Here is a 57,671-nt window from a genome sequence, read left to right as displayed (position 1 = left end):
CGTCGCGATGACGTTTGGGGGCATCTTGGAATACTCGGGCATGCTCCAGTCCATCATGAACCAAATCGTCAAACTTGCGAAGACGGCCGGATCGATGGTCGCTTCGACGATTTTAGCGGCGTTCGCGACGAACGCATCATGTTCCGAACAATACATCTCGATCGTCGTGCCGTCACGCATGTTCGCCAGTGCCTACGAGAAGATGGGACTTCATTCGAAGAACTTGTCGCGAGCGCTTGAAGACGGCGGTACGCTCACGTCGGTCTTCATCCCGTGGAATACGTGCGGCGTGTTCATTCTCGGGACACTCGGCGTCGGGGCGTTCGAATACGCGCCATACGCTATCTTAAACTTTGTCGTTCCTGTCATTTTAATCATCTATGCGTTCACAGGCTTCACGATTGAACGGATCGCTGTGTTGAGTGCAGAACCACCGATTGAACAACAAGCGGCGCAATAAAAAATTTCCCGGCCTCATGAGGTCGGGAAATTGAATTTATAGACGGCGCGAGGCCGGCCTTGGCCATAGCTCATCTCTTCACCGATCACATCGACGATGCCGGCGTCATGTAGTTTTTTGATGAGCCGTTCCGTCGTACGTCGCGTCACGTCGAGATAGTCGGTCAACTCTTTAGCCGTGAACTCGTGCTTTCGTTTGGCGAATTGTAAAATCTTCCCGATATTGACGGGGCTGACTCCGGCTTGTTTGATGAAGTCGAAGGCAAGTTGTTCCGTCACGCGATACGGGATGTGCGCGTCACGGGTCGGGAACGATAATCGTTTGGAATCATCGACGATGCGGATGCGCTCTTCACTTGCGGCAGACAAGGCGATTTGAGCATGCTCGTCCGCCTGTTGATAGTCCGTGCCATAACCGATTCCAATGCGGTACGTCCCGTTCGGTGCGAGCGTATCTTCTTCGAACGCGTTCAGCACTTCACCTTTGGTCGTCAATACTGTGATGTGATGGTCCTCCGCGGACTCGAGATGTCCACCCAGATACCGGACCGAGTCGAGATGGTCACGCAACGCCATATCGTCCGTGTCGTAGCGGATGATGGCGAACTGGGCGGCATCGGCCAACTGTTGCCGAACTTGTTGAATTAACTGTTCGAGATGGTTCCTGACGGTCACTGTCGGCTCAATCATCAGTTGACTGTTGAACCCGGCACGAACGAGCTCATGATGTACCCGCTCGATGCTCGTGATGGCCAGATTCGTTTGTTTGCCTTGGTGATTGGTATGAAAGGCGATGACGTCCTCGAATGCGAGATCAGGACTGATGCGCATGACGGTGGGGGCGACCCGTTCGTTTGGAAACGAGTCGAGAATCGACGTCAGTCGTCTCGGTTCGACCAAATCGATTGATACTTGATTGAGCGACACGGAGTGGGTGAGCGTCGCATATAGAAGCGTCGTCAAGAGGACAGTCTCGTCTTGGACGACGTGATGTGCCGCCACGTGGCTAAGATGAGGGGTCGCATAGGCGAACGGGAATGAGCCGGAAAAAAAGACGCCGTCGAACGAGCCGAGCGTTTGAGCGATGGTCGCTGCTTCGTGCGGATGCTCATACGGATGATAGGCGAACCGGACGTCCTCTGGTGAACCGAGCGAGCGAATCGTCTCCACAAATTCGTGCGATCCGACGATGGCGATATGGATGGACATCAAAACTCCTCCTTGCAATTTAACGACTATTTAACGACAATATAGCTAATGACAAGTAAGAAGTAAAGGAGAATGGATATGAGAATAGAGAAAATCGAACTGTTTGCGATTCGTTTACCGTTAAAAGTGCCGTTCATCGTCAGTTACCATCGTTATGACGACATGCCTTCAGTGATTGTAAAATTGACAACCGAATGTGGTCACGTCGGCTATGGAGAGGCCGTCGCCGATGAACATGTCACGGGCGAATCGCTCGATAGTACAATCAGTGTGATTCGACATGTGCTCGGACCGCTCTTAATCGGAGAAAATCCGATACAGATGGAACGGATTCACGACGTGATGGACCGGGCCATCCGTGACGTGCCGGCGGCGAAGGCGGCTCTCGATATCGCCTGTCATGATGTCGTCGGGAAAAAGCTCGGGCTTCCAGTGTATGATTTGCTCGGTGGCCGTTATCACGACGCGTTTCCGGTCACGCACGTCCTCAGTATCGGCGAGCCGGAGGCGATGGCGGCCGAGGCTCGCGAACAGATTGAACAAGGGTACACGGCCGTCAAGATGAAAGTCGGCGTCGACGTCGCCTCGGACGTACGTCGGGTCGAGGCGGTCCGTCGTGCCGTCGGCCCAGACGTGCCGATTCGGGTCGACGTCAATCAGGGTTGGGTGAATGCCGCCAAGACACTCCAAGCGATGAAGCAGCTCGAGCCATTCCAAATCGATTGGGTCGAACAGCCGGTCAAGGCCGACGACTTTGAAGGCATGGTCGAAGTGAAAGGGAAAATCACGGTGCCGCTCATGATTGATGAAGGGGTGCGCGGCGTGACGGAGATGCGTCGGTTGACGATGATGCAGGCCGCCCACAAAGTGAACATCAAACTGATGAAGTGTGGCGGCATCTACCCGGCGAAAAAACTCGTGCATATGGCCGAAATGTCGGGCATCGAGTGTCAAATCGGGTCGATGGTCGAGTCGTCGGTCGCCTCGAGTGCAGGCTTTCATGTCGCCTTCTCGAGCAAAATCGTCCAATCGGTCGAGTTGACAGGTCCGCTTCGTTTCGCCGAAGACATCGGCAACTTGATGTACGACTTGCCGTTCATCCGCCTGTCCGATGGGGCAGGTCTCGGTGTCGACGTCGACGAGGCCGTCTTGTCACGGCTTACAAAGGCGACGTATGTCATCGGAGGGGTCGACCATGTGGCGCAGTGAGTGTAACGGCCTCGACATCGAGGTCAACTATTTGACGATGACAGAGCTCGCACAAGTCGAGGCGGTGCAACAGGCCGTCATGGCCACATTGACGGAAGGAAGCCAGTACCAGTCCCTCACGACTGAGGAGTTCGTAAAGCTGTTGACCGACCGCACATTGATTGGGGCGTACCACGAGGGCACGTTGATCGCATTCCGCGCGCTCCTGATCCCGCCGCTCGACGAAGAGCATCTAGGATACGACATCGGTTATCCGCTTGATGCGCTCGACCGTATCTTGTATCAAGAAGTGACGAACGTCCATCCGGACTACCGCGGCTACGGTCTGCAACAGTATCTCGGTAGGCTACTCATGAAAGAGCTTGAACATGGCAGTCGGTTCGACCTCGTCTGTGCGACCGTGGCGCCTTTCAATATCCCGAGCCTGAAGGATAAGTTCGCCCTCGGCCTTCGCATCGGTGCCCTCAAACCGAAATATGGCGGAAAGCTGCGCTACATTTTTATGAAAGAACTGCACAGCGACTGGCTCCCGACTGGTGACACGACGTGGCTCGATATGGGCGAGACGGAGCAACAAGTCGCCTTATTGAAGGCAGGCTGGTTTGGGACGACGATGACACGCGACGGGGAGAGCTGGCTCGTCAAATATGAACGATAAAACATGGCCTGATCGCGACGATCAGGCCATGTTGCTTATTCGAGGATGAACAATACGTCCTCGGCTAACTTCTCATATGTCCGGTCGCTCGGATGGAACTGGTCGGTCGCAAGGTCACGGCCGACGTCCGAGACGTAAGCGAACGGATCGATCACATCGATGCGTTGCGCGTTAGCGAACGTGGATGCCGAGGCGTTCCAATCGAGAATCAATTGATTGAACGCCTCTCCGTTTTCGTTCTCTTGGAACGGGTTATAGAGCGCGATATAGACGATTTGCGCCGTATCGTTCAATCCGCGAACTTGTTCGAAGATCTCATTCAAGTTCGTCTTCGCTTCGGTCACGACTTGATCGATATCGACCGATTCGAAATTGTCGACATTCTCGCCGCGGTTGAACAAGTCGTTGCCGCCGATTGTGAGCGTGATATAGCGGGCGTTCTCAATCGTGCGTCTTACTTCAGGTTGTTCGAGCTGCGCCAATAAGTCTTCCGTCCGGGCGCCGGAGACGGCCAGATTCTGCGTACGGATATTATTCTCTTCGAGCGCTTCACCGACCGGTTGGACGTAGCCCGCACCGGATGTAGAGCCGACACCGCGTGTCAATGAATCTCCGAGTGCGACGTAAACATCACCGACCGGTTCGGGTCTCGTATCTTCGCTGACCGAGAGTGTCCGTTCCGGCGGATTGACGATATCTTGGTAACCGATCCATAAACCGTATAGGGCGATGCCCGTCAAGAAGACAGAACCGATTAAAAACGTATACCATTTCCCATTTTTCATGTGATGACCTCACTTTCTATAGAACTATCATATCAAATAAGTGTGAACCTGCCCTATGTGAATGTTCGAATAGGACAGATGCGATCGAGTCCGATAGAATGTAGGAGAGGTGAGATGATGCAACCAACATTGAAGATAGATCATTTGACAAAAGTAATCGGTAAAAAAACGATCATCGATGACATCTCGTTCGATGTGTTCCCCGGTGAAGTGTTCGGCTTCTTAGGGCCGAACGGGGCCGGTAAAACGACGACGATTCGGATGATTGTCGGATTGATTAAGCCGACGAACGGGACCGTCTCGATTTGTGGGTTCAGCGTCGAACGTCAATTCGTTCAGGCGATGAATCAAATCGGCGCCATCGTTGAGAATCCGGAATTGTACAAGTTCATGAGCGGGCGTGAGAACTTGAACGCCTTCGCGCGGATGTTGCCCGGTGTCGATGAGGCCCGGATTCAAGAAGTAATCGATCTCGTCGATTTGACGGCACGAATCGATGATAAAGTGAAGACCTACTCGCTCGGGATGCGGCAACGTCTCGGCATCGCCCAGGCCATGTTGAACAACCCCCGTGTCTTGATTCTCGATGAGCCGACGAACGGGCTCGACCCGATGGGGATTCGTGACCTTCGACTCTTCATCCGCCGTCTCGTTGAAGAGACAGGACTGAGCGTCCTCGTCTCTAGCCACATCTTGGCCGAGATTGAACTGCTCGCGGACCGCGTCGCCATCATGTCGCGCGGGAAAATCGTGAAAGTCGGCACGGTCGAGGAACTGATTCATGAGTTGGCGTCGACGGTCGATGTCCACGTGGCCGACAGTTTTGAAGTCTTGCCGATCATCCGCGGATTCGAGTCGATTGATCACGCCGATGTTGTCGATGAACGGACGATTCGGGTCTCAATGAATCTGGAAGAAACGGCTCGCTTGAATCGCTACTTGCTCGATCGAGGCGTCGACGTGTTCGGTCTCGAACGACGCGTCCAGACGCTAGAAGAATTGTTTATTTCATTGACCGGGGGTGACCATATTGTCTAATCCGTCAATCCTTGGCCTCATTCGGAACGAAGTCTTAAAGATTCATAAGAAACGTCGGCTTCTCGTCGTGTCGACCATTCTCATCGTGCTCGTCTCGATGTTCACGTATGCCAACTACCGGCAGATCGAGAAACAACGGGAAGAACAAGGAACGATTGACTGGCGTGTCGATTTACAGCAAGAGATCGTTGATACGCAAAACCGGCTCGCCTCGGCGAACGTTCAGGATGAGTTCCGTCAAATTTTGGAGTTCCAGGTCCAACAGAATCAATATTACTTAGATAATGATATTAACCCGAACTATCCTGGGGCGCCGACGTTCATGCGTGTCTTCTTCTCGCAAGGAACGACGCTCGTGCTCCCACTCTTCATCATCGTCCTGATGGCCGATATCGTCAGCGGTGAGCATAATGATGGCACAATCAAGACGCTGTTGTCCCGTCCGGTCCGGCGCTTTAAGATTTTGCTTGCTAAATGGATGACGACGCTGCTGTATACGTCGATTCTTATCTTCATCACGGCACTCGTCAGTTATGTCATCTCTGGCATCGTGCTCGGTTGGGACGGATGGACCGCGCCGATTTTGACTGGGTTCCAAGCCTCGGCGACCGGGACGTTCTCGACCGACTTCGTCCATATGCTGCCGATGTGGCAATATTTGCTCATGTCGGTCGGCCTATCCTGGTTCGTCGTCGCGGCCGTCGGGACGATCGCACTCATGATCTCGGTCATCGTCAAAAATACGGCGACTGGGATTGGGATCATGATGGCGGTCCTGATTTCAGGACCGCTCCTCACGTCGCTCGGGTCGAATTGGGACAGCTCGAAATATTTGGTGAACGTCAACTTCGGTCTTCATACCTATCTCGAGGGGCAAGCCCCACCGATCGAGGGGATGACATTACCGTTCTCGCTCATCGTCATATTCTTCTGGTCGCTAGCGGCTCTCGCTTATGCGTTCTACCATTTCACACAAAAAGATGTTTATTGATGACTGGCGTCACCTTCCACGGTGACGCTTTTTTTGTTACGGCTGATACGACTAGAGAAAATGATGGGTTAGTCCAAATGTCTTAATAATTTGAATTGTCAAAATAATTAAAAAGTTGGATACATTAAATGTGGGAAACTATGTAAAGTAGGAGACACCACATAAGGAGGGAAACACACATGAAAAAAGTTTTATCTACATCACTCATCGCAGGCGTCTTGCTTGTGCCGCAACTTGTCGGCGCGGCGGAGCTCAAGTCAGGTACGTTGACGAAACCATCGAACGAGGCGCCGACGACAATCGTCAAAGAGTATGCGAAAGCGAAAGGCGAATTCAAAACGCTCGAATCGAAGCGTGACAAAGTCGGACAAGTCGTCAAATTACAACAGACGGTTGACGGTGTACCGGTCTTCGGTGGAATCGTCGTCGGTGTCGTCGATAATGATGGCCAATTGAAAACGGTCGTCGATGATACGAAACAACTCAAAGGATTACATAAGTCAATCAAGCTGAATGAACAAAAAGCGGTCGCTCGTTATAAAGAGCTTGTCGGCCACAAAGGCGCATACGAGCTTGAGCCGGCAGCGGAACTCGTCGTCTATCCGAACGGGGAAGAGGCGGTCTATGCGTATGAAGTGACCGGGACGATTCTTGATGCGGATGAGCCGTCACGTTGGACGTACTTCATCGATGCGGCAAGCGGGAAAGTATTGAACAAGTACAACCAATTGGCACACGCCAAACCGACGAACGGTGTCACGGGTACGACGTATACCGGCACGGGAATCGACGTCCTTGGCCAGAGCCAAACGTTCAAGACGACGAAGAGCGGTTCATATTACTATCTCCAGGACTCGACACGCGGCAAAGGCATCTATACGTATGACGCCGGTAACCGGACGCGCCTTCCTGGATCGCTTTGGGCCGATGTCGATAACGTCTTGAACACGACGTACGACCGGGCCGCGGTCAGCGCCCACGTCAACGCGACGAAGACGTATGACTTCTTCAAGAACACGTACGGTCGTAACAGCTATGACAACAACGGTGCGGCCCTCAACTCGACGGTCCACTATAGCCGCAGCTACAACAACGCGTTCTGGGATGGCAGCAAGATGGTGTACGGTGACGGGGACGGCCAAACGTTCACATACCTCTCGGGCGCCCTTGACGTCGTCGCTCACGAATTGTCACACGCGGTCACAGAGTACACGGCCGGTTTGATCTATCAGAACGAATCAGGAGCCATCAACGAGGCGATCTCTGATATCTTCGGTACGGTCGCGGAGTACAGCGTCGGCTCGAACTTCGACTGGTTGGTCGGGGAAGACATCTATACGCCGGGTATTGCCGGGGACGGTCTCCGTTCGATGTCGAACCCAGCGGCCAACGGTGACCCGGACCACTACTCGGTCCGCTACACAGGGACGCAAGACAACGGTGGCGTCCATATCAACTCAGGTATCGTCAACAAGGCGGCCTACTTGTTCGCGAGCGGGGGCTCACACTACGGCGTATCGGTTCAAGGCATCGGCGTCAAGCAAATGGGCGATGTCTACTACCGCGCGCTCACTGTCTACTTGACACCGACATCGAACTTCTCGAGCCTACGTCAAGCAGTCGTACAGTCAGCCAAAGACTTGTACGGTCCAACGAGTACACAAGCGGTCGCGGCAGCGAAATCGTTCGACGCGGTCGGAATCTACTAAGCCGAGTCCATTCAAACATCCTTTCCGTTTCGGCGGAAAGGATTTTTTTGTCGCTACTTTTTGAAAGAATAGGGTAAATACGGATTGTACGTAAAAATTGTCGCAATCAAGGAGGACATATGGACATTCAATCATTTCGCATTGACCATAAAAACGGGATTCGTCTGAACGATTACCCAACCACGATCAAGGACCGCCCATTGGACGAGACGTTGCAAAACAAGCTGATTCCGGAGAGTGTCGAAAAATTGAAAGAGTTGCATTGGAAACTATATGCCGAAGCCAAAAAGGGTGTCGTCGTCGTCTTACAGGCGCTCGATGCGGGTGGTAAAGATGAGGCGATCAGTTACATTTTCTCGAATTTGAACGCGCAAGGGTTAAAGACGAATGCGTTCCAAAAACCATCGGATACAGAGAAGAAACATGACTATCTCTGGCGGATGCATGACCTCATGCCGGAACGCGGTCAGGTCGGCATCTTGAACCGTTCCCATTACGAGGAAGTGATTGCCCCGCGCGTCCATGATCTGCTCGGAGAAGAGGTCATCCCGGACGATGAGGACAAAGAGTCGGTATGGAAAGTCCGCTATCGTCAAATCAACGATTTCGAGCAATATTTGAACGAGAACGGATTCGCGGTCATCAAGTTCTTTTTCAATGTATCGAAAGAAGTGCAACGAGACCGTCTCCTCGAACGACTAAAAGACCCGAGCAAGAATTGGGAGTTCTCGTTCAGTGATGTCGAGGAACGAAAGCATTGGGACGATTATCAAGCTATTTTTGAGGATATGTTGTCGAACACAGCAACAGAACTTTCCCCGTGGTATGTACTGCCGGCAGATGATGACTGGTACGCACGTTATATCGTCTCGACGGTCATGATTGATGTTCTTGAAGACATCGATCCACAATTCCCGACGTTTACAGAAGACGAACAGGAACGAATCGATGAAGCGATTCAAACGCTCGAAAACGAGTGACGTTTGTCGAGTCCGTGAACGTCCATTTCTCCACTTGCACTGAAAGCGAATTCAAGTTACAGTGGACGTAGATAAAATTAGACGTCAGACATCTGTATGAAGGAGCAATGAGTGTGGGGAATATAAGTTTATTATTTGGAGGCGTAGCACTGTTCATCAACAGCCTCGTTTTGTTTGGAAAAGTGGACGTTAAGAGTGCGGGTGTGTTTAGTCTGTTCACTGGACTATTGCAGACGTTCATCGCGACGTGGCTCGTCATCGGGGCGAGTTCGGCGGAGATGTTTGGATATGCGAGCATCTACTTGTTCGCGTTCACATATTTGTACGTCGGTGTGACGTTCCTATTCGATTTGGACGGTCGGGGCGTCGGATGGTTCTCGCTCTTCGTATCGATTTCGGCCGTCTTCTATGCGGTGATCGCATTCACGACGGGCGATGTGATGGGAGCAGTCACGTGGTTGTTTTGGTCGCTCTTGTGGGGACTGTTCTTCATGGGGATGGGCCTAGGGTGGCAGATTGACGGCTTGACGGCCCGGGTCGCCTTCGTGCTCGCTTGGTTGACCTTGATTATTCCGGCGCTGTTCGGTCTCGCAAATTTGATGACGCCGCTCTATGGCGTTATGTGGTGGGCCGCGGGCGGCACCGCGATTCTTTATTTTGGATTGACGATGTGGCGCCAACGCCGTTTAGTAGAAGTGACACAATGAACGATGCTCCTTTGAGAGCGTCGTTTTTTTTGCGCATTCATTTGTGTCTAAAATGTGAAAAGCGGGAATGACATACGTAAAGGAGGCGACCTCGGATGAGTGACGGCCTAATTTTACTGATGGGACTATTATTATGCGGATGGATGCTGTTTGCGGTCGTGTTTGATGATACAATAAAAAGAAGAATTTAACGGGCCGTTTCCTTTAAGGGACGGTCTTTCGTTTGAGGAGTGACAAGGATGGAAAAGACACCAGTCATCGTCCTCGTCGGACCGACGGCTGTCGGGAAGACGACGACAGGGATTGAGCTCGCCAAAGCGTTCAACGGTGAAATCGTATCGGGCGACTCGGTCCAAGTGTACCGCGGGATGGATATCGGTTCGGCAAAAGTGACGGTCGAGGAGGCGGAAGGGGTTCCGCATCATTTGATTGATATATGCGACCCGGACGAGGCGATGAGCGTCGCCACTTTCCAAAAGTTGGCCCGGGCGGCGATCGATGATATTTATGCGCGCGGAAAATTGCCGATTCTGGTCGGCGGGACAGGTCTCTACATCCGTGCGATTCTATATGACTATGAGTTCACAGAACGACCGGTCAATCACGAATTGCGTGAAGCGCTCGAGTTAGAAGCTGAAACGGGTGGACCTGAGGCGCTGCATGCGCGTCTGCAATCGCTCGATCCAAAACGGGCCGAGAGCATTCATCCGAATAACGTCCGCCGCGTCATCCGGGCCCTTGAAGTCGCGCTCCAAGGCGACGCCCAGGCGATGGACAGCCTCCCGTCGGAACATTACGCCTATAAACTGTTCGTCTTGCATGCGGACCGGGACGTGCTCTACTCGCGCATCAACCATCGTGTCGACTTGATGCTCGAAGCGGGCCTCATCGAGGAAGTCGAGCGCTTGCTCGCGGCTGGTTACCGGGACACTCAAGCGATGCGCGCCATCGGTTACAAGGAAGTCGTTCCGTATCTTGATGGATTGATGACCCGAGAACAGATGAGCGAGACGCTCAAACAGCACACGCGCAAGTTCGCAAAACGTCAATTGACATGGTTCCGTCATCAATTTAATGGGATTTGGGTCGATATGGGACGAAAATCATTTGAACTATCGTATCAAAATATTTATGATGAAGTTGAGGAGTTTTTTCGAAAATTCCGATTATTTCAAAGAGACATAGACTAGGGGGAATGCAACATGAAGGCTAGCTATAACATTCAAGATCATTTTTTGAATCAGTTACGTAAAGAAATGGTGCCGACGACCGTGTTTTTAGTCAGCGGGTTTCAAATTCGGGGAGTCATCAAATCGTTTGACAACTTCACGGTCATCGTCGAATCGGAAGGGCGCCAACAGTTGATTTATAAGCATGCGATTTCAACGTTCTCACCAGCACGGAACGTCACATTGTTCGAACCGGAAGCGGTCGAAGTGACAGAAGGATAATTGAAGGCATAAAGAAAGAGCGGCCCGGGGACCGCTCTTTCTTTATGCCGTTTTGACGTTCGGATTGAAATCGATGGCCTCGAGCACACGATGGACGGCACAACCGCCGAGAAGTGAGTCGAGTTGGTCACAAAGCTGACTTGGTGCCGAGCGGTATAAGTGTGTATACGTCCGCTTCCATGACCGTTCGGCCGACTGGATGCGCACGAGCAGGTCGGCATGACCGAGTTCTTTCAGTTTCTCGATATTCATCCGGTTCGTCCGAGCGAATGCCGATAAGACGACGGCTTTGGCGAGCGGTGTTTGAATCGGATAACCGGCGACGACGAGGACGGACATTGCGCCTTTCATCTCATGCTCGATGACCGAGTCGACGAGTTGGTCCGGCGTATATGGATTCCCCGCATGTCCCGAGACCGCCGCCACGAGTTCGTGATGTGAGACCGGGCAAGCCGATGCCTGTAAAATGCTATCAATTGTTGAGTGCGTTGTTGCGTAACGTGTCGCTTCCCCTGTTGCGATCAACCGTTCATACGTATCTACCAATGAAATCATGTGAGTTCCCCCTTTATCTGGCTGTCTTAATCGTATCAATTCTAGTAAGCGCTTTCAATATAATTTAGGAATCTTCATGACCTATAACGAAAGTATGTTCGCCTAGAAGTGGAAAACACGATACAATGGGCAAAGAGAAGAAGGAGGGCATTGTATATGAACTATTACCAACAGATTGATCCGATCACTGGGAGCGGCTTCGACCGGACGCGGTTCCAACTCCCGACCGTCGAAAAAGCGTCGACGCGATTGACTGACCTTACGGACGGGACACCGGTCCAGACGAAAGCGCTCGTCAGTACAGTCGAAGTGAGAGAAGGCAAATCGGGTGCCAAATGGCTGCAACTGAATTTGACGACATCGAGCGGACTCATCCGTGCCAAGCAATGGTTGCGTGGCAATGAAGAGCAGTTGTTACCGATTTACGAGTCTGGTGTGATCGAGCTTGAAGGGAAAATCGACGTCTATCCGAAACCGGACGGCGCCAAGTCGATCACAATCGACCGGGCCAAACCGATTGCCCGGGACGAGGCAGTCTCATTGTTGCCAGGTCTTCCTGGAGACGAGACGATGGAACAATACGCCGATGAGCTGTTCGCGATTCTGTCGACGCTCTCGCCTGACTATCAAGCGATTGCGATGTCGCTACTCGACCGCTATTGGGACGATTTCGTACTCGCACCGGCTGCACTGTATCATCATCATAACTATGTCGGCGGCCTCTTGAAGCATACGGTCTGTATGCTTCGACTCGGTTATCGCATCCAAGAACAGGACGACCATTTGGCGATGGCGTTCCGGGTCATCAAAGAAGCCGAGCAGTTGCACAAAGTAGACGTATGGAATACGATGAACGGTGTAAAAGTTGAACAGGCGTTCCGGGGCACGTTCGAGTCGCTTTACGCGGCCTGCGAGGCCATCGCGGAATTGAAGGAGCCGCTCCGTTGGGACGAACTCGCGCTCGGGATTTTATTCCATGATATCGGCAAGTTGTTCGAGTACAGTCACTTGCTGTCGTCCCCGAAACGGTTCGAGCAACTGTTCTCGGTCAACGGTACGAGTGAGACGACCGGCATCTCGATCAATCCGATGGGAAGCTTCATCGGACATATGCCATACGGCGGACTGTTGTTCGAGAAGAGTCAACAGGCCGCAAGTGTCACGTTGTCGCTCGACGCCCATCATCGGATTTGGCATATGATTTTATCCCACCACGGCAAGCGCGAGTGGGGATCGAGCGTGTTACCGGTCACGACAGAAGCGTGGATGCTACATTTGATCGACTTGCTGGATGCGCGCTATGAGAAATGGGCGCGGGTCCACGAAAATTTATAAGGTGAGGTGCAGTACATGATTCCCGTGCAATTGGTGACCGGTTTTTTAGGCGCCGGAAAAACGACATATATGAATCGCTTGCTAGAAGCAACGGACGAGCGGCTGCTCGTCATCGTCAACGAGCTCGGGTCGGTGAATATCGACGAACAGTTAATTGTCAAGATGGACCAAGAGCAGATCGAGCTGTCGAACGGTTGCATCTGTTGCTCGATTCAAAGCGATTTAAGCAAGACGTTCTATCAGCTCGCATCGAAAAACACGTTCGACCGCATCGTCATCGAGACGACCGGTGTGGCCGACCCGGCGCCGATCATTCAGACGATTTATTATGATGACTACTTGCGCACGCGCTTCAAGTTGACGGCGATTTTGACAGTCGTCGATGCCAGTCAATTGGACCGTGAGCTATTTATTGAAGGAATTCATCAAATCGCCTATGCGGACGTTATCTTATTGAATAAAGTCGACCTCGTCGATGCGGATGCGCTCGAACAGGCGCATGAGCGGATTAATGCGCTGAATCCGACCGTTCGAGTCATCGAGACGGTTCAGACGGTCGGCGACTATGACTTGACGGAGAATACGTTCCAGCTCTCACGAGTCGACGAACAGCTCCTCGGCCAACTGACGGCAGGACACTCCTCGGTCTCATCACTTCGGGCCATCACGCTCACGACGGACGTGCCGCTCAAACGGGAACGCGTCACTCAATACGTCCGAGAAGTGCTCATGCACTATGAAGATGATGTCTATCGCTTGAAGGCGATTGTTCGTTTAGACGGAGAAACATCAAAATTCGTCGTCCAAGCGACGAATCAACTGATGGGGGCGACGTTCGCGAACGAACCGAGCGACGACTCACGTTCCGTCTTCGTCTGGATTGGAAAAAATCTTGACCGGGACGCGCTCACGCGCGGATTACAAGCTTGTGAGGTGAATGCATGATGAAATTGATGTTGGTCGATGGGTTTAACCTCTTGTCGCGATATTATTTTGCCACAGAGCGTCGTCGGGCTCTCGACCCCGATGTGACGTTGAAGGGACTGCTTCGAAAAGTTGACGGGTGGACGAACGACTTCACGCATATCGCTTTCTTTTGGGACGGACCACGCGAGACGACGCACCGTTACGCCCTGTTTCCGGACTATAAAGCGACTCGCACCGGCTTGCCGGAACCGTTGTTCCACGATTACGTCAAGTTGCGGGCAGCGTTGACCGAGCGCGGGATTTTTCAGTCTGAGCTCGCCGGGTACGAGGCTGATGACTTGATTGGGGCCGTCGCAACCGCATTCCCGGGCGAATCGTATATGTATTCGTCAGACCGCGATTTGCATCAGTTGCTTTCCCCGAACGTGTTTCAAATCGTTCCGAAAAAAGGGGAAGAGATGATGATGAATCGGGAAGTGTTCGTTGCGACATACGGCGTCCGACCAGAGCAGTTCGTCGATGTGAAGGCGCTCCAAGGCGACGCCTCAGATAATATTCCCGGTGTCCGCGGCATCGGACCGAAGACAGCGACCATCCTCGTCCAGTCGTATGACACGGTCGAAACGCTATACGACATCGTGAGACAAGAAGCGCTTCAAGAGGCGCATCAGAAGTTTGCGAAGAAACTTGATGGGCAAGAAGAAGTGGCGCTCTTGTCGAAACGTCTCTCGCTCATCGATATTCATGCACCGATTGAGACCGATTGGGAGGCGTATCGCTTTGGTTCACATTTATTTTGATGCGGCGACGAACCAAGAGGCTGGTGAGAACGGTATTGGCGTCTGGATCAAGAAGACCGACGGCACGGTGTCCACGTACATTGCCCAACGCGTCGGGTTAACGAGCGTTCAGGCGGAGCTCGCCGCGCTCGCGTTCGCCCTCGAACAAGCGCACGAACTGACGGGCGAATCGACGTTCATGTTCTATTCAGACGCCGAGACGGTCGTACGGGCGCTCGAACAGCGCTTCCTCAAAGACCAATCGATGCGTCCGTTGTTCGTCAAGGCGCTGACGCTTTATGACGAATTGCCGAATAAATTCATCAAATGGATTCCTCGAGCGGAGAACCGGGCCCATGACGTGGCTAAACGGGCATTGATGACAGGCTAAAAGTCGGGCGTGGGCCCGACTTTTTGTCAATTGCGGGGGAATGATTTCTTTTTTGCAAAAGTTTCGCTAAAATGAAAGCGTAGTCAAAAAAAGAGGGGGAATTTTCATGGAATATCGGATCGAACGGGACACGATGGGGGAAATCAACGTTCCGGCTTCAGCCAAATGGGGAGCCCAAACACAGCGCAGTCTAGAGAACTTTAAAATCGGGACTGAAAAAATGCCGCTTGAGGTCGTGCATGCCTTCGCGATTTTGAAGAAAGGTGCCGCACTTGCCAACGCCGAGCTCGGTGTGTTGGAGCAAGCGAAAGCCGACGTCATCGCCGAAGTCGCAGATGAAATCGTCGCTGGGCAACATGACGCCGAGTTTCCACTCGTCGTCTGGCAGACGGGTTCAGGGACACAGTCGAACATGAACGTCAACGAAGTCATCGCCCACTTGGCGAACGATAAGTTGAAGGCGCGCGGTCAGACGCTTACTATCCATCCAAATGACGACGTCAACAAGTCGCAAAGCTCGAACGACACGTATCCGACGGCGATGCACATTGCGGCCATCCTAGCAGTCGAGGATCATGTGTTGCCGTCAATCGAGGCGCTCCACGCGACGCTCGCGAAGAAAGCCGAGTCATTCATGGACATCGTCAAGATTGGTCGGACGCACTTGCAAGACGCGACGCCGGTCACGCTCGGTCAAGAGATTAGCGGTTGGGTCCGTATGCTCGAGCTGTCGAAACAGATGATTGAGCGTACGCTTGAACCGTTGACAGAGCTCGCTCTCGGCGGGACGGCAGTTGGGACGGGCATCAACGCCCATCCGCAGTTCGGCGAAGTCGTGGCCGAGAAAATCTCGCAAGAGACCGGAAAACAGTTCATCACGGCCGTCAACAAGTTCCATGCGCTCACGAGCCACGATCAGCTCGTATTCACCCATGGTGCCTTGAAAGCACTCGCCATGGACGCGATGAAGATCGCCAACGACGTCCGTTGGCTCGCTTCTGGTCCGCGTGCCGGTATCGGCGAGATTTTGATTCCGGAAAACGAACCGGGCAGCTCGATCATGCCAGGAAAAGTCAACCCGACGCAGAGCGAGGCGTTGACGATGGTCGCGGCTCAAGTGCTCGGCAATGATGCGACCATCGGATTCGGGGCGAGCCAAGGAAACTTCGAGTTAAACGTGTTCAAGCCTGTCATCATGTACAACTTCCTCCAGACGTGCCGCTTGTTGACGGACAGTCTACATTCGTTCGACGTGCATTGCGCCGTCGGCATCGAACCGGATTTGGACGTCATCGCTCACAACGTGGAACGGTCGCTCATGCTCGTGACGGCACTCAACCCGCATATCGGTTACGAGAACGCAGCCAAAATCGCGAAACTCGCCCATAAAAATGGGACGTCGTTGAAGGAAGCGGCGCTCGAGACCGGACTATTGACGGAAGAGCAGTTCGATCAATGGATTCGTCCGGAAGAGATGACGTCTCCTAACTTAAAAGTTGGTAAATAAGGGAAGGGCGGTCCATGACCGCTCTTTTCTGCTGTCTTATGGGTCTTAAGAACCATCTTACTGTCAAACAATAGGAAAAAAATAAGTAAATAGTTGTATTTTCGTGGATGAAGTCGCATAATCATAGTCAGAAGCGAATATCGGGAGAACGAAACTGGGGGGTCGGGAATGAAGCAGCAACTCACAGATCGTATACATAAGATTTTGGCGCAAATCACGAGCGCGAGACAGATTCAAACAACAGACATCGAGTTTTTATTGGATTGGATGAAACAAGAAGTGAAACAGAGACGGTTCATGCACTTGCTTGAAATCTTCAGTCGTGTCGAATCTGACGTGCGTGAGTTGCCGGCCGTCCTGACGCAAGCAGAAGCGATGGCATTGATTACCCCGGTGAAACGATATATCCATACGATCCTGGGCATCGAGCAAGAAGACGAGGACCTCGTCTTGATTTTGTCGAACAACTTTGCGACGTTCAGCCGCTATAAGCCGCGGGTGGAAAAGCTCGGGGCACGTCCTGTCTTTTTACAGACGTTAGAAGAAGCCGGTGAATACGATTATGAGGACGTGCCGAAGGCGATCATCATGGATGTCGAACTGTGGGCCCGTTTCCCGGAACGGGCGATCCAATCGTTCGTCAGCAAGATGAAGAAGCTGTACGTCCCGCTCATCGTGATCGGAACGAATGAACATTATCGGCTCGCCGCCTACTCGTATGGGTTCGAAGATTATTGGGAAGAGTGGATTCCGATGGAAGAGCGGCTCGTGCGGCTTGGACATCATATCGAGAAGGCACGGCTCGTTTCGAACGCGCTGCTCGTCGACGAATTGACAGGCGCCTTCAACCGTAAATATTTGAAAGCGACGTTCAGTCGCTTTATGTCCCGCCTAGAGCGGTCCGGTGAAAGCTTCACCCTCGCGCTGCTCGACATCGATCATTTCAAGCAGTTGAACGATACGTTCGGTCATGCGTATGGGGACGAGGTGTTGCATCGCGTCGCCGAGGAGATTCGTTTGGCGATTCGCTCGAGTGACGAGTTGATTCGTTACGGCGGGGAAGAGTTCCTCATCATCTTGAACGTGTCCGAGCGCCACGTCGTCGATGCGGTGCTCGAACGGGTCCGCAGCCGCATTGAGGAGATGACGTTCACATACGAACATCACGTGACGGTGTCCATCGGCTATGCGCGCGTCTGTCAGACCGGAATGACGCTCGGTGAATGGTGTGCGTACGCCGATGAGGCGCTCTATAAAGCGAAACGTGACGGGCGCAATCGAATCATCCGTTATTCGACGGCGGTCCGGGAGGAGAAGCGGCTCGCTTACGTGACGATGAGCCCGGAGAAGTACGCCATGCTCGCCGAACAGTTGCCGAAACAACATCGACGTTACGAGGTCGTCTATCGGCCTTACGACCGTTACGCCTGTAACGATCATATGGAGATGTTCATCTTAGACGAATCGAGTACGACGGAGACGAGAGGGACGCTTTCGGCCGTCAAAGAACAACGTGGCAAGTACAGTCATGTGTTAGCGTTGTCGAAACGGACGGCACTCGAGCTCGGTTCGCTATACGACGATTTGGCCGAACAGGATCATCATGATGTCATCACTGAAAAAATCGAGAAGTGGCTCGAAAAATTGCCCGACTAAAAAAGGGACGTCGACTCAGTCGATGTCCCTTTTGTCATATTGACGGAAAGTGAAGCTATAGGCATGTCGCTCGTCGACCGGATGGAACTGTTCGTCCGACACGGTGAGTCCGTCCGGCAGCGGTGGATAATACGTGTCCGCCTCGAACGTGCCATCGACCTCGGTGACATAGAACCGGTCCGTCATCGAAAGCGTCTGCTCATAAAGCGTGGCGCCGCCGATGATGTAAAGGTCTGTCGTCTCATTTTTGAGCGAATCGAGGTCGTACCAGACATCGACACCTTCAGCTGAAAACGATCGGTCGGACGTGACGACGATATTGCGGCGGTTCGGTAACGGACGACCGATTGATTCGAACGTCTTTCGACCCATGACGACCGTTTGGCCCGTCGTGATGGCCTTGAATTGTTTCAAGTCATCGGGCAGGCGCCACAACAAGGCGTTATCTTTCCCGATTTCCCGATTTCTCCCGATGGCGACGACGTGGACGATCATACGCTGACCGCTCCCTTGATATGCGGGTGCGGGTCATAGTCGACAATCTCGAAGTCCTCGAAGCGGAAGTCCTCGATTGACGTCACGTCACGCAAGATGTTCAATGTCGGGAGTGGGCGTGGCTCACGCGTCAATTGAAGGTTCACTTGTTCAAGGTGGTTATGGTAAATGTGGGCGTCGCCGAGCGTATGGACGAAGTCCCCGACCTCAAGGCCGGTCACATGGGCAACCATGTGCGTGAGCAAGGCGTATGACGCGATATTGAACGGGACGCCGAGGAACGTATCGGCGCTACGTTGATAGAGCTGACACGATAGTTTGCCGTCCGCGACGTAAAATTGGAACAACAGGTGGCACGGTGGGAGCGCCATGTCCTCGAGTTGCCCAGGGTTCCATGCCGAGACGATGAGACGGCGCGAGTCCGGATTCGTCTTAATCTGCTCGATCACTTGTGCGAGCTGGTCGACACTTGTGCCATCTGGTTTTGGGAAGGAGCGCCACTGCGCCCCATAAACCGGACCGAGATTGCCGTCCTCGTCTGCCCATTCGTTCCAAATACGGACACCGTTATCTTGAAGATACTTGACGTTCGTATCACCGGTGATGAACCAGAGCAGTTCATGGATGATTGAGCGGGTATGTAGTTTTTTCGTCGTGACCAGGGGGAATCCCTCCTGAAGATTGAACCGCATCTGGTAGCCGAACACGCTCGTCGTCCCGGTCCCGGTCCGGTCCTCTTTGACGACACCGTACTCAAGAATATGGGTGCATAAATCATGATATTGCTTCATGTGGAAAGTCCCCTTTCTCGTTCAAATTCACAAAAAGTCGCACTCATTATAACACAATATATGGACTTCAGAACGTTTCGCTTTCCATATACAGATTTACTCTCGTACACATCTCGAGGATGCATAATCAGTCCCTTCTAGAGCGGGGGTGAAAAATTAGTGGCAAAGGACTTGGTCTCAGGTAGCTTCGTCATGTTTCGATTCGAGTACAAATAGACGTCACCGAAGATATCGAATTGATCGCCTTGAACACGAAGCGCACAATCTTTGTTCGACAAATAGATTGGTATTTCTTCAGAGAACGAGGCTAGCTCTTGCTTGACGACGTGCATGTGTTGTTCGAGATTGAAGTGGGAGAGCATCGAAAAATCGTTGAGGGCCACGCCTTGAAAAATAGTTGAGGTTGTTACGTTATAACCCATATTTGGCGAGCATAACCAAGACGAAGACATATTGATGGCGCCAGCACTAGCACCTAAGACGATAGCGTCGCTTTGTTGAATCGATTGGATTAGGTCATATTCATGAATAAACTGATTTTGCTTGATGGTGTCCCCACCTAATAAGAAAATCATCGAAGCTGCGTCGAGAAGATGTTTCGCATTAGTGCGATCCATTTCATAATTGATTACGTGAGAATCGTTGAACAAGATGCCAGCCTCCTGTAGCCACGATTGCTCGATAACACCATTAACCGCAGTTGAGGCAGGATCTGAGCTAATCATTACAAGGGACTGCCGATCTGTCACGTCTCGTGACAAGGCATTTGCCAAATAAGTTGGGAAAAAATCATTGAACCATCCAAGATAATAGCACGTCTTCATTGTAAACCTCCTTCGTGTAAGAGTTCTTTCAATAAATTGATATAGAAGCCACCTCATTGTAACCGAACTAGTTGAATTTTTTTCCATAAACAATATGTGATTGCTTATAATGAAGAAGACAAGCGAGTCTAGCTCGTCATGTTTATTGAAATACTTTTAAAAGGAGGATCATCTTGAAACAGCACTCATTACTTTTTGCATTATCTTTATGCTTACTGAGTCTTGGCCTAATCGGAAATGTTGTTTTTGAAACGATGGGTTTTTTCTCAAATCCAACCGTTCAGGTGATCAGTATCCCAATCGCATCCGCCGAAGGGTATTTCATCCATGGATTCCTAATCCTCGCCATCACTGTTCTTGGGCTATTTTTGCTTCCTTTTTCGTTGAATCGAAATAAAGCAAAGACCACTGCCGTATTTCTGTTGGCGGTCATTCTAATTCCTCAGCTTGTATGATGAAAAACCAATTTCAGAGATCAGATGACTCTTTCATCTGGTTTTATTTTATTGAAACGGTGAATTCCTCTAGTAACAACATCACGTCTTAAGAGGAGGGATACGATGAAAGCAGTAATTTGTACCGCATATGGACCACCGGACGTATTGCAGCTTCAAGAAGTCGACAAACCGGTGCCAAAATCGGATGAGTTATTGATTCAAGTTTACACCACAGCCGTTCATTCCGGGGACCGTCGGCTACGGTCACTCGATGTACCGGCTCTAGGTAAGCTTCCGATGCGAATCGTCGTCGGTTTCAAGGCACCGCGTCAACCGATTCTGGGTGTCGTCTTGGCAGGCGAGGTCGTCGAGACGGGCAGCCGCATCGAGCACTTCAAGGTCGGCGACCGTGTCTATGCGCTGACCGGGATGCGGTTCGGTGGCTATGCCGAATATGCGTGTGTCAAAGCGAGTAAATGTGTCGAGCGCATGCCGAACAACGCTAGTTTTGTCGAAGCAGCCAGCTTGCCGTTTGGCGGGACGACGACTCTTCACTTTTTGCGAAAAGTGAACATCGAACAAGCGAAGACCGTATTAATTTACGGGGCCTCCGGAGCAGTTGGTTCGATGGCCGTTCAAATCGCGAAATATTACGGGGCTCACGTAACGGCAGTTTGTCGGGAGCGAAACTTCGAACTGGTGAGAAGTCTCGGCGCGGACGTCGTGGTCGACTACACGAAGCCTAACTACGACGAGAAACTGACCACATACGACGCTGTGTTCGATGCGGCTGGAAACATCGATAAGCGGTTGGCACGGAAACATGTTGCCGAACACGGGAAATTCAGTTCTGTCGCCGGGCAAGGACCTGCGAGTGAACGGAAAGAGGATTTGGCTTTCTTGAACGAGCTATTCGAAGCCGGTCGGTTAAAGGCCGTCATCGATTCGGTTTACCCGCTCGAGGACATCGTCGCGGTGCATCGATACGTCGATGCTGGAGGAAAGGCTGGCAATGTGATTGTGACCGTGACATAAACGAATTGATGGGAGGCACGTACTTGGTGGACAGTCACTGTTTTCGCCACGTAGCTTATGGGGTATACTTGTGAAAGACAAATAAAGGGAGGGATTCGATGCAATTACAAGGTAAAAACGTCCTGCAAATCGTCAGCGACGACTTCGAAGATTTAGAATTATGGTATCCGGTCCATCGGTTACGCGAGGAAGGCGCAAACGTCATCCTGGCCGGTGAAAAGGCGGATCATGCTTATATCGGCAAATACGGCGTTCCGGCCAAATCGGACATTGCGTTCGATGACGTCGACATCTCATCGTACGACGCTATCCTCGTCCCGGGTGGCTGGTCACCAGACTTGTTGCGCCGATTCGATTCGGTGAAAGGCTTCGTCCGCTTTATGCATGACGAGAAGCGGCCAATCGGTCAAATCTGTCACGCGGGCTGGGTGTTGATTTCAGCCAAAATTCTCGATGGTGTCAACGTCACGAGCACACCGGGCATTAAAGATGATATGGAAAACGCCGGTGCGATTTGGCATGATGAGCCGGTCGTCGTCGATGGCCATATCGTCTCGAGCCGCCGTCCACCTGACCTGCCTGACTATATGCGGGAATTCATCAAAGTCATGGCCAAACACTGAAAATAGAATAAAGGGGTTAACGACAGTTGAGACTTAAATCGAATCCAGTTCTCCGTAAATCGATGGAGACAACAGCTTATAGCACCACGCCGATGACGAAAGCCGGAACGTGGTCGAAAGTGTTCACACTACTCTTGCTTGTCACGGCAGCCGCCGGGACGACGTGGATGCTCGTGCCGACAATCGGGGAGGCGTTGTTGTTCCCGCTCATGATCGGCTCACTCATCCTTGGTTTGGTGTTAGCACTCGTCATCACGTTCAAACCGAGAACGGCACCGGTCGTTGCGCCATTGTATGGTATCGTCGAAGGTGTGTTCGTCGGGTTGATTTCGTACTTCTTCGAAGCGATGCTTCCGGGCATCGTTGGCCGTGCCGTGTTGACGACGTTCATCGTCGCGTTCGCGATGTGGTTCGTCTACTCGACGGGTCTCGTCAAAGTGACGCAAAAGTTCCGTGCCGGCGTCACGGCCGCAATCTTTACGGTCATGTTGCTCTATCTCGTCCAAATCGGGATGAGTTTCTTCGGTTCAGGGCTCCCGTTCATGACGGGCTCATCACCGCTTGCGATCGGTGTGCAGTTTGTGATCGTCATCATCGCCTCGCTCGCGCTCGTACTCGATTTCGATTACATCGCGCGTCAAGTCGAGAGCCGGGCTCCGAAAGAGCTCGAATGGGTGGCAGCGTTCGGTTTGATTGTGACGCTCATCTGGCTCTACATTGAACTACTCGATTTACTCTATCGCCTCGCCATGCGCGACTGATCATCGGCCCTCGGGCCGGTGATTTTTTTAAGAAAGGATGTGAAGCCGTCATCGAACCGATGAGGGCGCTTAAGTCATGAAAAAAGTGATTGTGATTGGATCAGGAATCGTCGGCATCTCGACCGCGTATCATTTGGCGGGGAAAGCCGACGTCACCGTCATCGACCGGAAAGAAAAGGGCCGTGCGACCGACGCGGCAGCAGGAATCGTCTGCCCATGGATCGCCCAGCGTCGCAATAAGGCATGGTACGCGCTCGCCAAAGGCGGCGCTCACTACTATGCGACGGTCGTCGATGACTTGAAACGAGAAGGCGAGACCGAGACCGGCTATAAACGAGTCGGGACGCTCGCCTTGCATGAAGACAAGAAATTGAACGAGATGCAAGAACGGACGGCGCTGCGCCGGGAAGAAGCACCAGAAATCGGGGAGTTGACCCGGATGACAGCGGAAGAGGCGAGAGCGCTATTTCCACCGCTCTCGGACGAATATGACGCCCTCCTTGTCGAAGGCGGGGCTCGTGTCGATGGAGAGAAATTGCGAGCTGCCCTCGAACGGGTCGCCGTGAAGCGTGGCGTGACCTTGGTTGACGGTTCGGCCGTCCTCGTCGAAGCGGACGGCTATCATGTCGAGTGCGACGGTGTCCGCTTTGAGGCGGATGAGATCGTGCTCGCCTGTGGGGCGTGGTTGCCCGAGTTGATGGAGCCGATCGGCTATACGGCCCGTGTCGCCGGCGAAAAAGCGCAAATCGTGCACGTCCAGCTGCCGGACACGGATGCTTCCGACTGGCCGGTCGTCATGCCGCCGCGGCGCCGCTATTTGCTCGGATTTGAAGAAGGACGAATCGTCATCGGCTCGACGCATGAGCGTGACAAGGCGTTCGACGCACGGCCGACGGCAATCGGAATTCATGAAGTGCTCTCGAAAGGGCTAGAATCGGCTCCGGGACTCGCTGAGGCTGAACTGATTGAGACGCGGGTCGGCTTTCGCCCGGTCACCCCGAACTCGATTCCGATTCTCGGACGCGTACCGGGAGCGGAGCAGTTGCTCGTCGCGAACGGTCTCGGCTCGTCCGGCTTGACGGTCGGTCCGTTCATCGGGAAAGTGCTCGCAGACCTCGTTCTGACAGGAGATTGCGAGCTCGACCTGTCGCTTTATCCAATCAAGGAATCGGTGTTTAGAACGAATGATAAATAACAACGAAATATAAAAAGTCGCCTCCCCCTTGCTATACACAAAAGAAGGGGAAGGCGACTTTTTAGTTATTTCCGAATGATGCCGTGCAAGAAAAATCGGAAATAGTCTTGCATCGATTCGCTTATCGGTGACGTGAACAGGCCCGGGTCAGATAAAATCGCTTGTTGCACGAGTTGCACGTACCGTAAATACGAATCGGTCGACAGCTCCGGGTCGATGGCCCCGCACGTCTTCCCATATTCAATCAATTGCCGGAATGCGGCGTAGCCCCGCCCGGCCAACTGTTGCCATGAGGCGTCCGCTTGATTCATCGACTCGCTCGTTTCGAGGTCCAATCGTTGTCGAGCGGCACCGACGAGCTTGAGCATCTGTTCATGCAATATTACGGGGAGGCGAACTAAATGGTTCTCATCGCGGCACTGTTCAAACAAAACCGGAGCTGGATTTTTGGATACTCGCTCGGGACGAGTCTCTCTTTGTTCTTTTTGGCGGCGGTGTTCCCGTCCATCCAAGAGACGGGGCTGATTGAAGGCAAACTGGATTCGTTGCCACCTGAGCTACTCGATGTGTTCAAAATCGATCCGAATTTGGCGATCTACAACGTCATGAACTTGTTGGCCGGCAATTACTATGGGCTCATCTTTTACGTGTTGGCGATTCTGTTCGCACTCACATTCGCCTCACGGCTCATGGCCAAACCGGTGGACTCAGGCGAGGTCATGCTCTATTTGGCCGCACCGATTTCGCGTGGCGGTTACGTGACGGCCAGTCTGGTCGTACTCTTGATGGCGTCAGCCTTGCTCGTCGGACTGAACGGGCTCAGCCTGATGCTCGCCAACGTCTTGTTTGATTTACAGATTGACCTTGGCTTATTGTGGACGTTGCAGTTAAACGCGGGTCTGCTGCTGCTCGTGCTTGGGACGCTCGCTTATGTGCTCGCGAGCCTGTTCGACGACAGCTCACGGTCGTATATGGTCACGGGAGGCATATTCGCCCTCTTCTTGATGGCGAATGTGTTCTCAGGATTTAGTGACCAACTCGACTGGTTGAATGCGCTGTCGATATTCTCGTTGTTTGACGCCAACGCACAAATCCAAGGGGATTCCACGCTTCGTTCTTTCTTCTTGTTGGCGGGGATTCTCGTCGTCAGCGTGCTCCTATCTTATGGACGCTTCACACGAAAAGATTTGACGATTTAGTTTTTCGAAATAGAATGACGGGTATGATACAATCAGCTCGAACAGATTGGAAAGGGGAATGATTGTATGCAACTCGCAACGTTACGCAACGGTGTTAAAATTCCAATGATCGGCTTTGGGGTATGGCAAGTTGATAACGAGACGGAGGCGCCACAGGCCGTCGCCGAGGCACTCAAAGTCGGATATCGCCATATAGATACGGCAGCCGTCTATAAGAATGAAGAGGGTGTCGCCAAAGGGATTCAAACATCAGGCGTCGCTCGTGAAGATATCTTTTTGACGTCGAAGATTTGGAACGAAGACATTCGCCAGCGTCGGACGAAAGAGGCGTTTGACGAATCACTCGCTCGACTCGAGACTGACTATTTAGATCTCTGTCTGCTCCACTGGCCAGTCGACGGGTTCGTCGAGGCATGGAAAGATTTGATTGACCTCTATGAGGCCGGTAAAATCAAGGCGATTGGCGTGTCGAACTTCAAAGAGCATCATCTCGAGACGTTGAAACAGGAAGGCCTGATGACGCCGCTCATCAACCAAATCGAGCTCCATCCGCAACTCCCGCAACCGGATGTCGTCGAATATTGCCAAGACGAGGGCATCCAAGTCGAGGCATGGAGCCCGCTCATGCAAGGGAAGTTCCTCGATATCCCGGCCTTTGCCGAGATTGCTGAGAAACATGGGAAGACGCCGGCCCAAGTCGTGCTTCGCTGGCATTTGGACACGGGGAACGTCGCGCTTCCGAAATCGGTCACGCCGCACCGGATTCAAGAGAACTTCGATGTGTTCTACTTCGCGCTCGACGCGGACGATTTGGCGAAAATCGATGCCGTGGCGACCCATGACCGTCTCGGTCCAGATCCGGACGAGATCGACTTTTAAACAATTGATGCCTTTTGTCCATGAACTCAGATGGGCGATCCCGAATGCGGTGACACTGCCGCTTCTTTGAAACGACTCCGGTTGAGATCGGGGTCGTTTTATTGTGTAATTAGCGATTCTTCCTAGAGCTAGTCCGGATGTGTATGAGCGTTGGCACATGGGTATAGAAAACTATGCTAATAAAGGAGGTGTCAGGTCTTCTTCGGAGGATCCTACTTATGGACTTATCAAAATGGCCATTAATCAACTGGCTGGCATTTTTGGCGACGGTCGTCATCAACTACTTCGCGAGCGGTGAAAACGCTGCTGTGTCGGACCGCATCGATATTTACTTCAAACCGGCCGGCTATGCGTTCTCGATTTGGGGCGTGATTTATGTCGCGCTCGCCGTCTGGCTCGTCTTGCAATTGAAGAAAGGGTCGGTCGCGAACCGGCAGGCGAATCGGATGAAAGCGGGCTTTCTCGTCTCGTGTATCTTGAACGGCCTTTGGTTGCTCACGTTTACGAACGAGTGGTTCATCGCCTCGCTCGTCGTCATGGTCGCGTTCTTGGCGACGCTCGCTTGGCTCTATTACATCGCCTTCCGGACGTCGACGAGCTGGCTCGACCGGTTCCCATTCTCGATATATATCGGCTGGGTGTCCGTCGCGACGATCGTCAACGTGTTCGTCGTCATGAATCGAGAGCGGGTCACAACCGTGCTCGGACTCGACGAGCTTGCTTGGACGTCGCTCATGCTCATGGTCGGGGTCGTCCTAGCACTCGTCTTCATGTGGTGGCATCGTGACTTCATCTATCCGCTCGTCTTCGTCTGGGCGTACATCGCCATCTTCGCGCGAATCGAGGAAGCAACGCTTTACGTCGTCCTCGTCAGTGCCTTGATTTTGCTCACGCTCGGTTATGTAGGCTTGATCATTTGGAAGAAGCCACGGGCATTTTTACACCATTCTCGCAAGATGGTCGAATAAGTTGGTTGAAGTTGAAGCGGTAGCCTAATTTGGTTATCGCTTTTTCTTGTGCATATTTAAGTTCTTTTGAACCTATATACTAATATATTTGATGGATAATTATTCTTTATAGATTATAAGTGGTTTTCATAAATAGCTTGATAAAGCTAATGAATCCGCTTTCAATTATGACTTTGACGATTTGTGTTATGCAGAATAGTATACAACCCACTTGATTTATCAGAATATTTAGAACAAAATAAAATTTACGAAACAAGATCGAGAGAGAGGGGTTGATTCGATGAAGCGAACAGGCTTGTACGATTCACGATTCGAAAAAGACGCATGTGGCATTGGGCTATATGTCAACCTAAATGGAGAGAAAAAACATGACATCGTTAGTAAATCGCTGTCGATGCTCTGCAAGCTAGAACATCGTGGCGGACAAGGGGTCATCGATGCGGGAGACGGCGCGGGCATCATGACCGAGCTGCCGCACGAACTGTTCCTGGAGACGATGAATTTGCCGACGCCAGGTCGCTATGCAGTCGGAATGGTCTTTTTCCAACCGGATGAGTCGAGACTTCGGGACAAGCAACGTCAGATGGAAGCAATCGCCGACGAATTCGATTTTGCGACCATCGCCTGGCGCGAAGTCCCGGTCAATCCACATGCGATTGGTGAACATGCCCGCGTGACACAGCCGACCATCTATCAATGGTTCGTCTCGTGCCCGTTCGCGGACTATGACTCGAACGAGCGGACGCTCTATCAGCTCCGGCGGATGATTGAAAAGACCGAAGCGTTGAACCTGTACATGCCGAGCTTGTCGACAAAGACGATCGTCTATAAGGGGATGCTCACGCCGGAACAAATCGAGCGCTTCTATCTCGATTTGCAGGCGCCGTCCTTTAAGAGCACGTTCGGCATCGTCCATTCCCGCTTCTCGACGAACACGTTCCCGTCATGGGAACGGGCGCATCCGAACCGCATGATTGTCCATAACGGGGAAATCAATACGCTCCGTGGCAACATCGATGCGATGCGGGCCCGCGAAGGCGTGACCTCGACCGATTTGTTCGAGGATGTGAATCAGCTGTTCCCGGTCCTCCAAGAGACGGGGAGTGACTCGTCGATGCTCGACAACGCTTTCGAGTTCTTCACCCGGACCGGGCGTTCCATCGCCCATACGGCGATGATGCTCATCCCTGAGCCGTTCGCGGAAGTGAAAATAGACCCGTTCAAAAAAGACTTCTATCAATATCATTCGTCGATCATGGAGCCTTGGGATGGACCGACTGGTGTCGTCTTCACGGACGGCCGTCAAATCGGTGCCATCTTGGATCGGAACGGACTGCGGCCGATGCGCTATATCGAGACGCTCGATGGCGAGCTCATTTTATCGTCAGAGAGCGGCGTCATCCCGGTTCAAGCCGAGAACGTGAAGTCGAAGCAACGACTTCGTCCCGGGCAACTGTTGTTAATCGACTTGGAGTCGAAACGACTCATCCCGGACGCGGAAATCAAACAGACGATTGCACGGGCCGAGCCGTACGGCAAATGGTTGAAGCAGATGACCGAGCTCAGCGATGGACCGGTCGACGAGCCGTTCGTCGCCGACCTGCATCGGAAGCAGCGTGCGTTCGGATACACGAAAGAGGACATTGAACAATATCTCGTCCCGCTCATCCTCGAGAAAAAAGATCCAATCGGGTCGATGGGACATGACCAACCGGTCGCGGTGTTATCCGAGCGGCCACGTTCTTTGTTCCATTACTTCAAACAGCACTTCGCCCAAGTTACGAACCCGCCGATCGATGCGTTGCGTGAGAAAATTGTCACTGCGACATTCACATGGCTCGGGCCACAAGCGAACCCGGTCCATACCGGGCGAGGTCACGCCCGTCGTGTCTGGCTCAAGCATCCGTTCCTCGATGCGGCCGCGCTCGAGAAAGTGAACGAGACACTACGCGTCGAGCGGGTCGATACGTCATATGCGTACGATTTGGAAGCTTCGCTAGAGACGCTGTTCGAGCGAGTCAACGGTCTGATCCGTGACGGCGTCGACGTCATCGTCTTGTCGGACCGCAACATGAACGAAAATATGCTCGCCATGCCGGCGCTTCTCGTATTGAGCGCCGTCCACCAACATTTGATTCGCGTCAATCTACGGGCATCATGCAGTCTCGTCGCCGAGAGCGGCGAAGTTCGTGAAGTCCATCAAGCTGCCGCCTTAATCGGTTACGGCGCCGACGCCGTCTACCCATATCTCGCCTATGCGACCATCGCCGAGGCGGTCGAGGCGGGCCAGCTGTCCTACTCGTTCGACGAGGCGGTCCGCCGCTATCAGACGGCCTCTGTCGACGGCATCGTCAAAATCATGTCGAAGATGGGCATCTCTACCGTCCAAAGTTACCGTGGCGCCCAAATCTTCGAGGCGGTCGGCATCGACCGCGCCTTGATTGAGCGTCACTTCCGCGGTACGACGTCACAGTTGTCCGGTGTCGGTTTCACCGAACTTGAAGACGAGTCGCGCCGGCAGCACGAATCCGCCTATAAACACGAACGACCACTCGAGGCCGGGACCGACTTCCAGTGGCGCGCCGATGGGGAAGAACACGCCTTCAATCCGAAGACGATTCACCTCTTGCAACGAGCCTGCCGCGAGAACGAGCGCCGGTATTACGATGCCTACGTCAAGCTCCATGAGTCGTCAGGTCAATTCTTGCGCCAATTGTTCTCCTTTAAACAACAGGATGCAATTCCACTCGTCGAGGTCGAGTCGGTCGCATCAATCGTCAGTCGGTTCAAGACGGGAGCGATGTCGTTCGGTTCTCTATCGAAAGAGGCCCATGAGACGCTTGCCATCGCCATGAACCGAATCGGTGGCAAGAGCAACTCCGGAGAAGGCGGTGAAGACCGGAAGCGATTCACCCCTGATGAGGACGGCAGTGAACGCGTCAGTCGTATCAAGCAAGTCGCGAGTGGACGTTTCGGCGTGACGGCCGAGTACTTGTATCACGCCGATGAGATTCAAATCAAGATGGCGCAAGGGGCGAAACCGGGTGAGGGCGGACAACTGCCGGGTAACAAAGTTTACCCATGGGTCGCCGAAGTGCGCGGCTCCGTCCCAGGCGTCGGACTCATCTCGCCTCCACCGCACCACGACATCTATTCGATTGAAGATTTGGCGCAACTCATCTTCGATTTGAAGCATGTCAATCCGAACGCGAAAATCAGCGTCAAGCTCGTCTCGAAGTCAGGCGTCGGGACAATCGCGGCCGGTGTCGCCAAGGCGAACGCCGATACGATCGTCATCAGCGGCTACGACGGTGGGACCGGGGCGTCGCCGCGGACGTCAATCAAGCATACGGGACTCCCGTGGGAGCTCGGTCTGCTCGAGACGCACCAGACGCTCGCGTTAAACGGGCTCCGGGGTCGCGTCACGCTCGAGACTGACGGCAAACTCATGACCGGGCGCGATATCGTCCTCGCCGCCATCTTCGGGGCCGAGGAATACGCGTTCGCGACGGCACCGCTCGTCGTGCTCGGTTGCATCATGATGCGGGCGTGTCACCTCGATACGTGCCCGGTCGGTGTCGCGACCCAAGACCCGGCGTTGCGTGCGAAGTTCATGGGCAAGCCCGAACATGTCGTCAACTTGATGACGTTCCTCGCCGAGGAAGTACGGGAGATTTTAGCCTCGCTCGGAGCGACCTCGCTTCGTGACGTCATCGGGCGGACGGACTTGTTGGAGGAGAGTGCCTGGAAACAAGCTCATCCGAAAGCGAAAACGCTCGACTTGACGCCGATGCTGTCGATTCCGACGGCTTTGCCGGAGAAAGAGGAATTGGCCCATCCGGCCTATCAGTCTTATGATCATCGCAAATTGATTCCGGCCGTCTCCCGTTCCATCAAATCGCTCCAACCGACGTTCTTCGTCGGGCGCGTCCGCAATACGGACCGCGCCGTCGGAACGATGCTCGGCCATGAAGTGACGAAAGTGCATGGCAACGTCGGACTCGCCGAGGACACGATTTCACTCCGTCTCAGCGGTTCGGCCGGACAAAGCCTCGGCGCCTTCTTGCCGAACGGGATCACCATCTCGGTCATCGGTGACGCCAACGATTATGTCGGCAAAGGCCTGAGCGGTGGAAAGCTCGCCATCATCGCAGAGAAACATGCCCCGTTCGAAGAGAGTGAACAAGTCATCGCCGGTAACGTCTGCCTGTATGGCGCGACATCAGGGATGGCGTTCTTCAACGGTCATGTCGGAGAACGGTTTGCCGTCCGGAACTCCGGTGCCGTCGCCGTGACTGAAGGCGTCGGCGACCATGGCTGTGAGTATATGACCGGTGGCACGGTCGTCGTCCTCGGGGATATCGGGCGTAACTTCGGTGCCGGGATGTCGGGCGGGGTCGCCTATCTGTACGGGGACCAAGCGTACGAACAGCTCGTCAACCAAGAACTCGTCTCGGTCGACCGTGAGTTGACCGACGAGGATGCCGAACAAATTTATGCACTGCTCGAGATGCACCAGTTCCATACGGACAGTGTCAAAGCGAGAGCTGTGCTCGAGGCGTTCGAGCAAGAACGCAAACGCTTCGTCAAAATCGTGCCGCGTGACTATGCGAACGTGCTTGACGTCATGCGTCACATCGAGGCGACGCGTCCGGAATTGAGTGACGCCGACCGCGCCCTCGAACTATTCCGTGTCGTGACTGAAGGAGGGGGAGTATGAGACATAAATTTATCGATATCCCACGACAGACATTGCCGGAGCGCTCAGTCGTCGAACGGGTTCATGATTATAAAGAATACGCTTCCCGCATGGAAGACGGACCAATCGTCAAACAAGCCGAGCGCTGCATGGATTGCGGCACCCCGTTCTGTCACGTCGGGGATATGATTGGACAAGAGACGATCGGTTGCCCGATTCACAATTTGATTCCGGAGTGGAACAAGCTCGTAACGGATCAGGACTGGTATCGAGCCTATGAACGGTTGATGGAGACGAATAACTTCCCGGAGTTCACGGGTCGTGTCTGTCCGGCGCCGTGTGAAGGATCTTGTACGCTCGGTATCAGCGAAGACCCGGTCGCCATCAAATCGATTGAGCGGACGATTATCGACCGCGCCTTCGAGGAAGGCTGGGTCAAACCTCGTCACGTCGTGAAGCGGACCGGACGCCGTGTCGCCATCATCGGCAGCGGGCCGGCCGGGCTCGCAGCGGCCGATCAGTTGAATCAGCTCGGCCATGCGGTCACGATTTATGAGAAAGCGGATGAGGCGGGTGGCCTGTTGTTCTATGGCATCCCGAATATGAAGCTCGAGAAAGATGTCGTCCGACGTCGTGTACGTCTGCTTGAGGCGGAGGGGATTCGCTTCAAGACGGGCGTGAACGTCGGGACCGATGTGACCATCGAGTCACTTCGTCACACGTACGATGCCGTCATTCTCGCCACGGGAGCTCAAAAACAGCGTACGCTCGGCATCGATGGGGATGATGCCACAGGCGTCGAGCCGGCGATGGATTATTTGACCGAGTCGACGCGTTCGCTCGGCGGGAAATCGCTCGACGCTCGATTCGACGCCAACGGGAAAGACGTCATCGTCATCGGTGGCGGGGACACGGGCGCGGACTGTGTGGCGACGGCGATCCGTCAAGGAGCCAAGTCGGTGACGCAGTTCGGGAAGCATCCGGAGAAAGGCATGTTCCGGGCGCCGGAGAAGCCATGGCCGCTCCAACCGGACACGTTATCGACCGATTACGCCTATGCGGAAGCAATCGAACACTTCGACCGTGACCCGCGCACATATTTGATTCGCTCGAACCGGGTCATCAAACAAGGGGACCGGGTCGTCGGGATTGAGACGGAGCGGATGGAGAAAATCGTCAAACCGGACGGAAAGGCGACGTTCTTCGTCGTCGACGGTTCGGTCGAGACGTATCCAGCCGATCTCGTGCTTGTCGCCATCGGATTCGAACGACCGGAGCGTGAACTCCGGAAAGTCGGCATCGAGGCGAACCATGACTATACGTCGAACGTCGAGGGTGTGTTTGTCGCAGGGGATGCGAGACGGGGACAAAGCTTGATTGTTTGGGCAATCCGGGAAGGCCGCGAAGTCGCGGATACCGTCGACGGATACTTGAACACTTGTCAACAACAGCTAAAAACTTCATCATAAAAAGGAGCGACGATTTCGTCGCTCCTTTTTACATGGACATTTAGGAGGAATTAGCAATGATTATCGAGATCCTCATGTATACCGGGATTTGGTTCTTACTCGTGCTCGTCTTGCTCGGCACGATTTACGCTCGGCGCAATCGGAAGTGATTACAGTACCATGGCGGCAATCAAGCCGAAGATGATGAGCGGGATATTGTAGTGGAGGAACGTCGGCCACACCGTCTCACGCAAGTGATCGTGTTGACCGTCGGCGTTCAAGCCGCTCGTTGGTCCGAGTGTCGAGTCACTCGCCGGGCTACCGGCGTCACCGAGTGCACCGGCCGTCCCGATGATGGCGATTGTCGCCTCGACCGAGAAACCGTATTGGATGCAGAGCGGGACGAAGATGGCTGCGATAATCGGAACCGTCGAGAAACTCGAACCGATGCCGAGCGTGATGACGAGTCCGACGAGGAGCATGACGAGTGCGGCCACGAATTGTGAGTCACCCATAATGCCGCTCGCACCACTGACGAGCGGTTCGATGGCACCGGTCGCGCGAATGACGGCGGCGAAACCGCTCGCTGCGATCATGACGAAACCGATAAAAGCCATCATGCGCATGCCGCTCGTGAAGATGTCATCGGCCTCTGACCAAGGGATGAGGCGAAGCAACGTCAACAAGATGAGTCCTGTGACGGCCGAGGCGATCATCGACTCGGTTTGAAGCTGTACGACGAGCACGACGAGGATGACAGCGGCCGTGAGCCAAATCTTGAGCGGGCTCAACGTCCGGACCTCATAGTCGCTTGGTCCGAGTTGAATCGTCTCATACGAACGCGGCTTCCGATAGTGGAAGAAGGCAGTGATGAGACCGACGAGCATTCCGAGCGCCGGGATGGCCATGATGCTGACGATGTTGACATCACCGACGGTCATGCCGTTCGTTTCCACGTTCGGCAGCAAAATCTCGTTCAAGTAAATGCCACCGAATCCGACCGGGAGTAACATGTACGGGGTGACGAGACCGAATGTGAGAATCGTCGCCACGAGCCGGCGGTCGAGCTTCAACTCGTTAAACAGCACGAGGAGCGGCGGGATGACGATCGGGATGAACGCGATGTGAATCGGTAGCGCGTTTTGTGAACTTATCGCTAGAAGTAATAAGAACGATAGCAATAGCGCCTTGACCCGTGTCACACTTTTGCCAGTGACGTCGCGTCCTGACATGCTGATTAACTTTTCAGCCAGGATGTCTGGGAGTCCAGTTTTTGATAGACCGACGGCGAAGGCGCCGAGCAACGCGTAACTGAGGGCGATTGTCGCACCTCCGCCGAGCCCGTCACTGAAGGCGGTCAACGTCTCATTGAATCCGAGACCTCCGACTAGACCACCGACGACGGCGGCAAGGATGAGTGACAAGACGATGTGCACGCGACTGATCGCGAGCGCGAATAATACGATAACAGCTAATAAGACAGCATTCATCATTTCCAACACCTTTCATTCAAAACTCTTTCTCTTGTTATCACTTTAATATGATAAAGACTTTTGAAATTTAACATACGTGTTTCGGGTTGTCAAATCGATTGTTCAAAAAAAGCGATAACTCCGAAAAGTTATCGCTCGTTCGTCATCCTTCAACGTTATGGTATACCTGGCGCACGTCTTCGAGGTCTTCGAGGACGTCGAGTAATTTTTCAAACTGTTCTTTCGACTCGTCGTCGAGGGTAATCTCGTTTTGGGGCAGCATCGTCAACTCGGCGACTTCAAACGTCTCGATGCCTGCTGCTTTGAAGGCAGTCTGGACGGCATGGAACGCTTCTGGTTCCGCATAGACGATCACCGTCTCATCTTCTTCGATGACATCACGGACGTCGAGGTCGTGCTCCATCATGAGTTCGAGTACATCGTCGGCAGACATGCCGTTGACACCGATGACGGCCGTCGCGTCGAACATGTAAGCGACCGACCCGCTGACACCCATGTTGCCGCCGTTTTTACCGAAAGCGGCGCGGACTTCAGACGCCGTCCGGTTGACGTTGTTCGTGAGCGTGTCGACGATGAGCATCGAGCCGTTCGGTCCGAATCCTTCATAGCGGAGCTCGTCGAAGTTCTCTTCGTCGCCGCCCTTCGCTTTGTCGATAGCACGGTCGATGATTGCGCGCGGGACGTTGTACGTTTTCGCTCGTTCGACGACGAACTTGAGTGCTTGGTTTGATTCTGGATCTGGTTCCCCTTGACGGGCGACTACGTAGATTTCACGGCCGAACTTCGCATAGATGCGACTCGTATTGGCGTCTTTTGACGCCTTTTTCTCTTTAATGTTGTTCCATTTACGACCCATTACATGTCATCTCTCTTTCCATTGTTCGATTGATTCATCCTCGATTATATAAGAAGACGTGGATGTTGACGAGCAAAAATCATCCCTCGCTTTTATCCATCTTCTCGACGATCTCCGTCAACGTCTTCAAACTGTCGATCAGGCGGTCCGTCTCTTCCTCGTTCAGAAACGCGAGACGGTCCTCGAACAGGCGACGGAACGAATCGCGACGCTCGCGGAGGACGAGTTCGCCCTTTTCGGTCAGTTGATTCCAGATGACGCGGCGATCGCGTTCGTCCGGGACGCGGGTGATGTAGCCCTCATCGACGAGCTTCGTGATGAGCGGCGTCACGTTCGGCGGGGCAATCGATAACGTCTCACTGATGTGTCCGTTCGTGACCGCGCCTTCATCTTCAATCAACATGAGGAGATGAAAGTGGGAAAAGTTTAAGTTTGGGATTTGCGGAAGGTCGGAACGACGTAACAACTTCCGGCGAATAAATGGGATCAGTTTCACGAACTGATCGGCTGCGTCTTGTCTCGGCATAATCATGTCACTTCCTAATTAGGTTCTTTCTTCATTATACACGACCGAGCGCAGGGTGGACGACCAATCCTCATCCCGTGACATTTTGCACAGCGCATTCGCCCATCATGGACACAACGTATGTAAGCGTTTTCATATCGCATATACTTTATTTTCATGAAAACGCATTCGATTTTACTGAGCGACATATGAAAAAGCAAGCCCTATCCTCATTCCCCTGAAAAATATTGTGAAAGAGTTCACATTGTTGTCACGCACAAAATGCGAGAAACGTTGTATTCTATGAATGTGAAGGAAAGCACAAACTCTTCTCGAACCAATTGATTGCCCCGTGCTCTCCATCAAGTCAACAGTATAAGCTCTCATTCATGAGGAGGAAACCAACATGGCAGTTAAAGAGAAAGCAGTAGTAGAAACATCAGCAGAACAGATGGTCGACACGCTCGTCACTAGAGCCCACACGGCGCTTGAGACATTGATGACGTTCGACCAAGAGAAAATCGATGCAATCGTTCAAGCGATGGCGCTCGCAGGTCTCGAACAACACGTCGCCCTCGCGAAACATGCATATGAAGAAACCGGTCGCGGTGTGTTTGAAGATAAAATGATCAAAAACATCTTTGCGACAGAATATATTTATAACTCACTCCGTGGCGAGAAGACGGTCGGCGTCATCGAGGACGATGAGCAAAACGGTATCACGTACATCGCGGAACCAGTCGGAGTCGTCGCCGGGGTCACACCGGTCACGAACCCGACATCAACGACGATGTTCAAAGCAATCATCGCCATCAAAACACGTAACCCGATCATCTTCGGTTTCCACCCGTCGGCACAACAGTGTTCAAGTGAAGCGGCACGGATCCTTCGTGACGCAGCCATCGAAGCGGGAGCTCCGGAACACTTGATTCAATGGGTCGAAAAACCGTCACTCGACGCGACGAAAGCGCTCATGAACCACCCAGGTGTTGCCATGGTCCTCGCAACTGGTGGAGCGGCGATGGTCAAATCAGCCTACTCGACTGGTAAACCAGCCCTTGGCGTCGGTCCTGGTAACGTTCCGGCCTACATCGACAAAACAGCAAAAGTGAAACGTGCCATCTCGGACGTCATCTTGTCGAAAACGTTCGATAACGGCATGATCTGTGCATCTGAACAAGCAATTATCCTCGACCAAGAAGTGTATGAAGAAGTGAAAGCGGAAATGACGGCGCTCGGTTGCTACTTCTGCTCACCAGAAGAGAAAGCGAAACTCGAGACACTCGTTATCAAAACAGACTCTTGTGCGGTCAACCCGGAAATCGTCGGGAAGCCGGCAGCCTGGATCGCCGAACGAGCTGGACTCACAGTCCCGGCCGATACAAAAATCTTGATCGCCGAACTCGAGACGGTCGGTGCGACAGAGTTGCTCTCACACGAGAAACTCAGCCCGGTGCTCGGTGCTTATAAAGTCCAATCGCGTGAAGAAGGATTTGCTATCGCTGAGAAGATGCTTGAAATCGGTGGTCTCGGACATACGGCAGCGATCCACTCGACTGACGACGACGCCATCCTCGCCTTCGGACTCCGGATGAAAGCTTGCCGCATCATCGTCAACTCGCCAACGGCACACGGTGGTATCGGTGACCTCTATAACGAAATGACACCATCACTCACACTCGGTTGTGGGTCGTACGGTAAAAACTCCGTCTCTGAGAACGTGACGGCGAAACATCTACTCAACGTGAAAAAGGTGGCGAGACGTCGCGTGAATATGCAGTGGTTTAAAGTCCCTGAAAAGATTTACTTTGAGAAAAACTCAGTCCAGTACCTTCAATCGCTCACATCGAAAAAACGGGCGATGATCGTCACGGATGAAATGATGGTCAAACTCGGATTTGCCGATAAAGTCGTCAAAAACTTGCCTGCTGGCATCGAGTACCGCATCTTCGACCAAGTCGAGCCAGACCCGTCAGTTGAGACGGTCATGCGCGGTGCCGAAGCGATGCGTCACTTCCAACCAGATATGATTATCGCACTCGGCGGTGGATCACCAATGGATGCCGCGAAAGGCATGTGGCTCTTCTACGAACGCCCAGAAGAGAAGTTCTCGAACCTTCGCCAAAAATTCATGGATATCCGCAAGCGGACGTACAAGTTCCCGACGCTCGGTAACAAGTCGATGTTCGTCGCCATCCCGACAACATCAGGCACGGGTTCTGAAGTGACACCCTTCACGGTCATCACGGATAAGAAACGCAACGTCAAATACCCGATCGCTGACTACGCGATCACACCGGACGTCGCCATCGTCGACCCTGAGTTCGTCATGACGGTCCCAGCATCAATCACGGCCGATACAGGAATGGACGTGTTGACACACGCCATCGAAGCGTACGTCTCAGTCATGGCTAACGATTATACAGACGGACTCGCGCTTCGTTCGATGAAGATGATCTTCGATTACCTCCCGAAAGCGTATGAGAACGGAAGTGACGCCGAAGCGCGTCAGAAAGTCCACAACGCATCGACAATGGCTGGTATGGCGTTCGCGAACGCGTTCCTCGGTATCAACCACTCGATCGCACACAAAATCGGTGGCGAGTTCCACGTCCCACACGGACGGACGAACGCGATCCTCATGCCGCACGTCATCCGCTACAATGCGACACGCCCATCGAAACTCGCGGCGTTCCCGAAATATGAGTCATTCATCGCCGACGAGCGTTACGCAGAAATCGCGCGCTACCTCGGACTTCCAGCCAGCACGACTGAGGAAGGCGTCGAGTCGCTCATCCAAGCGATCATCGAGCTCGGTCAGCGCTTGAACATCAAACTCTCGTTCAAAGCCCAAGGCATCAAGAAAGCGGAGCTCGACGCGAAAGTCGACAAGATGGCAGTCGACGCGTTCGAAGACCAATGTACGACGGCCAATCCGAAAATGCCGCTCGTCGAAGAATTGAAAGAGATCATGTACGCTGCTTACGAAGGCGTATAAGTAACTAAAGGCGATCACTCGTTTGAGTGGTCGCCAATTTTATGTTTATGAGTACCTAAAAGGTTAAGAGGTGAGACGCGTGTTTTAGCGTTAAAATGGTTAATCCATCTAGTGTATCGACCAAATCAGAATGGGGCAATCACGTAAACCTTGAAGTGAACGGTTGAGGGTAATCTGAATATTTCGTTGAATAAGTTGTTCTACTATTATCTTTTTCTACTTTATGTGGTGTAATTTTACATTTATTTCTGTGAATAATCCATTTTATAGTTTGTTTATTAATGTTAAGTAAAATATAATAAAAATTTAAATTTAAAGTTTCCGTTTTGTCAGTTAATTGAACTATTTCATCTAATGATAAAAGAACGACTAATTCCTTCTCTCCATTCGTTCATATGACCTTATCTAATTGAACAGGAATCTGTTTTGGATTTACATACTGATTATTTTCCAAAAGTCATCTTTTAAACCTAATTGAAAAATTGATAGAGTCAATGTATCAGTAAGCAGGCAACTTTTATGAACTAACAAGGTAATAAAAGCTAGCGAGAAAATCTCAACTGTATTGATTAATCGACTCCTAAGTTGTTCATTATTTTTATGCTAAATGTCCATTTTTTTCTTTCTTTTCCCCATTCTTAGGTTTAAAGTCTACAAGTTCATTTTGTTTTTCTATAGCCTCCAAAAAAATGTAGGATGCTTCAACTTCGTATTCTATATCATTATTAGGAGGGTCTATCTTTTTTTACATAAGCAAAATGTTATTTTTTGTAATATTTGAGTATAAAAGCACCGAACTTCTCCTGTTATTCTTTTATATCAAATAATCTAGTAGGTAGAAGATGATTTTTTGATAAAATATTGCCTGTTAACTTGGGATTGAGATAGCAATTTAACATTAGGAATATGATATCTCTCTATTTATCTTATGTATAATATGTCCATGGTCTACTGCGCTATTCTATGACCAATACTATGAGCTTTTATTCCTATATTGGTTAACATCCCATCTGTTGATGCAACCAAGCGTTTATAACAGACTTGAAAGGACAGCTGGATACGGTTAAACCGAAGCGTGAAATTATTAATTTAGGGAAAAGCAGCTACGGACAGCGTACCTCTGAAGTGCTGACCGACTTGAAACGTAAATACATTAATAGACGTCTTAAAGATAATAACCACGCAATCATCACTACAGGGAACGGTTCGAATTACGCCGTTAAAGAATCAGAATGAAGTGATGGAGAGGGATTGTCGACTGTTTTGAAGAAAACTTAACTATCGTCGAATTGGGAGGAGCAATGGAGGGGGTTTCAAAGTTACGGCTATTTGTATCGGGTTAACAAGGCAAAGTACTTTGGTTTTATAGGATTGACTAACCTAAGTAGATGCAAAAGGTAGATGCAAAAGAGAAGAAACAATTATTAAAGAAATCGGCGAACTAATAAATAAACTCTAGGATAAATAACATAAAAATCTATTTCTTATTGGAGGAATTTAGATTGTACTTACAGCAAATAAGTATTCAAGGTTATGGGACTATAAAAAAAATGGATATCATACCTGAATTTAATGAGGATGGATCTCCAAAACCAATTGTGTTAGTTGGGAAAAATGGAACAGGAAAAACTTTATTATTAAATACTTTAGTAGATAGTTTTATTGAATTTAAACGAAAAAAATATCAAACACTTCCAGAAGTAAACAGTAATAACTATTATAAGAAAGGTTCAAAAACCTATATTAACGCTGAAAAAATTGAAAGCATGATTGAAATTCTGTTTTTTAATGAAGATAAAACATTTGAATATCTTGAGTTGAATACTAAAGATATTGAATACACTACTAAAAAACTCAGTGATCATAAACATGCGCAAAGTATCTTATTAGACAGTGTTTTTAAAGAGCATGGCTTTTATAAATCTACATTAGGAGAAAATATTCAAAACGAGCTTGATGATAATATAATTTTATACTTTCCAGTTTCAAGATATTATGTCCCAGCTTGGTACAACAAAGATAACCAGCCACTGGGATTTAAATTAATTGAAAATAGTATAGGTCATGACCAAAACTCTATAATCAAAGAAAATGTACTACAAGAAATAGAGCACTGGTTTTTAGATGTATTACTTGATATTTATTTGTATGAAACTAGTTCGAGAAAAGTTCAGATTTATGAAGATGGACGTCTTCGTGTGGGAGAAGAACAAATAATTCAAGAAGGAAAAAACAATAAACTGAGAAACTTAATCAATAATCTTTTGTCTATTATTTATCGTAAAAAAGATAAAAATATAATTAGCGCAAGAATAGGTGTTTCGAAAAAAAAGGGAAGGAGAATAGGGATATTAGTGATGTATGAAGACGGAAATGAATTAGAAGTTGCCTCATCCTTTAGCCATCTTTCTTCAGGAGAAGCAATGTTAATTTCATTATTCTCTTCTATATTAAAATCTTATGATAATCTCCAAACAGTTACTGAGTTACATCAAGTCAAAGGTATAGTCATAATTGACGAAATTGACTTGAATTTACACATTGAGTTTGCGAAAGAAGTGATTCCAAAATTAATTAGTGACTTTCCGAATGTTCAATTTATAATTACAACCCATTCACCATTTTTACTTCTGGGTATGGAAGAACACTTTAAAGAAAAATGGCAACTCATTAACCTTCCTGATGGTGAAGCGTTGACTGTTGAAAAATTTAAAGAAGTTGAAACAGCATATCAAATATTTACTGAAGGATATGAAAGCCTTAGAAGTGATTTTGAAGAATATAAATCAAGAATTAGTCGGGAAAATAGAACATTAATAATTACAGAAGGGAAAACAGACTGGAAGCATTTAAAAAAAGCTTATGAAAGAATTAAGTCTGAAAATGATGAATTTACGTCATTAGATATAGTGTTTTTAGAATACGACGAAACTACTTTGAAGATGTCAGACAGTCAACTACATTCTTTACTCAAAGAGCTAGCCAAAGTTGATAATAATAAAAAAATTATTGGTTTATTTGATAGTGATGAAGCAAATGGCAAAAAATATTCTAAAGACAGAATTAATATTTTAGGAAACAATATATTTGCAATCAGCTTACCAAAGCCAAATTTTAGAAAAGATTTAGAGGGCATTTCGATAGAATTAATGTACAGAGATGAAGATTTGAAAACCAAAGATAGTGAAGGGAGAAGATTGTTTTTGACATCGGAATTTTCTATCGATTCCGGACGTCATTTAGAAGATAGCGAGTTATCTTATGCAAGTGATGTTAGTAAATTAAAATCAACGAAAATAATTGATGACAAAGTATATGATTCGTCACATCGTAATGTTGCATTATCTAAAAATCAATTTGCAGACTATATACTAAATAATTGTGAGTCATTTGATAATTTTGATATAAGTTCATTTGTAGAAGTCTTTAAAATGATTGAAGAAATTGAGAACTCAAACAATAAGCCGGTATAAATCATTAGTAAATTAAATACAGTAGTAGTGACAAATATGAAAATCAATAATTTTGATTGCTAACCTCTACATTTTTTAGACAAGGAAAGTGTTGATGTGAGACGATATAAGCGATCATCTCGGCTTGGAGCTATTTCTCTCGGGTGCCGTGAATGGTTTCTACCATTCACGACACCACTCTTGGTTGTGCAGGCTCCGCGTGGGCGAGCTCGTAAATTAAGATTGTGATATCTTCGGCTGTATTTCATGTATTTAAGACAATCGAATGCAGTTCCGGATAATAATAGCCATTCGCCGAACCAATCTCGTCAAGAGGTTCCTCATATCTGTGTAGGACTTACGTCACCTAGTTCGAGATGAGCAACTTGATGCATTGATCCTTTAATGATTGTGAGCTTTGTTACTTCAAAAAAGGATAAGAGTCGATTGCTACTGCACTCGGTAGTTGGGATTCAATCAGGATTACGTTACACAATGAGTATTGATGGAACTTGCTGAGTAACTGGAGATGTTCCCGAATTTTTCCGTACTCCGAAAAATAGCTGGCAATCTATTGTCCCATCTTTTCAATCGATGTTTCTAGCTAGCTTTTTGTTCTTCACTAGTCTTCATCACGACCACCGTGTTAGACTCCTTCCCTTAATATTAAGCATTCATCTGGCAATAATCTTTGTTTTTACTCGATACGCACCTTTGCGTCCGGTATGATGAAAGGGGAGGCGATACGATGGAACGACAACTGAACGTGACAACGAATTATGGACAACTGGCCGGTACGTGGATGACCCACGGCGAACCCCGTAAGACGGTCGTCCTGCTCAGCGGGAGTGGGCCGAGCGACCGGGACGGCAATCTTGGACCATCCCAATTCGGCACATATAAAAAGCTGGCCGAGGCGCTCTTTGAGATGGGTGTCAACGTCTACCGCTATGATAAACAAGGCATCGGTGAATCGGACGGTGATTTCAATAAAGTCGGGCTGCACGATTTGGTTACAGATGCGATCACCGTCGTCAACGCCATCAAACAGGAGCCGGACGCAAGTGACATGTATGTGCTTGGTCACAGCGAAGGGGCAGTGATTGCCCCGGCGGTCCAGCTCGAGACGAACGCGGCCGGACTGCTTCTTCTTGCCGGATTCAACGATTCCTCGAAGAAGATGTTCTTGCTGCAAGCCGACGCACTCGCAACTGAAGTCGGTTCGGTGAAAGGACTCAAGGGCGTGTTCTATCGATTGACCGGCGTTCCGAAGAAGATTCGCCAGCGCCAAGACGATTTGCTCGAACGGTCGCTGCGGACGAACGTCGCCGCCTTCAAGTACCGCGGCCAAGTCGTGAACGCCAAATGGATTCGCGAGCATGCGTCGTATGACGTCCGCGAGCGACTCGAACATGTGCGGGTCCCGGTGCTCGCCCTGACCGGTGACCGCGATGTCCAAGTCCCGCCGGAGCATGTCCACTCGATTCGGACGAAAGGGGACATCGACAGCCACATCATCCACAACATGAACCACTTGCTCGTCGAACGGACGAGTCCGCATGCGCTCCTCACATTGCATAAGGAATATCGGGACGCCATTGAGGCGCCGCTTCACCCCGAACTCATCCGTCGATTGAACGATTGGTTGATGAAACGATAACGAACTGTCAAAAACGGTCACTAAGTGACCGTTTTTTATGTTATAATTGTGGCAAGGTAAAAAAAGATGAATGTTTTTGAATGTTTATGATTGTTTTTTAAATGAAAACGCTTTATATTAGAGCTACGGAGGGAATATGATGTTAACGAAGCAACGACATCAACTGATTTTGCAACGTCTGTCGGAGCAAAAGATTGTCAAATTGAAAGAATTGGTCGATTTGACGGCATCGTCGGAGTCGACGATTCGCCGGGATTTGACCGACCTCGAAGCAGAAGGTTATCTCGAACGGGTACACGGCGGCGCAACGCTCGTGGCCCGCTACGAAGAAGAGCCGACGTTCGAGGAGAAACGAGATCAGCACGTCGATGAAAAAGTCGCGATTGCACGGAAGGCCGCGACATTCATCGAAGACGGGATGTCCGTCTATCTCGATGCCGGGACGACGACGCAAGCGATGGTTCCTTTTTTAGATGGAAAAGACGTCATCGTCGTGACGAACAGTTTACCAATCGCCAACGACTTGTTCGACCTCGATATCAAGACGTTCGTGATCGGTGGTGAGTTGAAACGGTCGACACAGGCACTCGTCGGCTATAACGCTCGGGAGAGCATGATGAACTATCGGGTCGACCTCGCTTTTCTTGGCATCAATGGCGTCGACCTAGAGGCCGGGTACACAACCCCAGACCCGGAAGAGGCACTCGTCAAAAAAACAGCAATCGAACTGGCTCGCGAGGCGTACATTTTGGCGGACGATTCAAAATTCGGGAAACGTTCGTTCAGTCGGGTGGCTCCGCTCGAAGCGGCTACACTCGTCACATGGAGCGACTCGACAAGCGTCAGTTCAATTCAATCAATCACAAAGGTGGTGAACGCCCAATGATTTACACGTTAACACTGAACCCCTCAATCGATTATTACGTGACGCTCCCTGAAGTCGTCCTCGGTGAAGTCAACCGGATTCAAGAGACGACGCAGCGGGCCGGAGGAAAAGGCATCAACGTCGCGTTCGTCTTACGTGAATATGACGTCGACACGGTCGCGTTAGGATTCGTCGGCGGCACGACGGGAGACTTCATCAAGAAGGCGCTGACCGACAAAGGCGTCCAAACCGATTTCGTCGAAGTCGATGGTCAGACGCGCATCAACGTCAAAATTCGAGCGCAAGAAGAGACGGAATTGAACGCGAGCGGCCCGGTCATCTCGGACACGGAACTTGAACGGTTGACGCGTCAGTTCGATCACGTTCAACCGGGCGACATCGTCGTCCTCGCCGGAAGCATTCCGGGCAATCTGCCGGATACACTCTACCGCACGCTCGCTGAGACGGTGCGGGCAAACGGTGCCGAGTTCGTCGTCGATACGACGAAGGAAGCGATGTTCGAAGTCCTCTCACTCAATCCGCTCATGATTAAACCGAACCACCATGAACTTGGTGAACTGTTCGATACAGACATCGAGACGTTCGAACAGGCGCTCCCGTATGCGGAGCAGTTGGTCGAACGCGGTGCCCAAAACGTCATCGTCTCATTCGCCGGTGACGGTGCGATGCTCGTCAACAGTTCAGGCGCCTATACGGCGAACACACCGAGCGGCAAACTCGTCAACTCGGTCGGAGCAGGCGATTCACTCGTCGCCGGATTCGTCGCCAACATTCTCGTCCACGACGCAACCGAAGCGTTCCGCTATGCGGTCACGACCGGCAGCGCGTCTGCATATACGTTCGGGCTGTGCACAAAAGAAGACGTGGACCGCTTGGTCGGCGAAGTCAGCGTCATCCCACTATCTCGATTGGAGGAAACAACATGAATATCACGGACCTTCTTAAAAAGGACACGATTCAACTGAATCTCCGCAGCCGTTCGAAAGCCGAAGTCATCGAAGAACTCGTCGACGTGCTCGACCGCGCTGGCAAACTACCGGATCGTAACGGCTACCGCGACGCCATCCTCGCACGTGAAGCACAAAGTACGACCGGACTCGGTGAAGGGATTGCCATCCCGCACGCGAAGACGAAGGCCGTCAAACAACCGGCCATCGCCTTCGGACGCTCGGAAGGCATCGATTACGAAGCACTCGACGGCCAAAACAGCCGCTTGTTCTTCATGATCGCCGCTGGAGAACACGCCAATAACGAACACTTGGAAACACTCTCGAAATTATCTGTCTTCCTTATGGACCCTGCGTTCCAAGAACGTCTCTATGCAGCCACGTCAGAAGATGACGTTATCCGGGCCATCGAAGAAAAAGAAGCGGCTGAGGCGGCTCCTGTCGCATCGAAACCGGTTCAAGCCGATGCACCTTACATCCTTGCCGTCACGGCTTGTCCAACGGGTATCGCTCACACGTACATGGCCGCCGATAGCTTGAAGCAGAAAGCGGAAGCGATGGGTGTCGATATCAAAGTCGAGACGAACGGTTCGACCGGCGTCAAGAACGAATTGACAGCGGCCGATATCGCGAAAGCGACAGCCATCATCGTCGCGGCCGATAAAGCCGTCGAGATGGATCGTTTCGCCGGTAAACACGTCATTGAAGTCCCGGTCGCCCAAGGGATCCGGAAGCCAGAAGAGTTGATCAACCGGGCTGTGAAACAAGATGGACCGGTCTATCAAGCGACTGGGAAGTCAGGTCAGCAAAAAGAACAGCGCACCGGCATCTACAAGCACTTGATGAGCGGGGTATCTGCGATGCTTCCTCTCGTCGTCGCTGGTGGTCTCTTGATTGCCCTCAGTTTCTTCTGGGGCATCAACTCGGCTAACCCGGATGACCCGTCATACAACGAATTCGCCGCCCAACTCATGACAATCGGTGGCGCAGCGTTCGGCTTCCTTGTTCCGATTCTTGCTGGTTTCATCGCGATGTCGATTGCCGACCGTCCAGGTCTCGCACCAGGTCTCGTCGCCGGGGCACTCGCCAGCCAAGGGAACGCCGGATTCCTCGGTGGACTCATCGCCGGTTTCCTTGCCGGTTATGTCGTCCTCTTCTTGAAGAAAGCGCTCGCGAAGTTGCCGGCCACACTTGAAGGAATCAAGCCAGTCCTGTTGTATCCGTTACTCGGCTCATTCATCTCTGGGATGATCATGTTGCTCGTCGTCAACGAACCAATCGCTGCACTCATGACATGGTTGATGGACACACTCAACGGCATGAGCGGAGCGAACGCCATCTTGCTCGGTGTTATCGTTGGTGGAATGATGGCCGTCGATATGGGCGGTCCAATCAACAAGACAGCCTACGTCTTCGGTACAGCGGCACTTACTGCCGGTAACCAAGAAGTCATGGCGGCCGTCATGGCCGGCGGGATGGTGCCACCACTTCTCGTCGCACTCGCATCGACTGTATTCGCACGTCAAAAGTTCTCGAAACAAGAACGTGAAGCCGGGAAGACAGCGTATATCATGGGAGCCTCGTTCATCACAGAAGCGGCCATTCCGTTCGCAGCGGCCGATCCGATTCGGGTATTGCCGTCAGCGATTCTCGGATCAGCCATCGCTGGTGGATTGTCAGCCTTCTTCGCCATCCAATTGCCAGCGCCGCACGGTGGAATCTTCGTCTTCCCACTCCTTGAAGGAGCTGGAAACGTCGCTATGAGCATGGGTCTTTACGCCCTTGCGATTCTTGCGGGAGCCTTGATTGGAGCACTTCTCCTCTCATTCTTGAAAAAACCATTGACGGAGACGCAAGCTACAACAACGCGTAACGTCGCTTGACCAGTACGACCGTAGGATTTCCTACGGTCGTTTTTTGTCAAATGATTGTCAGTCAAATCTGGAAGAAGTCTGATTTCGATTGGGTGATTTGTGGTAAAATACTTGTAAAACTTACGCTAAGGAGGGGGTACGGATGCTCGTACGGAAAGCCGAGCCAAAAGACGCTTACGGGATTGCGCGGGTGAGGGTGAACGGATGGCGCACAACCTATCGGGGAATTGTGCCGACCGACTTTCTCTTGAAGCTCGGTTCGAACGCGATCGAGTGGTCTGAAAAGGTCCGCAGCGCCCTCGCGAAACGAGAAGTCGAAGGGTTTGTCGCCATCGTCGAAGAGGAAATCGTCGGGTTCGTTCTTTACGGGGAAGAACGGACGGGCGAATATCCGGACCATCCGAATGAGATTTATGCGATTTACATTCTAGAGGACCATCAGCGTAACGGGATTGGTTCGCTATTGCTAGAGCGAGCGATTCAAGCGATGTCGAATCACGGGCTCATCATTTGGGCGCTCGAATTGAACCCTTACCGCACGTTCTATGAGCAACGTGATGGGCAGGTCATCGATGCGAAAGAGCGTTTATTCGGGGAACTCGCTCTGCGCGAAGTCGCCTACGGGTGGACAAAAGGGAATCACGACGCCATCGTCGGCGCATAATCGGACACGACTCTACTGTCGTGTCCTTTTTTTAGACTACACACAAAACAAAGGAACAGGCTAGGTGACTATGTGAACATCTATAGCATAACCAAATATCATCCTGAAACGAGAGGAAAAATTGACGAGTGGACGGAAATCACGGACATCCTCCGAACGTTTGACGGTGTCGTCTTCACGTTGGAGGAATATCTCCGCGTGGAATCGAATTACGTTGAAGCGATTGAGCGAATCATGGGTTATTTAGGAGTGAAGACATTGACTGTCTCCTACCTTGAACGACGTGATTATGCGTATCGCCCCTCTTCGAAAAGCGCGTTCAATGCGCTTTATCCGATCCGGATGAGAGATCTTCTTAAAAAAGTGAGGCCAGGGAAGGCACTGTCATGAGACCAAATCCCGAACATGCTTCGACTCATGTTAAGGAATGCGCTTTACGCTGAGTTAGAGTCTAAAGTGAATGAGTCAGACGAAGAGTATAGGTTCAAAGTGTTCTTTAGATACGACTATATGATGGGCGTCCATTCGGTTATAGATTTATCCCCGCTTCGAGACGAATTGTTGCGGATGGATATGTATCTTGAGAGTTGATTTGGCGAAGGAATTTAAAAGGAAGTTCCGCACGACTGACTGTACTGTAGCATGCGCTAAAGGAGTGATCCAATATGAACCGACGCATCGATACAGCTATGGCTTGGATGGATGCAACGCCAGACCGGATTTACAACGCTTTCCTTGATTCTGCCGAGCTCGTCGAGTGGCTCCCACCGGAAGGTATGTCGGCTCGCGCGACCGTGTTCGAGCCTTGGATTGGCGGCACGTACCAGCTCGTCCTTACGTATGAAGAAACTGATTTCGCCTCCGGTAAAACGACTGACCGGACCGATGTGTCGAAAGGACGCTTTGTTGACCTCGTCCCCGGTCTCAAGATTGTGCAGGTGGGTACATTCGAGTCAGCAGACCCCGCCTTTGCTGGAGAGATGATTCAGACGTGGTATTTAGAGGCACTCGATGGAGGAACACGCGTTACAATTGTTTGTGAGAACGTCCCACCGGTGATTCAGAAACAAGATCACGACACCGGGCTTCGCTCCACGCTCGACAATTTGGCCCGCTATTTGACCAACGACTGAGGCCGTTTGTTCGCTTTATGTGAACAAATGGTCTTTTTGTGTATGAAAAGGGTTTCAATAACGAAAAATAGAAAAAGGTGATGTTTTTTTGTCTAGGGTGTCAACATTCTCCTGCTTTGTCCGATACAAAGGTTAACATAACGAGTTTTTCTCGAGAATGGGAGTTGTTTTATGAGACGAATGAACGACCGAACCATCACCATCAAACAAAAATTGATTACGATGTCGTTAGTGCTATTATTGATTCCTTCTTTATTGATTGGGTTTGTCGCCTACAATCAGGCGAAACAGAAAATCACCGAACAAATTATGCAGTCGGCCCACGCGGGAGTGGAGCGGATGAATGATGAAATCACCAACCTGATTGAACCGATTCAACGCGATGTCGCGTTCTTTGCGGGACGGATTGATTCGTCCCTTTACGAGTCGGGGGCAGAGAACCTCGACTTGGAAGAGAAGTTTCTCGAGTATTTGGAGACGCATCCGAACGTGACGAATATCTACTACGCCTCGACTGGTGGCGAGATGACGATTTATCCGGCGCAAGAGTTACCGGATGATTACGACCCGCGCACGCGTCCTTGGTATGAAGCGGCCGAAGCGGCCGGTGGGAACGTCGTCGTGACGGACCCATATGTCGATGCAGCCTCGAACAAGATGATGATCACGCTGTCGCAGACAGGGACAGATGGTCGCGGGGTGATCGCGGTGGACGTCGACGTTGACGATATCGCAGCCGTCGCGGCGAGCATTCAAATCGGGAAAGAAGGCTACGTGACGATTCTTGATGCGTTACAACAGTTCGTCACCCATCCGACAATGGCGGCCGGAGAGAAAGGGGAGGGCGAATGGATCGAACCGCTCTATGCAGAAGATGCGGGCCGCTTTGCCTATGAGTTCGAAAATAAAGGCAAGCAGATGGATTTCATGACGAACGAGTTGACTGGTTGGAAGATTGCCGGGACGTTACATGATGAGGAAATCACGGATGAGACGTCCGGAATTCTTTGGACGACCGTTGGGGTCATCGGATTGATGCTCGTCTTGGCAGCGGGACTGCTCTATGTCATCTTACGCTCGATTTTGCGACCATTGAACCGTTTGACGGTCGGGGCTGAACGGATTCAAGCCGGTGATTTGACCGAAGATATCGTCGTCGAGTCGAATGACGAAGTCGGTCGTGTCGCCGCGAGCTTCAACGAGATGACGCGTTCCTTGCGTGCCATCATCCAAAATCTCGATCAATCAATCGGACAAGTCGCCGCCTCGTCACAGGAACTAATGGCCAACTCGGCGCAGAACACGGCTGCCTCGGAACAAATCGCCGGAGCGGTCCAACAGATGGCCGCCGGAGCGGACGACTCGAAACGTCAACTCGACGATAACGCTGTCTCGCTCCAAGCTATCACCGGTGGCATCATGCGTATCGCAGAAAGCTCGACCGACGTGTCAGAGCTGTCACGGGAGACGGCGCTCGAGGCTGAGAACGGGACGACTGCCGTCACTGAAAACGTGGCCCAGATGCAAGCGATTGACTCATCGGTCGAGACGTTCGGGAAAGTCATTCACTCGCTCGCCGAACGTTCGAACGAGATTGGCAATATCGTCGACGTCATCAACGGCATCGCGACCCAGACGAACTTGCTCGCTTTGAACGCTGCGATTGAAGCGGCACGGGCCGGTGAGAACGGGAAAGGCTTCGCCGTCGTCGCGAGCGAAGTGCGGAAGCTCGCCGAACAATCGCAACAGTCGACGAAACAGATTTCTGAGTTGATTGACAATATCAAACAAGAGACGGAGCGTTCGGTCCAGTTGATGAAAGAAGTGTCGGCCCATACGAAAGCCGGGCTCGAGACGACGGAAAACACGGCCAAGCGTTTCCGAACGATTATGACCCAGACGCAGGCGATGACGCCGCGCATCGAAGACGTGACGGCGACGGTCGAAGAGATTGCCGCCAACGTCGAAGAGGTCTCGGCCGCAGCGACACAAATCGCCCATATCGCCGACGAGAACTCGGTCGCCTCGAAGCAAGTGGCGGCGACGACGGAGGACCAACTCGGTTCGATGGAAGAAATCGCTCAATCCGCGAAGTCACTTGCGGATATGGCCGAAGAATTGCAGGAGCTCGTATCACGCTTCAACGTATAATAAAAAAAGGGATGATGATCTGTTCTAGGCAGATTATCATCCCTTTTTGTTGTTACAAATATGCTTTACTGACTGATGACCGATTGAATGCTCTGATTTGAAAGATAGTCGAAGAACTGTGACTCGGCGGCATCCATGACGCGCTTGATTCGGCAGCCCGATGCAGGTGTTTCCTGGACGAGCATACTGTGTTGTTTGGACGTCGTGTTCGAGCACTCGAACAGTTGTTGACGGCCTTCCATCGCCAGAATGACATCGAGGAAAGAAATGCGTGAAGCTGGGCGTGCGAGTTCGTATCCACCTTTTGCGCCAGGGACTGCATTGACGAGTCCATCTTTGCGTAAGTTGGTCATGATTTTTGACAGATAGCTTTCCGAGACGTTCAACACATCAGCCAATTGTTTGATCCCGGTCGGCCCGGACGGATTGAGGTTTGCCAAATAGGCTAACGCATGAAGGGCGTAGTCCGTACTTTTGGAGAATTGCATGGATCATGCCTCCTTTTTGGCAATAATGATATAGACTGGTTGATTCGCAATCGTCGAATCGGGGTGAACGATTTCAAGGATATTGAATCCGCTCGCCCGCATCGATTGCTCCATCTCGTTGGCAGTGACGCGGGGTCCTCGTGCCGTACTCTGTTTCTCTAATTCGAGGCATAAGAAGCGTCCGCCTGGTTTCAAAGTCCGATAAATTTCCGTGAGGGCGTCGTGCAGCGGAGACACCTCGTGGAGCGAAATCGTGGCGACCGTTTTGTCAATCGTATCGTTATCCAAAGGTAACTTTCGAAAATCTGCGAGGAGGGGAGATACATTCTCATGACCGAGCTTTAGCGCTTTCGTCTCGAGATAATCGAGAATCCCTTGATCATGATCGGCCGCAAACACCCGTGTGACCAAAGGAGCGAGTGGGAGACTCAAATAACCGGTCCCTGCACCCAAATCGAGAACATGGTCATCAGGTGCGAAAGACAAGAAACTTAATACTTCTTCTGCCGGCATCCGTTGAAGGGAGTCGAGTCGGGCCGCTTTTTTAGTGACTTGCTCATGCATGCATAAACACTCCTTTTATTATAGATATAATGAGTCTGCAATAACTATAATCAATCATCTCAAGTTTGTAAAGGCTAGCCGACTTGACGGAATCGTTTGTCCACAAAAAAAGGATGCGGGGACGCATCCTTTTTCAAAACTATCGTTTGCTCGACACTTGGTTGCGACCGCGGTTCTTGGCGACGTAAAGTGCCTCGTCCGCGTCTTGGAGCGCCTGTTCGACTGTCTTTCCGCCTTCGAGCGAACTGACGCCGAACGAGCACGTGACGCGCGGGACGGGACCGAATGGCTCGGCGTTAATCTTCTGCCGAAGCTTATCCGCGAGCTGGACACCATCGGCGAGCGTCGACTGCGGGGCGACGATTAGAAACTCTTCACCGCCCCAGCGGCCGATTGAGTCCGACTTGCGAATGTTGCGCCTGAGCAGTTGGGCGATCGATCGCAAGACGAGGTCACCGGTCGGGTGGCCAAACGTGTCGTTGACGAGTTTGAAATAATCGATATCGAGCATGATGACGGCGGCGGGTGCCCGGGTATCGACCGTCTCTTGAGCCGTCGTCGATAAGACGTCACCGACTTTCTTTCGGTTATAGAGCTCCGTCAACGGGTCGAGTGACGATAAGTGCTCCATCCGCTCTTCGTAGCGCCGTTGTTCGGTCGCATCCTCTAAAATACCGACACCGCCATCGAGTTGTCCTTCGGCTGAGAAGCTCGGGGACATCGTCGTCCGGATGAAGCGTGGCTGCCGCTCCGGTGCCTTGTACCAGCCCGCCATGCGAATCGTCTCCCCGTTCAAGACGTTCCGGATGGCGCCCAAGAAGTCGAACGAGGAAGAGCTACATCGCTCGAATATTAGATTCGAGGTCGGAAGTATCCCAAGTAAATGGACAAATGATTCATTGTAGCTCACGATTTGGCCGTGCCGATCGAAGGCGAACAGGCCGATTGGAAGCTGGTCCCATGAGGAAGGATCGGGTTTCGTGGTGTGCGTGTCATGATGAGTCCGTTCTTGATCAGCCATTGTATGACATATGCGTGAACGCATACTTCCTCCTTTCCTAACCGTAGCGGTAGTGTAGGACGTTCGTACTGATACTTTATACCCTAAATCGGGAAAGAACTAGCGAGTATTCTTTTAAAAGCTAACAAAATTTAGAATATGACGAGAAACCGTCACAGCTTGTTGTGAGATGATCTTTCAGCTCAACCACATCAAAATCGCCCCATCATGTCGATGGCTAATCCGACACGATAGGGCGACTCAAAAGAATAGAGATTATAAGATTGGACTGAGCAATCGTGACACGCCTTCGCGCATCCGGACGGTCCATTTCCGGGCTGCGTAATCGTCGACAGTGTACTTCCGGCTGACGGCGACGTCTGACTCGAACAATGAGGCAAGTTCGAGCGCGACTCGCTCGTCATAAATGACGGCGTTCACTTCGAAGTTCAAGCGGAAGCTGCGGGCGTCCAAGTTCGTCGTCCCGACGGTTGAAATCTCATCATCGACGACGAGCGTCTTGGCGTGCAGGAAACCTTGTCCGTACATATACACGTTCGCCCCATAGTCAAGCAGTTCACCGAGAAACGATAGTGACGCCCACATGACGAACGGGTGGTCGGGTTTGCCGGGAATCATGATGTCCATCTTGACGCCGGACAGGAGTGCCATCTTACAGGCGTCCATGAAACTCGCATCCGGGATGAAGTAAGGCGTCTGAATAATGACGCGCTCCTTCGCCGACATAATCATTTTAATCATCATGTTTTTCAAATGTTCCGTGTCGGAGTTCGGACCGCTCGTCACAATCTGCATCGGCGACATATCCTTGATATCGTGGCGGGCGAAACAGAACGAGTTCTCCGGGTCGTGATGCTTGCTGCCGGAATAGTTCCAATCGAGAATGAACCGGTGTTGCAGGTGATAGACGACATCCCCCTCAACACGGAGGTGTGTATCGCGCCAGTAACCAAACTTCTCGACGAGGCCGAGGTATTCAGTCCCGACGTTGAACCCGCCGACGTAACCGATTTTGCCGTCGATGATGACAACTTTCCGGTGGTTCCGATTATTCAATTTAAAGTTGATGAGGCCAAATGTCGGCGGGAAGAAGACACGGACCTCGCCGTTATGGGCAATCAATTCTTTGAAGTCGGAGTTGCGGAGGCTGCGCGAACCGACCGCGTCATAGAGGAGCCGCACTTTGACACCGGCCTTGGCCCGTTCAATCAGTTCATGGATGAGCGCCTTCCCGAGCGCATCCCGCTGAATGATGTAGTACTGGATATTGATTTCCGTCTCGGCGCTCCGAATATCGTCCATGAGCGCTTTAAACTTCTGTTCCCCGTCGTGCATGATGGCAGATTTGTTGTGGACGCTAATGAGCGATTTCGAAGAGCGCAAGTTCATCTCGAGCAGTTGCTCGTACTTCTCGAATAACGGTTGAGCAATCATCGTCTCTTTCCGGCGAATCTGCTCGATTTGACTGTCGACTTGAAGGGCGTGGAACGAGCGCTCTTCGACGCTCAAGTTGAAGAAGTTATCTTTCTTCAACTGACGTCCGAGAAACATGTAGACGATGAACCCTAGGATTGGTAAGAAAAATAAAACGAGCAGCCATGCCCACGTCGCCCCGACGTCACGGCGCTCCGCGAATATGACGGCTAATGCGAACAATAAATTCAATCCGAGGACGATATATAGTCCCCAACTAATAATGACCGACCAATCCATGCGACCAACTCCCTAAACGACAATTTCACTGCATAGATTAATAATACCTCATTCAAGGGAATAGTAAGCTATCGAAACATAAGGAGGAGACAGAGATGCATTTACAAGTGAATTGGAAACAAGGGATGGCGTTCCAGACGACGACGCCGTCGGGGCATGATGTGACGCTCGACGCCGGGGAGGAAGTCGGTGGTCTCAACACCGGTCCACGGCCGACCGAGATGCTCCTGCAGGCGACGGCGGCCTGTACAGGCATCGATATCGTCTCGATTTTGCATAAGATGCGCTTACCGCTCGAGCGGTTCGAGATGAACATCGACGGTGTCCGGGCGACGGAACATCCGAAGAAGTTCACGGCGATTCACATCTTATACGTCCTCGATGGGGACATGCCTGAAGAGCGGGTCCGTCGTGCCATCGAGTTGTCGGTTGATCGCTACTGTTCCGTATCGCACAGTCTGAACGCGACAATGACGTATAGTTACCAGTTGAACGGAGGCGAGGTCGTCCCGTTCACGTGATGTGAGCAAGATGGTTGAAACGAGTCGAAACAGTCCGTTATATTTGTATTTCAAATACTGCAATACAAAGGAGGACGTTATGATTCGACTCGCGACGAAACGCGATGCCAAGCACATCGCGGACCTAATCGAACAACGAGCCGTAGCGTTAAAACAACAAGGTAGCGACCAATGGACGGAATATTTGGAGCAGGACCTCATGGATCGGGTGCAGACGGACATCACCTCGGGACACGTTTACGTGTACGAGCAAGACGAATCGGTATTGGCCTCGATCGCCTTACTTCCGGCAGATGACTGGGACCACAATTTATGGGAAGATGGCGAACGCGGTCAATACATCCATCGGATCGTCGTCAGCGAACGATTGAAAGGCAGAGGCGTCGGTCAGCAACTGATGGAGCACGTCTTGCGTGAGGCCGACACACATGAACCGATTCGGCTCGACTGTGTGGCTGACAATGCGTTCTTGAATAGTTATTATCCACGGTTTGGCTTCGTCTTCGTGGACTCACGGGACGGATACAACACGTTCGAATACAATATGGATGAGAGTGTCAGTGCGTAAGGGGTCGACCAACCCCTTTTTTTGATATACTGAGAAGCGAATTGATGGGAGGAAACAAGATGATCAACACAATACTTGTCGGTTTCGGTTTTTCCGCGACGACATTCCATTTACCATTTTTACAGGAGCTCGATGACTTCCATATCGCTGGTGTCGTCTCATCACGCCCTAAAGACGTACGAGCCGTCCTTGGCGACGTCACGGTGTATACGACGCTAGATGAGGCACTTGCAACAGAGGCCTCGTTGTTCGTCATCACGACGCCATCCCATTTACATAAAGACATGGTCGAACGGTGCCTGACAGCGGGGAAAGACGTGCTCGTCGAGAAGCCGGCGTTCGTGACGACAGAGGAAGGGGAGGCGTTGATCGCGCTCGAACAAGCAAGTGAGGGAATCGTCAACGTCTTCCATAATCGCCGAATGGACGGAGACTTCTTGACTGTCAAACGATTGCTCGAGGAACATCGTCTCGGTG

Annotated in this window: 52 protein-coding genes (2 of these 52 cut by a window edge); 38 read left to right on the top strand and 14 right to left on the bottom strand. The window is 51.4% G+C overall.

Annotated elements, in window-relative coordinates; all coding sequences use genetic code 11:
• Positions 1–460, top strand: the end of a protein-coding gene (nhaC, locus tag KNP81_RS09080) for a Na+/H+ antiporter NhaC (RefSeq protein ID WP_214719776.1). The gene continues 941 nt to the left of window position 1, outside the view; only the last 460 of its 1,401 coding nucleotides appear in the window; its start codon lies beyond the left edge, outside the window; the stop codon is at positions 458–460.
• A 14-nt stretch (positions 461–474) separates the two neighbouring features.
• Here nhaC and KNP81_RS09075 read toward each other — a convergent pair whose 3' ends face one another.
• Positions 475–1,668, bottom strand: a complete 1,194-nt coding sequence (locus tag KNP81_RS09075; RefSeq protein WP_214719706.1) for an HTH domain-containing protein — start codon at positions 1,666–1,668, stop codon at positions 475–477.
• Positions 1,669–1,746: 78 nt separating this feature from the next.
• Between KNP81_RS09075 and KNP81_RS09070 the strand changes: the two genes are divergently transcribed.
• Entirely contained in the window at positions 1,747–2,877 is a 1,131-nt protein-coding gene (locus KNP81_RS09070; RefSeq protein WP_214719705.1) for a mandelate racemase/muconate lactonizing enzyme family protein, read from the top strand.
• Positions 2,864–3,535, top strand: coding sequence for a hypothetical protein (locus KNP81_RS09065; RefSeq protein ID WP_214719704.1), 672 nt, complete (start codon positions 2,864–2,866; stop codon positions 3,533–3,535). Before KNP81_RS09070 ends, KNP81_RS09065 begins: the two co-directional genes overlap by 14 nt.
• Before the next feature lie 35 nt (positions 3,536–3,570).
• On the opposite strand, the gene KNP81_RS09060 is transcribed toward KNP81_RS09065, so the two are convergent.
• Positions 3,571–4,320, bottom strand: coding sequence for a GDSL-type esterase/lipase family protein (locus tag KNP81_RS09060; RefSeq protein ID WP_214719703.1), 750 nt, complete (start codon positions 4,318–4,320; stop codon positions 3,571–3,573).
• A gap of 117 nt (positions 4,321–4,437) precedes the next feature.
• On the opposite strand from KNP81_RS09060, the gene KNP81_RS09055 reads away from it, so the two are divergent.
• The 7 genes from KNP81_RS09055 (at position 4,438) to hfq (ending at position 11,196) form a co-directional block, all read left to right on the top strand.
• Positions 4,438–5,358, top strand: a complete 921-nt coding sequence (locus KNP81_RS09055) for an ABC transporter ATP-binding protein (protein WP_214711058.1) — start codon at positions 4,438–4,440, stop codon at positions 5,356–5,358.
• Positions 5,351–6,349 carry an ABC transporter permease gene (locus tag KNP81_RS09050; RefSeq protein WP_214719702.1) on the top strand — a complete coding sequence of 333 codons (999 nt, stop codon included), beginning with the start codon at positions 5,351–5,353 and terminating at the stop codon, positions 6,347–6,349. The genes KNP81_RS09055 and KNP81_RS09050 overlap by 8 nt, the downstream gene beginning before the upstream one ends.
• Before the next feature lie 179 nt (positions 6,350–6,528).
• On the top strand, positions 6,529–8,058 hold the full coding sequence (locus KNP81_RS09045; protein ID WP_214719701.1) for a M4 family metallopeptidase: 1,530 nt from the start codon (positions 6,529–6,531) through the stop codon (positions 8,056–8,058).
• A gap of 119 nt (positions 8,059–8,177) precedes the next feature.
• The gene (locus KNP81_RS09040) at positions 8,178–9,038 is read left to right on the top strand and encodes a PPK2 family polyphosphate kinase (RefSeq protein ID WP_214719700.1); all 861 of its coding nucleotides are present in this window, start codon (positions 8,178–8,180) and stop codon (positions 9,036–9,038) included.
• Between the two features lie 113 nt (positions 9,039–9,151).
• Positions 9,152–9,745, top strand: a complete 594-nt coding sequence (locus KNP81_RS09035; RefSeq protein ID WP_214719699.1) for an AmiS/UreI family transporter — start codon at positions 9,152–9,154, stop codon at positions 9,743–9,745.
• Positions 9,746–9,984: 239 nt separating this feature from the next.
• Positions 9,985–10,935: a tRNA (adenosine(37)-N6)-dimethylallyltransferase MiaA gene (gene miaA / locus KNP81_RS09030; RefSeq protein WP_214719698.1), complete on the top strand. Its 951-nt coding sequence runs from the start codon at positions 9,985–9,987 to the stop codon at positions 10,933–10,935.
• A 12-nt stretch (positions 10,936–10,947) separates the two neighbouring features.
• Positions 10,948–11,196: an RNA chaperone Hfq gene (hfq, locus tag KNP81_RS09025; RefSeq protein WP_021067304.1), complete on the top strand. Its 249-nt coding sequence runs from the start codon at positions 10,948–10,950 to the stop codon at positions 11,194–11,196.
• A gap of 42 nt (positions 11,197–11,238) precedes the next feature.
• Here the strand turns inward: hfq and KNP81_RS09020 are convergent, their stop codons facing one another.
• On the bottom strand, positions 11,239–11,751 hold the full coding sequence (locus KNP81_RS09020) for a hypothetical protein (protein ID WP_214719697.1): 513 nt from the start codon (positions 11,749–11,751) through the stop codon (positions 11,239–11,241).
• A 156-nt stretch (positions 11,752–11,907) separates the two neighbouring features.
• Between KNP81_RS09020 and KNP81_RS09015 the strand changes: the two genes are divergently transcribed.
• From KNP81_RS09015 to KNP81_RS08990, 6 genes are all read left to right on the top strand, one after another.
• Positions 11,908–13,086: a DNA-binding protein gene (locus tag KNP81_RS09015; RefSeq protein WP_214719696.1), complete on the top strand. Its 1,179-nt coding sequence runs from the start codon at positions 11,908–11,910 to the stop codon at positions 13,084–13,086.
• Positions 13,087–13,101: 15 nt separating this feature from the next.
• Complete coding sequence (locus KNP81_RS09010) at positions 13,102–14,031, top strand: CobW family GTP-binding protein (protein WP_214719695.1); 930 nt, start codon at positions 13,102–13,104, stop codon at positions 14,029–14,031.
• Positions 14,028–14,813, top strand: a complete 786-nt coding sequence (locus KNP81_RS09005; RefSeq protein ID WP_251130320.1) for a 5'-3' exonuclease — start codon at positions 14,028–14,030, stop codon at positions 14,811–14,813. Before KNP81_RS09010 ends, KNP81_RS09005 begins: the two co-directional genes overlap by 4 nt.
• Positions 14,794–15,183, top strand: coding sequence for a reverse transcriptase-like protein (locus KNP81_RS09000; RefSeq protein ID WP_214719694.1), 390 nt, complete (start codon positions 14,794–14,796; stop codon positions 15,181–15,183). The genes KNP81_RS09005 and KNP81_RS09000 overlap by 20 nt, the downstream gene beginning before the upstream one ends.
• Positions 15,184–15,289: 106 nt before the next feature.
• Positions 15,290–16,690, top strand: coding sequence for a class II fumarate hydratase (fumC, locus tag KNP81_RS08995; RefSeq protein WP_214719693.1), 1,401 nt, complete (start codon positions 15,290–15,292; stop codon positions 16,688–16,690).
• A 168-nt stretch (positions 16,691–16,858) separates the two neighbouring features.
• Positions 16,859–18,346, top strand: coding sequence for a GGDEF domain-containing protein (locus KNP81_RS08990; protein WP_214719692.1), 1,488 nt, complete (start codon positions 16,859–16,861; stop codon positions 18,344–18,346).
• Positions 18,347–18,361: 15 nt separating this feature from the next.
• Here KNP81_RS08990 and KNP81_RS08985 read toward each other — a convergent pair whose 3' ends face one another.
• From KNP81_RS08985 to KNP81_RS08975, 3 genes are all read right to left on the bottom strand, one after another.
• Positions 18,362–18,841, bottom strand: coding sequence for a dihydrofolate reductase (locus tag KNP81_RS08985; protein ID WP_214719691.1), 480 nt, complete (start codon positions 18,839–18,841; stop codon positions 18,362–18,364).
• The gene (locus KNP81_RS08980; RefSeq protein WP_214719690.1) at positions 18,838–19,632 is read right to left on the bottom strand and encodes a thymidylate synthase; all 795 of its coding nucleotides are present in this window, start codon (positions 19,630–19,632) and stop codon (positions 18,838–18,840) included. The genes KNP81_RS08985 and KNP81_RS08980 overlap by 4 nt, the downstream gene beginning before the upstream one ends.
• Before the next feature lie 137 nt (positions 19,633–19,769).
• Positions 19,770–20,456, bottom strand: coding sequence for a Type 1 glutamine amidotransferase-like domain-containing protein (locus KNP81_RS08975; protein WP_214719689.1), 687 nt, complete (start codon positions 20,454–20,456; stop codon positions 19,770–19,772).
• Between the two features lie 173 nt (positions 20,457–20,629).
• On the opposite strand from KNP81_RS08975, the gene KNP81_RS08970 reads away from it, so the two are divergent.
• From KNP81_RS08970 to KNP81_RS08950, 5 genes are all read left to right on the top strand, one after another.
• Complete coding sequence (locus tag KNP81_RS08970) at positions 20,630–20,911, top strand: hypothetical protein (protein ID WP_214719688.1); 282 nt, start codon at positions 20,630–20,632, stop codon at positions 20,909–20,911.
• Between the two features lie 105 nt (positions 20,912–21,016).
• Entirely contained in the window at positions 21,017–21,928 is a 912-nt protein-coding gene (locus tag KNP81_RS08965) for an NAD(P)-dependent alcohol dehydrogenase (RefSeq protein WP_214719687.1), read from the top strand.
• Positions 21,929–22,026: 98 nt separating this feature from the next.
• On the top strand, positions 22,027–22,551 hold the full coding sequence (locus KNP81_RS08960) for a type 1 glutamine amidotransferase domain-containing protein (RefSeq protein ID WP_214719686.1): 525 nt from the start codon (positions 22,027–22,029) through the stop codon (positions 22,549–22,551).
• Between the two features lie 26 nt (positions 22,552–22,577).
• Entirely contained in the window at positions 22,578–23,312 is a 735-nt protein-coding gene (locus tag KNP81_RS08955) for a Bax inhibitor-1/YccA family protein (protein WP_214719685.1), read from the top strand.
• 76 nt (positions 23,313–23,388) lie between these two features.
• Positions 23,389–24,507, top strand: a complete 1,119-nt coding sequence (locus KNP81_RS08950; protein WP_214719684.1) for an NAD(P)/FAD-dependent oxidoreductase — start codon at positions 23,389–23,391, stop codon at positions 24,505–24,507.
• Between the two features lie 65 nt (positions 24,508–24,572).
• On the opposite strand, the gene KNP81_RS08945 is transcribed toward KNP81_RS08950, so the two are convergent.
• Positions 24,573–24,818 (bottom strand): hypothetical protein, encoded by a 246-nt coding sequence (locus KNP81_RS08945; RefSeq protein WP_214719683.1) that lies wholly within the window; start codon positions 24,816–24,818, stop codon positions 24,573–24,575.
• A 90-nt stretch (positions 24,819–24,908) separates the two neighbouring features.
• Here KNP81_RS08945 and KNP81_RS08935 point away from each other — a divergent pair, with 90 nt between their 5' ends.
• The 5 genes from KNP81_RS08935 (at position 24,909) to KNP81_RS08915 (ending at position 33,721) form a co-directional block, all read left to right on the top strand.
• Positions 24,909–25,706, top strand: coding sequence for an ABC transporter permease subunit (locus KNP81_RS08935; protein WP_214719682.1), 798 nt, complete (start codon positions 24,909–24,911; stop codon positions 25,704–25,706).
• Between the two features lie 66 nt (positions 25,707–25,772).
• Positions 25,773–26,585: an aldo/keto reductase gene (locus KNP81_RS08930; RefSeq protein ID WP_214719681.1), complete on the top strand. Its 813-nt coding sequence runs from the start codon at positions 25,773–25,775 to the stop codon at positions 26,583–26,585.
• 218 nt (positions 26,586–26,803) lie between these two features.
• Entirely contained in the window at positions 26,804–27,553 is a 750-nt protein-coding gene (locus KNP81_RS08925; RefSeq protein ID WP_214719680.1) for a TspO/MBR family protein, read from the top strand.
• Positions 27,554–27,833: 280 nt separating this feature from the next.
• Entirely contained in the window at positions 27,834–32,273 is a 4,440-nt protein-coding gene (gene gltB / locus KNP81_RS08920; protein WP_214719679.1) for a glutamate synthase large subunit, read from the top strand.
• On the top strand, positions 32,270–33,721 hold the full coding sequence (locus tag KNP81_RS08915) for a glutamate synthase subunit beta (RefSeq protein ID WP_214719678.1): 1,452 nt from the start codon (positions 32,270–32,272) through the stop codon (positions 33,719–33,721). Before gltB ends, KNP81_RS08915 begins: the two co-directional genes overlap by 4 nt.
• Before the next feature lie 149 nt (positions 33,722–33,870).
• Here KNP81_RS08915 and KNP81_RS08910 read toward each other — a convergent pair whose 3' ends face one another.
• The 3 genes from KNP81_RS08910 to KNP81_RS08900 all read right to left on the bottom strand — a co-directional run bounded on the left by KNP81_RS08910 (position 33,871) and on the right by KNP81_RS08900 (position 36,575).
• Positions 33,871–35,190, bottom strand: a complete 1,320-nt coding sequence (locus KNP81_RS08910; protein WP_214719677.1) for a Na+/H+ antiporter family protein — start codon at positions 35,188–35,190, stop codon at positions 33,871–33,873.
• A 145-nt stretch (positions 35,191–35,335) separates the two neighbouring features.
• Positions 35,336–36,049: a YebC/PmpR family DNA-binding transcriptional regulator gene (locus tag KNP81_RS08905; protein WP_138859483.1), complete on the bottom strand. Its 714-nt coding sequence runs from the start codon at positions 36,047–36,049 to the stop codon at positions 35,336–35,338.
• A gap of 79 nt (positions 36,050–36,128) precedes the next feature.
• On the bottom strand, positions 36,129–36,575 hold the full coding sequence (locus tag KNP81_RS08900; RefSeq protein ID WP_138859482.1) for a MarR family winged helix-turn-helix transcriptional regulator: 447 nt from the start codon (positions 36,573–36,575) through the stop codon (positions 36,129–36,131).
• Between the two features lie 385 nt (positions 36,576–36,960).
• Between KNP81_RS08900 and adhE the strand changes: the two genes are divergently transcribed.
• From adhE to KNP81_RS08855, 9 genes are all read left to right on the top strand, one after another.
• On the top strand, positions 36,961–39,552 hold the full coding sequence (gene adhE / locus KNP81_RS08895) for a bifunctional acetaldehyde-CoA/alcohol dehydrogenase (RefSeq protein WP_214719676.1): 2,592 nt from the start codon (positions 36,961–36,963) through the stop codon (positions 39,550–39,552).
• Between the two features lie 1,502 nt (positions 39,553–41,054).
• On the top strand, positions 41,055–43,025 hold the full coding sequence (locus KNP81_RS08890; RefSeq protein ID WP_214719675.1) for an AAA family ATPase: 1,971 nt from the start codon (positions 41,055–41,057) through the stop codon (positions 43,023–43,025).
• 727 nt (positions 43,026–43,752) lie between these two features.
• Positions 43,753–44,664 (top strand): alpha/beta hydrolase, encoded by a 912-nt coding sequence (locus KNP81_RS08885; protein WP_214719674.1) that lies wholly within the window; start codon positions 43,753–43,755, stop codon positions 44,662–44,664.
• 139 nt (positions 44,665–44,803) lie between these two features.
• Complete coding sequence (locus KNP81_RS08880; RefSeq protein WP_214719673.1) at positions 44,804–45,550, top strand: DeoR/GlpR family DNA-binding transcription regulator; 747 nt, start codon at positions 44,804–44,806, stop codon at positions 45,548–45,550.
• Positions 45,547–46,476, top strand: coding sequence for a 1-phosphofructokinase (pfkB, locus tag KNP81_RS08875; protein ID WP_214719672.1), 930 nt, complete (start codon positions 45,547–45,549; stop codon positions 46,474–46,476). Before KNP81_RS08880 ends, pfkB begins: the two co-directional genes overlap by 4 nt.
• Positions 46,473–48,380 (top strand): PTS fructose transporter subunit IIABC, encoded by a 1,908-nt coding sequence (locus KNP81_RS08870; protein WP_214719671.1) that lies wholly within the window; start codon positions 46,473–46,475, stop codon positions 48,378–48,380. Before pfkB ends, KNP81_RS08870 begins: the two co-directional genes overlap by 4 nt.
• Before the next feature lie 133 nt (positions 48,381–48,513).
• Entirely contained in the window at positions 48,514–49,035 is a 522-nt protein-coding gene (locus KNP81_RS08865) for a GNAT family N-acetyltransferase (RefSeq protein ID WP_214719670.1), read from the top strand.
• Between the two features lie 665 nt (positions 49,036–49,700).
• Positions 49,701–50,168: an SRPBCC domain-containing protein gene (locus KNP81_RS08860; RefSeq protein ID WP_214719669.1), complete on the top strand. Its 468-nt coding sequence runs from the start codon at positions 49,701–49,703 to the stop codon at positions 50,166–50,168.
• 171 nt (positions 50,169–50,339) lie between these two features.
• Positions 50,340–52,319 (top strand): methyl-accepting chemotaxis protein, encoded by a 1,980-nt coding sequence (locus tag KNP81_RS08855; RefSeq protein ID WP_251130319.1) that lies wholly within the window; start codon positions 50,340–50,342, stop codon positions 52,317–52,319.
• Between the two features lie 65 nt (positions 52,320–52,384).
• Here the strand turns inward: KNP81_RS08855 and KNP81_RS08850 are convergent, their stop codons facing one another.
• The 4 genes from KNP81_RS08850 to cls form a co-directional block, all read right to left on the bottom strand.
• The gene (locus KNP81_RS08850; RefSeq protein ID WP_214719668.1) at positions 52,385–52,807 is read right to left on the bottom strand and encodes an RrF2 family transcriptional regulator; all 423 of its coding nucleotides are present in this window, start codon (positions 52,805–52,807) and stop codon (positions 52,385–52,387) included.
• Positions 52,808–52,810: 3 nt separating this feature from the next.
• Complete coding sequence (locus tag KNP81_RS08845) at positions 52,811–53,371, bottom strand: class I SAM-dependent methyltransferase (protein WP_214719667.1); 561 nt, start codon at positions 53,369–53,371, stop codon at positions 52,811–52,813.
• Positions 53,372–53,510: 139 nt separating this feature from the next.
• On the bottom strand, positions 53,511–54,416 hold the full coding sequence (locus KNP81_RS08840; RefSeq protein ID WP_214719666.1) for a GGDEF domain-containing protein: 906 nt from the start codon (positions 54,414–54,416) through the stop codon (positions 53,511–53,513).
• Between the two features lie 231 nt (positions 54,417–54,647).
• Positions 54,648–56,105: a cardiolipin synthase gene (gene cls, locus KNP81_RS08835; RefSeq protein WP_214719665.1), complete on the bottom strand. Its 1,458-nt coding sequence runs from the start codon at positions 56,103–56,105 to the stop codon at positions 54,648–54,650.
• Between the two features lie 95 nt (positions 56,106–56,200).
• On the opposite strand from cls, the gene KNP81_RS08830 reads away from it, so the two are divergent.
• The 3 genes from KNP81_RS08830 to KNP81_RS08820 form a co-directional block, all read left to right on the top strand.
• A complete protein-coding gene (locus KNP81_RS08830; RefSeq protein WP_214713668.1) occupies positions 56,201–56,626 on the top strand; it encodes an OsmC family protein in 426 nt (141 codons plus the stop codon).
• Positions 56,627–56,705: 79 nt separating this feature from the next.
• Complete coding sequence (locus tag KNP81_RS08825; protein ID WP_029595557.1) at positions 56,706–57,194, top strand: GNAT family N-acetyltransferase; 489 nt, start codon at positions 56,706–56,708, stop codon at positions 57,192–57,194.
• A 59-nt stretch (positions 57,195–57,253) separates the two neighbouring features.
• Positions 57,254–57,671, top strand: the 5' end (the start) of a protein-coding gene (locus tag KNP81_RS08820; protein WP_214719664.1) for a Gfo/Idh/MocA family oxidoreductase. The gene runs 581 nt beyond the window's last position; only the first 418 of its 999 coding nucleotides appear in the window; its start codon is at positions 57,254–57,256; its stop codon lies beyond the right edge, outside the window.

This window comes from Exiguobacterium sp. s149, assembly GCF_018618395.1.
Lineage (GTDB): Bacteria > Bacillota > Bacilli > Exiguobacteriales > Exiguobacteriaceae > Exiguobacterium > Exiguobacterium chiriqhucha.
Note: the sequence above shows the minus strand (reverse complement) of the source record. Positions and strands in the feature narration are given on the sequence as shown.

Coding starts and splice junctions, on each gene's coding strand:
- KNP81_RS08935 (WP_214719682.1), top strand. CDS start 24,909: ATGGTTCTCATCGCGGCACTGTTCAAACAAAACCGGAGCTGGATTTTT.
- KNP81_RS08840 (WP_214719666.1), bottom strand. CDS start 54,416: ATGCGTTCACGCATATGTCATACAATGGCTGATCAAGAACGGACTCAT.
- KNP81_RS09005 (WP_251130320.1), top strand. CDS start 14,028: ATGATGAAATTGATGTTGGTCGATGGGTTTAACCTCTTGTCGCGATAT.
- KNP81_RS09015 (WP_214719696.1), top strand. CDS start 11,908: ATGAACTATTACCAACAGATTGATCCGATCACTGGGAGCGGCTTCGAC.
- KNP81_RS08870 (WP_214719671.1), top strand. CDS start 46,473: ATGAATATCACGGACCTTCTTAAAAAGGACACGATTCAACTGAATCTC.
- KNP81_RS09075 (WP_214719706.1), bottom strand. CDS start 1,668: ATGTCCATCCATATCGCCATCGTCGGATCGCACGAATTTGTGGAGACG.
- KNP81_RS08960 (WP_214719686.1), top strand. CDS start 22,027: ATGCAATTACAAGGTAAAAACGTCCTGCAAATCGTCAGCGACGACTTC.
- KNP81_RS09065 (WP_214719704.1), top strand. CDS start 2,864: ATGTGGCGCAGTGAGTGTAACGGCCTCGACATCGAGGTCAACTATTTG.
- KNP81_RS09055 (WP_214711058.1), top strand. CDS start 4,438: ATGCAACCAACATTGAAGATAGATCATTTGACAAAAGTAATCGGTAAA.
- gltB (WP_214719679.1), top strand. CDS start 27,834: ATGAAGCGAACAGGCTTGTACGATTCACGATTCGAAAAAGACGCATGT.
- pfkB (WP_214719672.1), top strand. CDS start 45,547: ATGATTTACACGTTAACACTGAACCCCTCAATCGATTATTACGTGACG.
- KNP81_RS08830 (WP_214713668.1), top strand. CDS start 56,201: ATGCATTTACAAGTGAATTGGAAACAAGGGATGGCGTTCCAGACGACG.
- KNP81_RS08925 (WP_214719680.1), top strand. CDS start 26,804: ATGGACTTATCAAAATGGCCATTAATCAACTGGCTGGCATTTTTGGCG.
- fumC (WP_214719693.1), top strand. CDS start 15,290: ATGGAATATCGGATCGAACGGGACACGATGGGGGAAATCAACGTTCCG.
- KNP81_RS08930 (WP_214719681.1), top strand. CDS start 25,773: ATGCAACTCGCAACGTTACGCAACGGTGTTAAAATTCCAATGATCGGC.
- KNP81_RS08980 (WP_214719690.1), bottom strand. CDS start 19,632: ATGAAGCAATATCATGATTTATGCACCCATATTCTTGAGTACGGTGTC.
- KNP81_RS08825 (WP_029595557.1), top strand. CDS start 56,706: ATGATTCGACTCGCGACGAAACGCGATGCCAAGCACATCGCGGACCTA.
- KNP81_RS08905 (WP_138859483.1), bottom strand. CDS start 36,049: ATGGGTCGTAAATGGAACAACATTAAAGAGAAAAAGGCGTCAAAAGAC.
- KNP81_RS08845 (WP_214719667.1), bottom strand. CDS start 53,371: ATGCATGAGCAAGTCACTAAAAAAGCGGCCCGACTCGACTCCCTTCAA.
- KNP81_RS09040 (WP_214719700.1), top strand. CDS start 8,178: ATGGACATTCAATCATTTCGCATTGACCATAAAAACGGGATTCGTCTG.
- KNP81_RS08910 (WP_214719677.1), bottom strand. CDS start 35,190: ATGAATGCTGTCTTATTAGCTGTTATCGTATTATTCGCGCTCGCGATC.
- KNP81_RS08885 (WP_214719674.1), top strand. CDS start 43,753: ATGGAACGACAACTGAACGTGACAACGAATTATGGACAACTGGCCGGT.
- KNP81_RS08900 (WP_138859482.1), bottom strand. CDS start 36,575: ATGCCGAGACAAGACGCAGCCGATCAGTTCGTGAAACTGATCCCATTT.
- KNP81_RS08865 (WP_214719670.1), top strand. CDS start 48,514: ATGCTCGTACGGAAAGCCGAGCCAAAAGACGCTTACGGGATTGCGCGG.
- KNP81_RS08850 (WP_214719668.1), bottom strand. CDS start 52,807: ATGCAATTCTCCAAAAGTACGGACTACGCCCTTCATGCGTTAGCCTAT.
- KNP81_RS09070 (WP_214719705.1), top strand. CDS start 1,747: ATGAGAATAGAGAAAATCGAACTGTTTGCGATTCGTTTACCGTTAAAA.
- cls (WP_214719665.1), bottom strand. CDS start 56,105: ATGGATTGGTCGGTCATTATTAGTTGGGGACTATATATCGTCCTCGGA.
- KNP81_RS09045 (WP_214719701.1), top strand. CDS start 6,529: ATGAAAAAAGTTTTATCTACATCACTCATCGCAGGCGTCTTGCTTGTG.
- KNP81_RS09010 (WP_214719695.1), top strand. CDS start 13,102: ATGATTCCCGTGCAATTGGTGACCGGTTTTTTAGGCGCCGGAAAAACG.
- KNP81_RS08880 (WP_214719673.1), top strand. CDS start 44,804: ATGTTAACGAAGCAACGACATCAACTGATTTTGCAACGTCTGTCGGAG.
- KNP81_RS08975 (WP_214719689.1), bottom strand. CDS start 20,456: ATGAAGACGTGCTATTATCTTGGATGGTTCAATGATTTTTTCCCAACT.
- KNP81_RS08965 (WP_214719687.1), top strand. CDS start 21,017: ATGAAAGCAGTAATTTGTACCGCATATGGACCACCGGACGTATTGCAG.
- KNP81_RS08945 (WP_214719683.1), bottom strand. CDS start 24,818: ATGAATCAAGCGGACGCCTCATGGCAACAGTTGGCCGGGCGGGGCTAC.
- KNP81_RS09060 (WP_214719703.1), bottom strand. CDS start 4,320: ATGAAAAATGGGAAATGGTATACGTTTTTAATCGGTTCTGTCTTCTTG.
- KNP81_RS08855 (WP_251130319.1), top strand. CDS start 50,340: ATGAGACGAATGAACGACCGAACCATCACCATCAAACAAAAATTGATT.
- hfq (WP_021067304.1), top strand. CDS start 10,948: ATGAAGGCTAGCTATAACATTCAAGATCATTTTTTGAATCAGTTACGT.
- KNP81_RS08985 (WP_214719691.1), bottom strand. CDS start 18,841: ATGATCGTCCACGTCGTCGCCATCGGGAGAAATCGGGAAATCGGGAAA.
- KNP81_RS08915 (WP_214719678.1), top strand. CDS start 32,270: ATGAGACATAAATTTATCGATATCCCACGACAGACATTGCCGGAGCGC.
- KNP81_RS09020 (WP_214719697.1), bottom strand. CDS start 11,751: ATGATTTCATTGGTAGATACGTATGAACGGTTGATCGCAACAGGGGAA.
- miaA (WP_214719698.1), top strand. CDS start 9,985: ATGGAAAAGACACCAGTCATCGTCCTCGTCGGACCGACGGCTGTCGGG.
- KNP81_RS08990 (WP_214719692.1), top strand. CDS start 16,859: ATGAAGCAGCAACTCACAGATCGTATACATAAGATTTTGGCGCAAATC.
- KNP81_RS08860 (WP_214719669.1), top strand. CDS start 49,701: ATGAACCGACGCATCGATACAGCTATGGCTTGGATGGATGCAACGCCA.
- adhE (WP_214719676.1), top strand. CDS start 36,961: ATGGCAGTTAAAGAGAAAGCAGTAGTAGAAACATCAGCAGAACAGATG.
- KNP81_RS08950 (WP_214719684.1), top strand. CDS start 23,389: ATGAAAAAAGTGATTGTGATTGGATCAGGAATCGTCGGCATCTCGACC.